General features: G+C 30.6%; 46 protein-coding genes and 2 other annotated features (1 of these 48 running past the window's edge). Of the genes, 35 read left to right on the forward strand and 11 right to left on the reverse strand.

Going from position 1 to position 57,671, the window contains the following annotated elements:
* The 5 genes from OCU55_RS19330 to OCU55_RS19350 form a co-directional block, all read left to right on the forward strand.
* Nucleotides 1–1,168 (forward strand): N-acetylglucosaminidase (locus OCU55_RS19330; RefSeq protein ID WP_261853932.1); only part of this gene is annotated, 1,168 nt, incomplete at its 5' end.
* A 77-nt stretch (nt 1,169–1,245) separates the two neighbouring features.
* Nucleotides 1,246–2,127, forward strand: a complete 882-nt coding sequence (gene rfbD / locus OCU55_RS19335) for a dTDP-4-dehydrorhamnose reductase (RefSeq protein ID WP_261853933.1) — start codon at nt 1,246–1,248, stop codon at nt 2,125–2,127.
* Nucleotides 2,128–2,500: 373 nt separating this feature from the next.
* Complete coding sequence (locus OCU55_RS19340; protein WP_261853934.1) at nt 2,501–3,388, forward strand: glycosyltransferase family 2 protein; 888 nt, start codon at nt 2,501–2,503, stop codon at nt 3,386–3,388.
* Nucleotides 3,389–3,733: 345 nt separating this feature from the next.
* On the forward strand, nt 3,734–5,239 hold the full coding sequence (locus OCU55_RS19345) for an N-acetylmuramoyl-L-alanine amidase (RefSeq protein WP_261853935.1): 1,506 nt from the start codon (nt 3,734–3,736) through the stop codon (nt 5,237–5,239).
* Nucleotides 5,240–5,520: 281 nt separating this feature from the next.
* The gene (locus OCU55_RS19350) at nt 5,521–5,808 is read left to right on the forward strand and encodes a hypothetical protein (protein WP_261853936.1); all 288 of its coding nucleotides are present in this window, start codon (nt 5,521–5,523) and stop codon (nt 5,806–5,808) included.
* Nucleotides 5,809–5,879: 71 nt separating this feature from the next.
* On the opposite strand, the gene OCU55_RS19355 is transcribed toward OCU55_RS19350, so the two are convergent.
* Nucleotides 5,880–7,043 (reverse strand): iron-containing alcohol dehydrogenase, encoded by a 1,164-nt coding sequence (locus OCU55_RS19355; protein WP_261853937.1) that lies wholly within the window; start codon nt 7,041–7,043, stop codon nt 5,880–5,882.
* A 534-nt stretch (nt 7,044–7,577) separates the two neighbouring features.
* Here OCU55_RS19355 and galU point away from each other — a divergent pair.
* From galU to OCU55_RS19370, 3 genes are all read left to right on the forward strand, one after another.
* Nucleotides 7,578–8,453: a UTP--glucose-1-phosphate uridylyltransferase GalU gene (gene galU, locus OCU55_RS19360; protein ID WP_261853938.1), complete on the forward strand. Its 876-nt coding sequence runs from the start codon at nt 7,578–7,580 to the stop codon at nt 8,451–8,453.
* Between the two features lie 361 nt (nt 8,454–8,814).
* Nucleotides 8,815–9,204 carry a GtrA family protein gene (locus OCU55_RS19365; RefSeq protein WP_261853939.1) on the forward strand — a complete coding sequence of 130 codons (390 nt, stop codon included), beginning with the start codon at nt 8,815–8,817 and terminating at the stop codon, nt 9,202–9,204.
* Nucleotides 9,197–10,138 carry a glycosyltransferase family 2 protein gene (locus tag OCU55_RS19370; protein ID WP_261853940.1) on the forward strand — a complete coding sequence of 314 codons (942 nt, stop codon included), beginning with the start codon at nt 9,197–9,199 and terminating at the stop codon, nt 10,136–10,138. The genes OCU55_RS19365 and OCU55_RS19370 overlap by 8 nt, the downstream gene beginning before the upstream one ends.
* 131 nt (nt 10,139–10,269) lie before the next feature.
* Here the strand turns inward: OCU55_RS19370 and trpS are convergent, their stop codons facing one another.
* A complete protein-coding gene (gene trpS, locus OCU55_RS19375; protein ID WP_261853941.1) occupies nt 10,270–11,268 on the reverse strand; it encodes a tryptophan--tRNA ligase in 999 nt (332 codons plus the stop codon).
* A 216-nt stretch (nt 11,269–11,484) separates the two neighbouring features.
* Nucleotides 11,485–11,733 (reverse strand) — a binding site (T-box leader).
* Nucleotides 11,734–11,791: 58 nt separating this feature from the next.
* Complete coding sequence (locus OCU55_RS19380) at nt 11,792–11,947, reverse strand: lmo0937 family membrane protein (protein ID WP_183275844.1); 156 nt, start codon at nt 11,945–11,947, stop codon at nt 11,792–11,794.
* Between the two features lie 372 nt (nt 11,948–12,319).
* Between OCU55_RS19380 and OCU55_RS19385 the strand changes: the two genes are divergently transcribed.
* Nucleotides 12,320–12,868, forward strand: a complete 549-nt coding sequence (locus OCU55_RS19385) for an ECF transporter S component (protein ID WP_261853942.1) — start codon at nt 12,320–12,322, stop codon at nt 12,866–12,868.
* A 299-nt stretch (nt 12,869–13,167) separates the two neighbouring features.
* On the opposite strand, the gene OCU55_RS19390 is transcribed toward OCU55_RS19385, so the two are convergent.
* Nucleotides 13,168–13,329, reverse strand: a complete 162-nt coding sequence (locus tag OCU55_RS19390) for a zinc-ribbon domain-containing protein (protein WP_261853943.1) — start codon at nt 13,327–13,329, stop codon at nt 13,168–13,170.
* A 161-nt stretch (nt 13,330–13,490) separates the two neighbouring features.
* The gene (locus OCU55_RS19395) at nt 13,491–14,594 is read right to left on the reverse strand and encodes an endospore germination permease (RefSeq protein ID WP_261853944.1); all 1,104 of its coding nucleotides are present in this window, start codon (nt 14,592–14,594) and stop codon (nt 13,491–13,493) included.
* Between the two features lie 104 nt (nt 14,595–14,698).
* Between OCU55_RS19395 and OCU55_RS19400 the strand changes: the two genes are divergently transcribed.
* From OCU55_RS19400 to OCU55_RS19450, 11 genes are all read left to right on the forward strand, one after another.
* The gene (locus OCU55_RS19400; protein WP_261853945.1) at nt 14,699–16,114 is read left to right on the forward strand and encodes a spore germination protein; all 1,416 of its coding nucleotides are present in this window, start codon (nt 14,699–14,701) and stop codon (nt 16,112–16,114) included.
* A complete protein-coding gene (locus OCU55_RS19405; RefSeq protein WP_261853946.1) occupies nt 16,098–17,222 on the forward strand; it encodes a Ger(x)C family spore germination protein in 1,125 nt (374 codons plus the stop codon). The genes OCU55_RS19400 and OCU55_RS19405 overlap by 17 nt, the downstream gene beginning before the upstream one ends.
* A gap of 683 nt (nt 17,223–17,905) precedes the next feature.
* On the forward strand, nt 17,906–18,985 hold the full coding sequence (locus OCU55_RS19410) for a sensor domain-containing diguanylate cyclase (RefSeq protein WP_261853947.1): 1,080 nt from the start codon (nt 17,906–17,908) through the stop codon (nt 18,983–18,985).
* Between the two features lie 598 nt (nt 18,986–19,583).
* Nucleotides 19,584–20,738 carry an AlbA family DNA-binding domain-containing protein gene (locus tag OCU55_RS19415; protein WP_261853948.1) on the forward strand — a complete coding sequence of 385 codons (1,155 nt, stop codon included), beginning with the start codon at nt 19,584–19,586 and terminating at the stop codon, nt 20,736–20,738.
* A gap of 265 nt (nt 20,739–21,003) precedes the next feature.
* A complete protein-coding gene (locus OCU55_RS19420) occupies nt 21,004–21,429 on the forward strand; it encodes a hypothetical protein (protein ID WP_261853949.1) in 426 nt (141 codons plus the stop codon).
* Between the two features lie 245 nt (nt 21,430–21,674).
* Nucleotides 21,675–22,895 (forward strand): tyrosine--tRNA ligase, encoded by a 1,221-nt coding sequence (tyrS, locus tag OCU55_RS19425; RefSeq protein ID WP_261853950.1) that lies wholly within the window; start codon nt 21,675–21,677, stop codon nt 22,893–22,895.
* 168 nt (nt 22,896–23,063) lie between these two features.
* Nucleotides 23,064–25,424 (forward strand): hypothetical protein, encoded by a 2,361-nt coding sequence (locus OCU55_RS19430; protein WP_261853951.1) that lies wholly within the window; start codon nt 23,064–23,066, stop codon nt 25,422–25,424.
* Nucleotides 25,425–25,714: 290 nt separating this feature from the next.
* Nucleotides 25,715–25,981: an EscU/YscU/HrcU family type III secretion system export apparatus switch protein gene (locus OCU55_RS19435; protein WP_261854040.1), complete on the forward strand. Its 267-nt coding sequence runs from the start codon at nt 25,715–25,717 to the stop codon at nt 25,979–25,981.
* A gap of 7 nt (nt 25,982–25,988) precedes the next feature.
* A complete protein-coding gene (locus tag OCU55_RS19440; RefSeq protein WP_261853952.1) occupies nt 25,989–26,678 on the forward strand; it encodes a metallophosphoesterase in 690 nt (229 codons plus the stop codon).
* A 430-nt stretch (nt 26,679–27,108) separates the two neighbouring features.
* On the forward strand, nt 27,109–27,405 hold the full coding sequence (locus OCU55_RS19445) for an ArsR/SmtB family transcription factor (RefSeq protein ID WP_261853953.1): 297 nt from the start codon (nt 27,109–27,111) through the stop codon (nt 27,403–27,405).
* A gap of 66 nt (nt 27,406–27,471) precedes the next feature.
* Nucleotides 27,472–29,964 carry a DsrE/DsrF/DrsH-like family protein gene (locus OCU55_RS19450; protein WP_261853954.1) on the forward strand — a complete coding sequence of 831 codons (2,493 nt, stop codon included), beginning with the start codon at nt 27,472–27,474 and terminating at the stop codon, nt 29,962–29,964.
* A 64-nt stretch (nt 29,965–30,028) separates the two neighbouring features.
* Here the strand turns inward: OCU55_RS19450 and OCU55_RS19455 are convergent, their stop codons facing one another.
* Complete coding sequence (locus OCU55_RS19455; protein WP_261853955.1) at nt 30,029–30,994, reverse strand: methyl-accepting chemotaxis protein; 966 nt, start codon at nt 30,992–30,994, stop codon at nt 30,029–30,031.
* A gap of 184 nt (nt 30,995–31,178) precedes the next feature.
* The gene (locus tag OCU55_RS19460) at nt 31,179–31,967 is read right to left on the reverse strand and encodes a DUF2225 domain-containing protein (protein WP_261853956.1); all 789 of its coding nucleotides are present in this window, start codon (nt 31,965–31,967) and stop codon (nt 31,179–31,181) included.
* A gap of 334 nt (nt 31,968–32,301) precedes the next feature.
* Here OCU55_RS19460 and yjbM point away from each other — a divergent pair, with 334 nt between their 5' ends.
* Nucleotides 32,302–33,096 (forward strand): GTP diphosphokinase, encoded by a 795-nt coding sequence (gene yjbM / locus OCU55_RS19465; protein ID WP_261853957.1) that lies wholly within the window; start codon nt 32,302–32,304, stop codon nt 33,094–33,096.
* A gap of 198 nt (nt 33,097–33,294) precedes the next feature.
* On the opposite strand, the gene OCU55_RS19470 is transcribed toward yjbM, so the two are convergent.
* Nucleotides 33,295–33,906, reverse strand: a complete 612-nt coding sequence (locus tag OCU55_RS19470; RefSeq protein ID WP_261853958.1) for an NAD(P)H-dependent oxidoreductase — start codon at nt 33,904–33,906, stop codon at nt 33,295–33,297.
* A 478-nt stretch (nt 33,907–34,384) separates the two neighbouring features.
* Between OCU55_RS19470 and OCU55_RS19475 the strand changes: the two genes are divergently transcribed.
* Nucleotides 34,385–35,242 carry a cation diffusion facilitator family transporter gene (locus OCU55_RS19475; RefSeq protein WP_261853959.1) on the forward strand — a complete coding sequence of 286 codons (858 nt, stop codon included), beginning with the start codon at nt 34,385–34,387 and terminating at the stop codon, nt 35,240–35,242.
* Nucleotides 35,243–35,261: 19 nt separating this feature from the next.
* Complete coding sequence (locus tag OCU55_RS19480; RefSeq protein WP_261853960.1) at nt 35,262–35,528, forward strand: hypothetical protein; 267 nt, start codon at nt 35,262–35,264, stop codon at nt 35,526–35,528.
* A gap of 795 nt (nt 35,529–36,323) precedes the next feature.
* Here OCU55_RS19480 and OCU55_RS19485 read toward each other — a convergent pair.
* Nucleotides 36,324–37,214, reverse strand: a complete 891-nt coding sequence (locus tag OCU55_RS19485) for an IS1/IS1595 family N-terminal zinc-binding domain-containing protein (RefSeq protein WP_261853961.1) — start codon at nt 37,212–37,214, stop codon at nt 36,324–36,326.
* A gap of 564 nt (nt 37,215–37,778) precedes the next feature.
* On the opposite strand from OCU55_RS19485, the gene OCU55_RS19490 reads away from it, so the two are divergent.
* The 4 genes from OCU55_RS19490 to OCU55_RS19505 all read left to right on the forward strand — a co-directional run bounded on the left by OCU55_RS19490 (nt 37,779) and on the right by OCU55_RS19505 (nt 42,064).
* Entirely contained in the window at nt 37,779–38,555 is a 777-nt protein-coding gene (locus tag OCU55_RS19490) for a hypothetical protein (protein ID WP_261853962.1), read from the forward strand.
* Between the two features lie 13 nt (nt 38,556–38,568).
* Entirely contained in the window at nt 38,569–39,696 is a 1,128-nt protein-coding gene (locus tag OCU55_RS19495) for an AAA family ATPase (protein WP_261853963.1), read from the forward strand.
* A 196-nt stretch (nt 39,697–39,892) separates the two neighbouring features.
* Nucleotides 39,893–41,227 carry a vWA domain-containing protein gene (locus tag OCU55_RS19500; RefSeq protein ID WP_261853964.1) on the forward strand — a complete coding sequence of 445 codons (1,335 nt, stop codon included), beginning with the start codon at nt 39,893–39,895 and terminating at the stop codon, nt 41,225–41,227.
* 192 nt (nt 41,228–41,419) lie between these two features.
* The gene (locus tag OCU55_RS19505; RefSeq protein ID WP_261853965.1) at nt 41,420–42,064 is read left to right on the forward strand and encodes a hypothetical protein; all 645 of its coding nucleotides are present in this window, start codon (nt 41,420–41,422) and stop codon (nt 42,062–42,064) included.
* Between the two features lie 227 nt (nt 42,065–42,291).
* Here OCU55_RS19505 and OCU55_RS19510 read toward each other — a convergent pair whose 3' ends face one another.
* Complete coding sequence (locus OCU55_RS19510) at nt 42,292–42,618, reverse strand: HesB-like protein (protein WP_261853966.1); 327 nt, start codon at nt 42,616–42,618, stop codon at nt 42,292–42,294.
* 156 nt (nt 42,619–42,774) lie between these two features.
* On the opposite strand from OCU55_RS19510, the gene OCU55_RS19515 reads away from it, so the two are divergent.
* Together OCU55_RS19515 and OCU55_RS19520 are read left to right on the forward strand one after the other, a co-directional pair.
* The gene (locus OCU55_RS19515; protein WP_261853967.1) at nt 42,775–43,518 is read left to right on the forward strand and encodes a hypothetical protein; all 744 of its coding nucleotides are present in this window, start codon (nt 42,775–42,777) and stop codon (nt 43,516–43,518) included.
* A 537-nt stretch (nt 43,519–44,055) separates the two neighbouring features.
* Nucleotides 44,056–45,498, forward strand: coding sequence for a sensor histidine kinase (locus tag OCU55_RS19520; protein WP_261853968.1), 1,443 nt, complete (start codon nt 44,056–44,058; stop codon nt 45,496–45,498).
* Nucleotides 45,499–45,743: 245 nt separating this feature from the next.
* On the opposite strand, the gene leuS is transcribed toward OCU55_RS19520, so the two are convergent.
* On the reverse strand, nt 45,744–48,194 hold the full coding sequence (gene leuS / locus OCU55_RS19525) for a leucine--tRNA ligase (RefSeq protein WP_261853969.1): 2,451 nt from the start codon (nt 48,192–48,194) through the stop codon (nt 45,744–45,746).
* A gap of 299 nt (nt 48,195–48,493) precedes the next feature.
* Nucleotides 48,494–48,710, reverse strand: a binding site (T-box leader).
* Nucleotides 48,711–49,393: 683 nt separating this feature from the next.
* Here leuS and OCU55_RS19530 point away from each other — a divergent pair.
* The 6 genes from OCU55_RS19530 to OCU55_RS19555 form a co-directional block, all read left to right on the forward strand.
* Entirely contained in the window at nt 49,394–51,124 is a 1,731-nt protein-coding gene (locus OCU55_RS19530) for a methyl-accepting chemotaxis protein (protein ID WP_261853970.1), read from the forward strand.
* 585 nt (nt 51,125–51,709) lie between these two features.
* Nucleotides 51,710–52,750 carry an LCP family protein gene (locus tag OCU55_RS19535; protein WP_261853971.1) on the forward strand — a complete coding sequence of 347 codons (1,041 nt, stop codon included), beginning with the start codon at nt 51,710–51,712 and terminating at the stop codon, nt 52,748–52,750.
* 405 nt (nt 52,751–53,155) lie between these two features.
* The gene (locus OCU55_RS19540; RefSeq protein ID WP_261853972.1) at nt 53,156–54,637 is read left to right on the forward strand and encodes an ArnT family glycosyltransferase; all 1,482 of its coding nucleotides are present in this window, start codon (nt 53,156–53,158) and stop codon (nt 54,635–54,637) included.
* Between the two features lie 481 nt (nt 54,638–55,118).
* Nucleotides 55,119–56,093, forward strand: coding sequence for an ABC transporter permease (locus tag OCU55_RS19545; RefSeq protein WP_261853973.1), 975 nt, complete (start codon nt 55,119–55,121; stop codon nt 56,091–56,093).
* Nucleotides 56,094–56,105: 12 nt separating this feature from the next.
* Nucleotides 56,106–57,002: a carbohydrate ABC transporter permease gene (locus OCU55_RS19550; protein ID WP_261853974.1), complete on the forward strand. Its 897-nt coding sequence runs from the start codon at nt 56,106–56,108 to the stop codon at nt 57,000–57,002.
* Between the two features lie 94 nt (nt 57,003–57,096).
* Nucleotides 57,097–57,671, forward strand: partial view of a type 2 periplasmic-binding domain-containing protein gene (locus tag OCU55_RS19555; RefSeq protein WP_261853975.1) — the 5' portion only. It continues 1,063 nt past the right edge of the window; 575 of the gene's 1,638 nt are visible here — the first part of the coding sequence; its start codon is at nt 57,097–57,099; the stop codon falls past the right edge of the window.

Genomic DNA, 57,671 nt, shown 5'->3' on the forward strand with positions numbered 1-57,671 from the left:
ATTAAGAATAGATTCTACCACAAATAGTGGACAGGTAATAAGTCAGAGTAGAAATGTAGTATTTAACAATATTCCTAAGTTGGACATAAATAGTATAAGTAACTGGGGAGAAGCTAGAGGTAATACTTACATTGGTGGCTGGGCACTTAGTGGAGTTGGGATTAAGAATATAAATGTTAGTGTAGATGATACTATAGTGGGGCAAGCTACTTACGGTTATCCAACATCAGGTTTATCATCAAGAGTTGATTATCCTCAGAGAATGAATGCCGGATACGGTTATTGGTTAGACACAGTTAACTATACTAACGGAAATCATAGAATAGCCGTAACAGCTATTGCTAACGATAACTCATCATATAAATTAGAATATACATTAAATTTTCAAAATAATACATTAGTATATACTAAATATAATAATACTTTAGATAATTATTCGAAGATTGAAATGAAACCTAATGGTATGCCTCAGATATATGATACTAATCAGAAGATATGGAGAGATGCCCTCCAACCAGAAGTAGCATTTTATATGAATCCTGATAATTTTATTAATGATGATAATGCTAAATATATGTTCCTAAGGCTTGATTATTCAGATGGAATAAAGGCATGGCAATTAGATAATGTATTAAAAGGAAAAGGGATTTTAGAAGGTAAAGGACAAGTGTTCATAGATGCTGGAAGATTATCAAATGTTAATCCAATATATTTAGTATCACATGCTTTGTTAGAGACTGGGAATGGGACATCAGATTTGGCTACAGGAAAAATCATTGTTTCAAAGATGCATAACGTTTTTGGAGACATAAACTCAGGAACATATGATGTAGATTATAAGATGGTATACAATGTTTTTGGAATAGGAGCATTAGATGCAAACGCTAACCTATGGGGAGCTGAAAAGGCATACTCAGAAAAGTGGTTTACTATTGATGATGCAATAAGAGGTGGGGCTAAGTGGATAGGAGCATCCTATATAGCTAACTCTACTTACAATCAAAATACTTTATATAAAATGAGATGGGATTTTACAACCGATACCATGTGGCACCAATATGCTACTGATGTCCAATGGGCATATAAGCAAACTTTTAATATTAAAAAGCTTATTGACGATATGGATGATCCAATACTTCATTTTGACGTTCCAAGTTTCTCAAAGTAGTGTATAATGATAATAATAGCTTGCATTGCAAGCTGTTATTATTTTTTTTAGAAAACAGGATAGTTGGAGGTAGAGTAATGAAACTCTTAATAACAGGTGCAAAAGGTCAATTAGGAACTCAGATAATAAATATAATAAAGGCTGGAAAGTCAGAACTTGGAGCAATACCACAAGGTGTTGTAAGTGCAGATATTATAGGAATAGATGTAGATGAACTTGACATAACAAGCTTATCTGCTACAAGAACTTATCTAAAGGAAGTTAAGCCTGATGTGGTTATAAACTGTGCAGCTTATACTAATGTAGATGGCTGTGAAACTAATGAAGATATAGCTTTCAAGGTAAATGCTATAGGACCAAGAAATCTTGCAATAGTTTGTGAAGAATTAGATACAAAGCTAATACATATATCAACAGACTATGTATTCAGTGGTGTTGGTACTAAAGCCTTAAAAGAATATGATCTAACTGGACCTGTGAGCGTTTATGGAAAGACAAAGCTTGCAGGAGAAGAGTTTGTAAAACAGTTCTCAAGCAAATACTTTATAGTTAGAACGGCTTGGTTATACGGTTATAATGGCAAAAATTTTGTTTATACTATGATGAGATTAGGAAAAGACAAAGAATATATTAACGTAGTGAATGACCAAAGAGGTAATCCTACAAATGCTGAAGATTTAGCTCATCATCTACTTAAACTTGTAGAAACTGAAGAATATGGAACTTATCATTGTACTGGCACTGGTGAGTGTACTTGGTACGATTTTGCTAAGAAGATAATGGAGCTTTCAGCAATAGATTGCGAAGTTAGACCTTGTACTTCAGATGAATTCCCAAGCCCAACAAAGAGACCAGAATTTTCTTCTCTTGATAATATGATGCTTAGATGCACAGTTGGAGATGAAATGAGAAATTGGGAAGAGGCTCTTAAGGTATTTATAAACAATTTAAACAAATAAATCTAACTAATATAATAGACTTATTATAAAATTAGATTGCATAGAAACTCTAATAAGGCTAAAGACTAGGAAATAACTAGTTTTTAGCCTTTAAACTTAAGGGGAAATATAAAGATAGAACTTGTTCGTCTGTAAGTTTCCATATTTAAATCCAGAAGAGTAGATGCGTTAAAAAGTTTACTGAATAAGTTTGCTTAGATGACTTTATTATGGACAAGTACTAATGTCAAATATATAATAATGATAGTGTTATAATGAATAAAAAAGATTGTTAATGATTTATAATATAAACATAACATATAGTCACAATGATGTGTAGACACGTGAGAAAATAGTATTTGTTGAAATTAAAGTGTAAGAGAGGATTGAGAGTATGTTCTCAGTTGTTATAGCTAATTGGAATGGGGAAGCACTACTTGAAAAATGTCTTCAAAGTTTTGTTAATCAAAGCTTTAAAGAGTTTAAATTATACATAGTAGATAACGGATCAAAGGATTCATCAATAGATATAATTGATGGGTATAATGATGAGTTAGATATAGAACTTATAAAACTAGATAAGAACACAGGCTTTGCTTATGCTAACAATGTTGGTATGTTAAGAGCTTTTAATGATGATAATCCATATATCATAACTCTAAACAATGATTTGGAATTAGAGGAAAACTGCTTTAGAGTACTAAAGGAATTTATTGAAAACAATAAAGAATATGATGTTTTTCAGATAACAATGATTAATTATTATAATAGAAGTGTAACTGATGCTACTGGCTTATCCTTTAATAAAAGAAATTTTGTATCACAAATGGGATATGGGATGAGCATTAATGAAATTCCTAATATGCCCGTAGATATAGATGGTGCTTGTGCTGGTGCTGCAGTTTACTCTAAAACTGCTCTTAAGAAGGTTCAAGATAGAAATGGAATTTTTGATTCAAGGTTCTTTGCATACTTTGAAGATACGGATTTAGCTTTACGCCTTAAAAATGCAGGTTTTAAAACCGCATTAGTAAAGGCCGCAATAGTTTATCATATGCATTCTGCTACTGGTAAGAAGGATTCACCATTTAAAGAATATTATCTAACTAGAAATTTCTTTCTATATCAGAAAAAAAATAATAGTAATATAAAATATTATATGAATATGCCATTCTACACAAAGGCAATGATAGATAGGATTATTCAACTATCAAAGGCTAAAGAGTCTGATTGTGCTAAAGCAAGACTCAAAGGCATATTTGATTATCTACGTGGTGTTTAAATATTTATGAATTAGATAAATTGAGGCTGAAGGTTACATAATGTAACTTTCGGCTTTTTTAGATATGTCCTAGGAAAAATGTTATTTGTGAATGTTTGAAAGCATTAATATATAAGAAATTTTTAGATATATTTATTAATAAAGATGAAACATTTCACTTTGAAAATATAAATTTAATTATGAAGTGGTTCATCTATAGCAGGGGGATTCAAAGTATTAGGAATTGGTTAATTTTTCTTGTGAAGAAATATCCAAAAGCTACGATAAAATTTATGATGCGTAATTATAAGAGGCCAGAATCCTCTTTATCAGTATCAAAATTTTAGGGTTAAGCTGGAGGTGTTTATGAAAAGGATAATTTTATTTTTGGTACCACTGGTCATGTTCTTATTAGGTCTTAAAGTTATAGCAAAGGCTGATGAATTGCCGGGAATTAGGTACCAAAGCCATGTACAAAATGTTGGATGGCAGTCTTATGTATCGAATGGAAGTGATTCTGGTACTAGTGGCAGAGGGTTGAGAATGGAAGCAATTAAGATAGAACTAACAAATCCTACTGCAGATATGAAGCTCAAGTATCAGGCACATGTTCAAAACATTGGTTGGCAAAACTGGGTAGACGGTGGTCAGCTTGCAGGTACTTCTGGGCAGTCACTTAGGGTTGAAGCAGTAAAAATTCAACTAGACAATACTTCTGGATACTCAGTGCAGTATCAAGTTCACGTGGAGAACATTGGATGGACAAACTGGGTGAAAAATGGAGAGCTTGCAGGAACTACTGGAAGAGGGTTAAGAATTGAAGCTATTAGAATTAAGTTAGTTAAGAATAGTGATACTACTATTAATCCTACTACTCCTAATAGTAATAACACCAATACTAATACAAATAATAGCACTACTAGTACAACTCTAAAATACAGTGCACATATTCAAAATGTTGGCTGGCAGCAACAAAAGAATGAAGGTGAAGTTGCTGGATTACCAGGTCAAGGACTAAGAATCGAAAGCTTAAAATTAAATCTTGAAAATGCACCAAGTGATTTAGCGGTAGCATATCAGGCTAATGTGCAAAACATGGGGTGGACTAGCTGGGTACATAATGGCGAAGTTTCAGGAACAACTGGACAAGGGTTGAGAGTTGAAGGTGTTAGGATTAAGCTCGAAGGAAATGTTCAGGACTATCATATAATATATAAGACTTATGTAGAAGGAAGAGGCTGGCAAGGTTGGATTAAAGATGGTCAGATTTCTGGATACATAGGAAGAAATTTGAGAATTGAAGCGGTACAAGTGAAACTAGTAAAAACTAGTGAATTAGTAAACTATGTGAAACCTAAAGTTGCAATAGATATTGGACACAATACTGACTATGACTCTGGTGCAAAAGGAATAAGACAAGAAGATGAGTTAACTATGGAGGTCGGTACTAGAGTTATAAGTAAGTTGAAGGCTCTTGGTTATACTGTTATAGATACATTGCCTTCAAGTGCAACTAGCACTGATGACTCACTGACTCAGAGATCAGATTTTGCAAATAAAAATGAGGTAGAAAGATTTGTATGTATTCACTTCAATGTATTTGATGGTAGTGCATATGGGTCAGAGGTGTACTATCAAACTAATTCAGATGTATCTAAAAGCTTAGCTACTGCTATACTGAATAACCTAACAAGTTTAGGATTTACAAACAGAGGAGTTAAAACTGCAAATTATGCAGTTCTAAGAAATACCACTGCTCCTGCAGTTCTAATAGAAAGTTGCTTTATTGATAATGCATCAGATATGAGTAAATACGATCCGGAAAAGATAGCTAATGCTATAGTTAATGGATTAGTGAGTAATGTTAATTAGTTAATAAAAAAGTAACAATTTGTCGAAAATAAACACTATAAGGATAGTTATCTTTATAGTGTTTATTTTTTTGTAAAATGGTGAATAATATAGTTAGAATGCCAATTTTTGATGTTAAAATGTTTATTAATATATTTTAGTTGCATTTTTGTAGATTAATATGTAGAATATAATTGTAAATATTATATTAAATATTTAATGGTATTAAAGAAGTTATTATATTGAATAGTTAGTATAGTATTTAAGATTTCATATGCTGGATTTGGAGGGAGGATAAACTTTTGGGTGAATTAAAATTATATAGATGTACTATAATTGGGGAAAATGATAAGTACTTTATAGGAAAAGATGTTTTAGACAACAAATTATTAATTGCTAAAAATAACAACACAAGAAGATACAAAATAGGAACGAATGATTCATTTTATGCTTCTATAAAAAAAGAAGGGCTATTAGTGAAGAAAGATATATTATATCCTATAAGTTCAGCGGAATATGAAGAATTAGCATCAAATAATGGAGTTCATAGTATAGATGATGAGATAATAGAAAAGCTGAAAAGGATATAATTACATAGTGGTAATTTAAAGTTAGTTTTAACATAAAAAGAGTTGCTCTTGTTGGGAGCAACTCTTTTGGGTTATTCAAAGGCTATTTCTAATATTTTATATACATCTTCTCGCTCTAGTGTCTTTAGAGAACCTAGTACTCCTTGCTTAGCAACAGTATCAGCTATAAAATCTAAGTCTTTCTTTTCAACTCCAACTTCTTTTAGAGTTATTGGAGCTCCTATTTCTTTGTAGAAAGCTCTTAGAGATTCTATAGCTTTTAATCCCTTTTCTTCTCTAGTTCCTTCTGTTATGCCAAATATCTTTTCAGCAAATCTTTCAAATTTTTCAGGCCATGTACTGTGTACGTATTTCATCCAAGCAGGCATAACTATTGCAAGGCCTGAACCATGAGCTATATCATTGAATACGCTAACTCCGTGTTCAATTCCATGAGAAGACCAGTCACCTCTTCTGCCAACTCCATTTATTCCATTTAGTGCAAGAGTAGCTGACCACGCTAATTCACTTCTTGAATCATAGTTTGAAGGATCTTCTATTAAAATTCTTGTATGCTTAATAATAGTTCTTATGATACCCTCTGAAAGTTCATCTTCCATATCTGTATTTGAAGTGCCTCCAAAGTAAGCTTCGAATACATGACTTAAACCGTCTACAGCTCCATTAACTGTTTGAATAGTTGGAAGAGTTGCTTGAACTGATGGGTCAAGGATTGAAACCTTAGGGAAAAGTAGAAGAGAACCAAAGCCCCATTTCTTGCCTTCAGCTTCATTTGTTATAACTCCACCAGCATTCATTTCTGATCCTGTTGCTGAAATAGTAAGTATAGGGAATATAGGTAGAGCTTTAGTAATCTGAGCTTTTCCTTCAAAAAAGTCCCAAACGTCTCCGTCGTAGAAAGCCCCAGCTGCAATTGCCTTTGCAGAGTCTACAACGCTTCCTCCACCAACTGCAACTATACCTTCTAGATTATTATCCTTAACTATTTTAATAGCCTCATGGACTTTTGATAGTACAGGATTAGGCTTAACCCCTGAAACTTCAACAAAATCTATATTATGTTCTTTTAATGATGCAATTGCTGTATCATAAACACCATTTTTAAATATAGAGCCTTTTCCATATAAGAATAAGACTTTTTTAACTCCAAAGCTACTTACATGATTTCCGATAGTCTTAATAGTATCTTTACCGAAAACTAATTGAGTTGGGTTATAATAAGTAAAGTTTAACATTTTAAATTCTTCCTCCTTCAAGCCAATAGTGATATATCTATATTTTAGAGTATTAGGTATATAATGTACAATAGTGCCAATATAAAATTATGTAATTTTTATAGTAACTATAAATATGTTAGTATATAGATAAAAAATACTTGTTTTAATTGCAAGTTTCTATAGGGTATTTTAATATTTATAGATAATAAGTATTGGTTATGTTTAAGAATACTATATAAATTAATTGTTTGCGTAAGCTCATTAAAGCGTTGGATGAATAACCAATTAATTTCTACGCAGTACTTTAACAGAGCCTAATCATTTAATCAGTAAGCATAGAAATATAAATTTTTAAGTTTATTTCTAGTAGTTATTCACTAAAATGTGGTTAGGTAGTTTAAATAATATTTATTTGGATATATTTATAAGTGGAAAACAAGTAAGCTGTTTACATAGTTACTTGGTGACTAATTTTATACAAAATAAATTGTTATAATTTTACCAGTATGTTAAAATGTAAATGTTAAACTTATTGATTGGAGGGCATTAGTTATGAAAGTTAAAAAGGCCATAATTCCTGCTGCAGGACTTGGAACTAGATTTTTGCCAGCAACAAAAGCACAACCTAAGGAAATGCTTCCTATAGTTGATAAACCAACAATTCAGTATATAATTGAAGAGGCTATAGATTCAGGAATAGAAGAGATACTTATAATAACAGGAAGAAATAAAAAGTGTATAGAAGATCATTTTGATAAATCAGTTGAACTTGAGATGGAACTTGAGAAATCAGGGAAAAGTGAGCTTTTAGAGTTAGTTAGAGATATAAGCGACATGGTTGATATACATTATATAAGACAAAAAGAACCAAAGGGGCTTGGGCATGCAATTCATTGCGCTAAGGCTTTCGTCGGTAATGAGCCTTTTGCTGTTATGCTTGGTGATGATGTTGTTTACAACGATAAACAGCCATGCTTAAAGCAACTTATGGACTGCTACAGTGAGTATAATACTACAATATTAGGAGTTCAAGAAGTAGCTCACGAAAACGTTAATAAATATGGAATAGTAAACGGTATCCATATAGAAGATAGAGTTTACAAGGTAAAGGATTTAGTAGAGAAGCCATCAATTGATGAGGCTCCAAGTAATGTTGCTATTTTGGGTAGATACATAATAACTCCAGCAATATTTGATATACTAGACAACACAGCTCCAGGAAAAGGTGGAGAGATACAGTTAACTGATGCACTTAAAACTTTAATAAAGCAAGAAGCTATGTATGCTTATAACTTCGAAGGAAATAGATATGATGTTGGAGATAAGCTTGGATTTTTGCAAGCAACAGTTGAATATGCTTTAAGAAGAGATGATTTAAAGGATAGTTTTACACAGTATCTCAATTCAAGACCTTGGGATAATGCTTAAGTTATAATTACAATTTTAGAGTTCTTAGGTTGAAAATAGGAGATAGAAATTATGCTCCTATTTTTCCTTTTTACATATATAAAGTTCATACATCAACAATTAATTTATGTAGGCTAGGAAGCATAAGTACATAATTTTCAAACAAGTATAAATTAAAAATATACTTTCACAAAATTTTTACATAATTATCGCATATTTAAGCAACAAATTTAAAGTTATAATGAGTTTAATGTTTATATAGATGTACCAGTTCGAGCGAAATCTATTTTTAAAACTCTCACGGGCTCTGGTGAGAAAATTTTAAAAAATAAATTTTATCACTAAGTGGTACATCCATAAATATATTTTTTGTGGTGATGAAATGAAGGAATTATTAAGATTCATAAGATTTGGAATAGTAGGAGTTATGAACACTCTGATTACTATTATAGCATTTTGGATATTGGGTAAGTTCGGGATAAATTACATTTTGGCAAATACTCTTAGTTACCTTATAGGTGTAGTAAATAGCTATTTTTTAAATAGTAAGTGGGTATTTAAGGTGGATGCCAAGAACAGTGAAAGAAGTGTAAAATTCATAATTATTAATCTTATTGTATTAGCTATTAATAACTGTCTACTAATATTATTTGTAAGTAAGTTCGGCATAGATAAGCATATAGCGCAGATATTAGTTATCGGAATATGTATGATGCTAAATTACTTTTTAAATAAAAAATGGACATTTTCAGAGGAGGTAAAGAATGGATAAAAAACTTTCGGTTGTTATTCCTATGTATTTTGAAGAGGAAGTTGCTGGAGAATGTTATAAAAGAGTGACAGAAGTTATGAAAAACAATAATTATAACTATGAGCTTGTATTTGTTAATGATGGTTCTACAGATAGAACAATGCCAATACTTAAAGACATTGCAGACAATGACAAAAACGTAAAAATTATAAATTTTTCAAGAAACTTTGGACATCAAACTGCAGTAACCGCTGGTATGTTTTATGCCACAGGTGATGCAGTTGTAATAATAGATGCTGACCTTCAAGATCCCCCTGAATTAATAGTTGATATGGTTAATAAATGGAATGAGGGTTACGAAGTCGTATATGCAAAAAGAAGAAAAAGAGATGGGGAAACTTGGTTTAAGCTAATAACTGCAAAATACTTTTATAAGTTTTTAGCAAGCATGTCAGATATAGAAATCCCCAAAGATACTGGTGATTTTAGACTTATAGACAGAACTGTAGTAGAAGCTCTAAGAGAAATGCCAGAAAGAAATAGATTTGTAAGAGGTATGGTAAGTTGGGTTGGCTTCAATCAAACTTACATAGAATACAATAGGAACGAAAGATTTGCAGGAACTACAAAATATCCTTTAAAGAAAATGCTTAAGTTTGCATCAGATGGAATCGTTGCTTTTTCTTCAAGGCCACTAAGAGTTGTATCCTTAATTGGAGCTGCAACTATCTTCATATCTTTTATAATGCTTATATATTCAGTTATAGTTAAAATATTCGGATACAGAACACAACCAGGCTGGACATCTCTCATGGTGGTTATAACACTATTCAGTGGAGTACAATTACTATCCCTTGGAATTATAGGAGAATATATAGCTAGAATTTACGATGAAAGCAAGAATAGACCACTATATATAATTAAAGAAAAGATTAATTTTGAAGAAGAGAAATAGGCTTTTCTCAAAATAAAAAGTTCATGATTTTGTTGTGAGCTTTTTATTTTTTTATATATGAAAATAAAGTGCTTCTACAGGAAACTCATCAAAGCATCGGCTGTAGGAGCACTTTAATTTTAGTAATAGTATTATCTAGGGATGAATCCAATCTTCTTTTGCATTTTTCTTAGGTTCTTAGTAGCTAAATAATTAGCCTTTTCTGCACCCTTTTTATAGACTTCCTCAAGATAAGACTTATCAGCTAAAAGCTTCTTTACCTTTTCCTGAAGTGGGGAAAGTTCAGCAACTATTGTATCGGCAACATCGCTTTTAAGCTCTGCATAGCCTTTTCCTACATAGTCTGCAACAACTTCTTCAGGTTTCACGCCTTTTATGGCACATAATATATCAATAAGATTTTTTACTCCAGGTTGTTCGTCAGTATAGTTTACGACTCCGATGCCATCAGTAACAGCTCTGCTTACTTTCTTTCTTATAACTTCTGGTGGGTCTAGAAGTAAGATAAAGCTATTTTGATTTTCATCTGATTTAGACATCTTCTTTGTTGGCTCTTGAAGGCTCATTATTTTTGCACCTTCTTTAGCTATATAGCCTTCAGGTACAACAAAGGTTGGGCTGTAGGCATTATTGAATCTTTGAGCTAGATCTCTAGCTAATTCTAAATGCTGAGTTTGGTCCTTTCCAACAGGAACTAGATCTGTATTATATAAAAGTATGTCGGCAGCCATAAGAACTGGATAATTGAAAAGTCCAGCTACTATAGAGTCGCCCATTTTTTGCGATTTATCTTTATATTGAGTCATTCTTCCTAGTTCACCCATATATGAATTGCAATTTAAAAGCCATGCTGCTTCGCTGTGGGCTGGTACATGTGATTGTATGAAAAGAGTGTTTTTTTCAGGATCTATACCAGCAGCTATATATATTGCTAAAACTTCTAGGGTTCTTCTTCTAAGGTCTGCAGGTACTTGCTTAACAGTAATTGCATGCAAATCTACTACACAGAATAGACAGTCATATTGATCTTGAAGTTTAACCCAGTTTTTTATAGCTCCTAAATAATTCCCTATGGTCAATTCACCAGAAGGTTGAATACCACTAAATATTATTTTCTTTTTGTCTTCCATTCTTTGTTCCTCCTACTCGGTCATAAAGATGCATTACTTCAATCAGAAAACTATTTTTAAGTATTCTCATGGATTATGATGAGAATATTTAAAAATATAAGTCTTATTACGAAGTATTACATCCATAGACAACTTTTTTATAATGAAATGTAATTAACTACAGATTTTGATATAGTATAAATTATTAGTAATTAAAAAAGCCCTATGGATAAAAATCCATAGGGCGTATAAAACGCGGTGCCACCTATATTCAAGAGAAGTTTATTCTCTTCTTTAATTAAGATACAATAATATCCTATCTCTATAACGTGAGAACACGACTGAAACTACTTAATTATTTGTAATAATTTTTCGTCTAAGTATCTCGGAGATCCATTCAACTTAAACAACATTACTGTAATTTCACCATCTACAGCTCTCTGGCAATGTGAATTTAAGTTTACTATTTCTCTTCTTTGATTTTAGAATATAGAAGTAATAATTTATTACTTCTATAATATGACATATAAAACAAAGTGTCAACTCAGACTTTATTTTTTCTTCCAAAGATTAAGTTAACTATAAAGATTATTGCTGCAACTACAAGAAGAATGTTGATAAAGTAACCTCCTATTCGGAAGATTATTCCAAGTAACCAAAAGAATATTACTATACCACCAAGCCATCTTAGGAAAGCCATATAATCACCTCCTTTTTAGTACAGATGATTTTAAGAAATATTAAAATTCAAATTTGCTTATGAAATAATGTATCTTTATATCTTGATAGTAGTATTAGTAAAAATAAAATAATAATACATAAACTTTGTACCGGTACATTTGCAATAAGTTTAATTGTATTATATCATCCATTTATGGATTAATTATCATGTCATGTAAATACTGAAATTAAGTGATTATTCATCCAATGCTTTAATGAGCATACGCAAAGAATTAATGTGATTTTTTCGTATATAATCACTTAATTTTAAAAGTATTCTTAAACACAATCTAATTCTAATTACGCGTTTATATAATTTTTTATTAAAAAATAAAAAAAGGGGCTGGATATTATGGAAAATTTAAAAAACTTAAAGATTGTAGACTTAGTTCTAACTGGATTAATGATTGCACTAGTTTTTATAGCTGGGAATATAATTAAGATTCCTACTGCTGGTGGTTTTGTGCATCTAGGGGACTGTATGGTTTTTCTTTCAGCAGTTGTATTAGGTAAAAAGAGGGGAGCATTAGCTGCTGCTATAGGGATGGCTATGGTAGATATAAGTGGAGGATGGCTTATATGGGCACCATTTACTTTTATAATAAAGGCGGGCATGGCTTATATAGCTGGTTTTGTAATTGAAAAATTCAAGGGGACTTATACATCATATGTAGTAGGTTTTATTTTAGGTGGAATATTTATGATTTTTGGATACTTTTTAGCTGGTACAGTTATTGCAGCAGTTACATCAGGAAATGGATTTTCAACTGCTATAGTGGGAGGACTTGTATTTGCTGCTAAAGATATTGTGGGCAATGTACTTCAAGCGACCTCTGGGGTTGTCATAGCATTACCTTTGTCGGTGGCACTTGTGAAGAAAAGGAAAAGTGCTAGTATCTAATTGAAATCATATAGATAAACTACTTCATATTAGAATTTATCCTAGGAGTCTAATGATCGAAGGAGTTTATCAGTTCAGCGAAATAGATAATCTAGTGCTATCTAATAAAACTAAGCGATACTTCTGTTAACTATTAATGGTAATAGAATTATCAAATATATATTTTATTTGAAACTGGTACATCTATATAAATCAAGTAAAATGCCATTAATAGTTGAGCTAGGAACTCTATAAAACCATAATAAAGCCCAGTAATCCGAATAGGACTACTGGGCTTACTCAAAATCTCGAAAGATTAATTAGAATCTATCTCTTTGTTTTTGAGCTTTTCTTGCTTTTCTGCATTCTGGACATCTTACAGGATCATTTTCAAATCCCTTTTCTTTGTAGAATTCTTGTTCTCCAACTGTGAAAACAAATTCCTTTCCACAATCTCTACATAATATTTTCTTATCTTCCATTAAAAAAACCTCCTTTAAAACTCATAGGCTATTTTGGATATTTACTGCCATACCAGTCTTTAAAGGGTAGGTTAGTAAACAGAAAATTTCCTATAAAATTTTAATAATATTCACACCTATATTATAGCATATTTTAGGAGATTTTCAACTGGATTTTTTATTTAACTATTCTTCTTAAGCTTTAGTTTTCTTCTGTTTCCGTGAAAATGCTTAGCTCTATAAATACTAAAAAGTATCAACGGAAAAATCAAAAATATCACTAAATAAATGTATTGATCCATTTCTAAAATATCCATAAGTTTGAAAGCATTATTACCAATTAATAGTGAATAAATGTAAAGCAATATTGAAAGTATTGTTACAAAAAGTAATTTATTTTTTATATTGTTTCTAAATAACATTACAATGCCATTTATGGCCAAAATATATTTTACCATCAGTCCTATTACACACAAAATCAGAACTAATATTTGGCCATTTTCAATAAAGTTTCCGTATGATATTCTTTGCACTTGCCTAAAGGCAGGAAATAATATGTTTTTAGCTCTCATAGATCCCATACTTGCAATATGCCCAGTTATTGCAAAACACACCAAATCCACGGATAATAATACTCCTATAAAAAAGTGAAAAGTAAAACTTTTAGTTTTCTGTACATTTTTCAGTAAAGGGAATATTATTGCAACACAGCTAAAACCTCCTAAGAACTCTAATCCGCAGCGTATTTGGTCATAAAGTGAATTGTATTTAAACAAGGGGAATAAGTAGTCAAAGTGTTTATATCTATGTACTAAAACCTCTATTAAAACTACTGTTATTAGCACTATAGATGTTGCAATAAGTACTATGTTTAGTATACTGTTGAAATTCCTAGATGCAATATACACTGCTGGAACAATAAAAAACAACATTATATACCAAATGGGGCTTTCTATAAATAGATTTACATGTATGGAGCTAGCTTCTACTGCGGCACTTTCACCAGCGGATATGAATAAACCTACAGCAAACAGCCATATATAAACCTCACCAAATCTATCACCAATGGCCCCGTGGATGATCTCTCTAAAATTGAAAGTCTTTGCTTTAGTAAATGTATTTACAATGTATAGAATTAGAATTATAAATACAATTGATGAAATTATACCAATGAGCCAGGTATCTCTTCCCCCCACAGATATGAATATCGATGAAAAAATCTTCATGGACACTATCATAGAGCCGGCTATAAAAAGTATTAAATGTTTTGATGACAATCCTTCCAAAAAATTCACCTCTTTTAAAAATCCTATAATTACCTTAATTTATTATTCTCCAAAAAGTGAATATTAAACATTTTTAGTGAAGATAATATTTTTAGGTGATGATTATGAAAAATACAAAAGATTATGTTTCAGAAAAACTAAAGGATTCTTTTGACTTAAAGATTAGGGAGGTGGATACAGCACTCGGGAAAGCTACTGTAATATTTATAGATGATATGTGCTCTACAGTATTTGTGAGTCAATATATTGTTGCTCCTTTAATAAATGTTAAAGCAGGTATAAATTCTATAGATGATATGGCAAGTAAAGCCTTGGATATAAATATAGTAGGCTATGCCAAAAATGATGATGATGCTATACTTCACGTACTATCAGGTGATGTTATAGTATTGTTTGATAATTATGATGGAAAGATACTCTACTGTGAGGCTAAGGGTTTTATAAGAAGAGGTGTAAGTATACCGGTTGCGGAAGCGGTTCTAAAAGGACCTAGAGAAGGTTTTACAGAAGCTTTTGTGGATAATGTTGCACTGATAAGAAGAAGAATAAAAGATCCAGATTTGAAGTTTGAGCCTATATATGTTGGTAGTAAATCAAATACTGTAGTATGTCTTACATATTTGAAAGGTACAGCGCCTAAAAGTTTAGTTGATTATATAAGAAATCAGATAAATGAACTGGATTATGAGTTTATCTTAGATACAAACTACATAGAGAATAAGCTTAGAGAAAAAAATACTATTTTTGATACTGTAGGATACACTGAAAAGCCTGATACTGTAGTGGCAAAATTAATGGAGGGAAGAGTTGCAGTGTTAGTAGATGGAACTCCCTTTGTAATGACTGCACCATGCTTCTTTGTGGAAAACTTTCAAGCTCAAGATGATTATTATATAAATAGGTATTATGCTAATTTTACAAGATTCATGAGATGGCTTGCGTTTTTCTTTGCAGCATTTTTACCAGGGTTGTATTTAGCTATAGTAACTTATCATTTTGATGTGATACCTCCATCATTTGTCTTTAGACTAGCAGTATCTAGAGCAGGGGTGCCAATACCTACTGTGGTGGAAGTTGTGCTCATGATGATATTCTTTCAACTTATAAAAGAGGCAGGACTTAGGCTTCCTCAGCCTATAGGCACTGCAATGAGCATAGTAGCAGCACTTATATTAGGTGATGCTGCCGTTGGAGCAGGTATCGCTTCGAGAATAACAATACTAGTTGTAGCAATAAGTTCTTTGTCATATTTTCTTATTCCTAGAATATATGGAGCCATTACAGTGTGGTCGATGCTTTTGGTAATTATGGCTGCACTTTTGGGATTACCTGGTTTCTTTGTTGGTGTAATGTTGCTATTTGCTCATATATGCAATCTTAAGTCTTGTGGATATTATTATATGTTTCCTATAGGAACTTTAAAAAAATTAAAGCTAAAAGATATAGTATTTAGAGGACCTTTAGAAGATATTTCAAATGATTTTTTAGGTGAGGATGATACTAATGAAAAGATTAAATAAGATAGTTTCAGTTCTGTTGATTATATGTGTTTCAGCAGGGCTAACGGGTTGCTATAACTATAGGGATATTAATAGAGCTACATTTGTAACCAGTATAATTTATGATATCGATGAAAGTAAAAACACAATTTTGTATTTGGACTGTGTTATGCCTTACAGAAGTGCAAATGAAAGTTCTGAAAAAGGAAAAAGAATGGTCTTTAAGGGACAAGGAAAGACTGTTTTAGAAGCAATTAGAAACGCAAGTAATTTTTCGAGTTTTAAGCTCAATATGACCCAATGTAGAGCCTATATTTTCTCTGAAAGGGCAGCAAAAGAAGGTGTGGGACAATTTGTTGATATAATGGCGAGAGATCAAGAATTTCTTATAAGACCTTACGTTTTTGTTTTTTTTGGTCAGATTGAAGATCTTTATACTAAGGTAAAATCAGACGAAGAATATTTAGGGATTTTTCTAGATGAGCTAGTGTATAAAATGAAATCAAGTCCTAGAACCATTGCTACTAACCTAAACGATTATCTTACCAATAGAATTAATGGAGGAAATGTTGCAGTTTTAGGTGGAATAGAAATTGTTAAGGACATTATGGAAAACAGGGTTCAAATAAAAGGTGGAGCTATTCTTAAAAATGATAAGCTTGCTGCAAAGTTAAGTCTAGAAGAAGCACTTAGCTATAGTTTTTTAAGTAATAATGTTAAGAGTGGAACTCTTGAAATAAATAATCCCCAGAATCCTGATCAATTTATAACTCTTGAAATACTGAACTCAAAGACTAAAACGGATTTAAAATATGATGGTGAAAGAGTAAAATTATATAAAACTATAAATATAAGATGTGATTTAGCTGAATCTCAAGGAAGGCTAATAGTAGATAAGACTGTACGAGATTATATAAAAAGTGCAGAAGAGCAGAATGTGAAGAAGTATCTTAACATGGTATTTGATACTTATAAAGTACAAGATTTAGATGTATTTAAGGTTGGAAGATTACTTGAAGAGAAATATCCTAATGCAGATCTAAAAGGTGAACTTATGGAAAAAACTGATTTGATATTAAATGTAAATGTAAACTTAGAAGGGCCTAGTGTAAGAGAACATACATTTTAATGTCGCAATAAAGTAGCTATTGATTCCACAAATTTAGATGAATTAAAGAATTTACTTAACATGTAATAATTTAGGGGGCATGTGTATAAAAATGCCCCTGAAATTCTTGATGTAAGAAGGCACATAAGCTAAAATAACCATATAAAGAATAAACCCCCTAGGGGAATAATTTAATGGCAGAAGGTTATTTGATAAAATATCAAAGTTAAATAAGATTTGAAGTTAAATTAATGTACTATTTTATAAAAATGTAATAAAATGGCTATTTTTTTCGATTTACAAATTAAACCTAATAAGATAAAATAATATTGTATGTCGTAAACTATTGAAATATCCTAAATACTCTAATAATGGCATATTAGAGCTTGTTTTTTTACCCTTTATAAAATTGAAATTTTAAGTAATATATGGATTTATAAATGATATTGTAAATTTAAATAGTAAAATATTTTATATAACATTAAAAATGTATTTAAGTATTAAGTGGAATATATATAGGTGTACTACTTCGAACCAAAATCTATTTTTAAAACTCTCACGGCTTTTAGTGAGAAAATTTAAAAATAATAAGTTTTATTGTTAAGTGGTAAGTCATAGAAACTTTGTAAGTGAAAAGATTCAGATAATGATAAATTATATTCATTATAAAGAGTAAAAGAAGAAAAGTAGTAGGAGAGTTGCTTATGGACGATTACAGATTGATGTATGAGAGAATACATGAAGAGTTTGAGACCTATCAAAATTTTGCTGAAAAGCAATTACAAGTGCTAAGTGAAAGAAATACCAGATTAGAAAGAGATCTAGACGCACTAGCCAATATAGTTGAAGTAAGCCAATATATTAATTCATACATTTCTCATGAAAACTTAATATCAATGATAAATGATATGATTGTTGGTATACTTGGAGGGACTTACTCTACAATTTATCTTATAGAAGACGGAAAACTAGAAGTTAAAGCAACTAATACAAACTCTCAAGAAATAATATTTCCTACTATTATAAACAGTTATATTGAAAATGCTGAAGAATTCGTAGTAAATTCCAAAGATGTAATATTTGAAGCCCAAGAATTTCGAAGAGATATCCGTTCTGTAATAGGTTTTCCTATAAGAATAAGAAATAGAAATATTGGTTATATAATGGTTGAACATACATTATATAGATTCTTTACAAGGGCACATATAAAGTTTGTGTCGTCTATTGCCAATCAGATTGCTATCGCTATTGAAAATAGCATACTTTATAAAAGAATCCAGGAATCATCTAAGAGGGATCCTCTTCTGAATATATATAATAGGAAATATTTCTTTGAAAGCTTAGATAAGAAGATTAAAGATTTTCCAGAGAAGAGCTTTGGGATAGTTATGATAGATGTAGATAATTTTAAAAAGGTTAATGATAACTTTGGACATCAATTTGGAGATGAAGCTCTTCAACATGTAGTGGAAGTTATAAAAAGCTGCCTAAAGGATGAAGATATAATTGCAAGATATGGTGGAGAAGAAATAATAGTTTGCTTGCGGGGTGATGAAACAGAAAAAGAAATGGAAGAACGAGTAGAGCAAACAAGAAAAAAATTGGAGAATAGTCCTGTTATAAGAGATAATATTATAAAGACAGTAACTATAAGTATTGGGTTAAGCTTTTATCCTGTAGATGGACATAGTGTTGATGCTGTGGTAGAAGTAGCAGATTCACTAATGTATAAAGCTAAGAGTTCAGGCAAGAATAGAGTAATAAGTTCACTGGTTTTTCGATAAAAACAGCTTGTTGTACAGGCTGTTTTTTTGTTTAACATATTAGTTAATAGAATTTTAGAGTGTCCTTATCTATTTAATTCCATTAACATTATTAGTTGATTAAAATTTAGATGTTTCTACAGGAGATACTATATGAGCGAGCAGTTAGAATTAAATGATTTATGAAGATGAGATAGCATTTAAAAATCACTAATACGTTCTTTATTAGTGATTTTTTGCGCATCTGCCTTTTCTGAACGTATGTGAAGAAATTCTGGCAGGCGATATAATTTTTTACTTTTTACTCTTTGAGGTCATACAAGTTTAATTAATTTTTATTTAAACTAAAATGTGAAAAATTTATTATAAGTATAATTGCTAAAGAGTAAAACTGTATTGTCCGAACGTAGTGAGTTATACAGTTTTAGCTATTTCATCGGAATAAATCATATTAATTCTTTGCGAAGCTCATTAAAGTATCGGAGGTAGAGACATCTAAATTTTAACTTAAAAGTTTTTATAATTAATTTAATTTTTAATTGGTATCTTATACAAGACTATTGGAATATAATATAATATATTAGAATAATTTAATTTAACTTCTGAGAGGAAATTTCTAATGGATAAGAAAAAACTTTTAAGCCTACTAGCTAGGGAAGAAGGAAGAAAGTTAGATTTTAAACAACGATTAGAACTCAACTTTGAAACTGGAAAAAAGGAATTAACAAAGGATATATGTGCTATAGCTAATTCTAATGGTGGAAGAGGTTATATAGTAGTTGGAATAGAGGATAAGACAAAGAAGATCATAGGGATAAGTGAAGAAGATAAATTTAACGAAGAGAAGATTCAGCAAATAGTAGCATCTAGATGTGATCCTCCAATACCGGTATCAGTGGATTATCTTAGAATTGAAGATAAAGATGTAGCAGTGATAACCATATATAACTGGGAACAGAGACCATATCAAGTAAGAGAAAGCGGAGCGTTTTTTATAAGAAGGGGTTCCACTACTGATATTATGAGAAAGCAAGAGCTTGTTGCTGCTTTTGAGGAAAGTCTAAACCTTAATATAGAAGCATGTGCTATTGTAAGAAGCGATATTGGTGCTTTAAATATGGAGATAGTTAATAAGTACTTTAAGTCTAAGTCTATTGAAATAAATGATGAAAATAGAGAATTTCTTCTTCAAAGGAGCTCAATAACTTCTAGAGATAGAGAAACAGGAGAAACTATTTGTACTCTTGGAGGGCTCTTAGTATTTTCAGATATAAATAGTATATATATACCTCATAATATGATAAAAATAATAAATAAAATAAATAAGAATAAACCAGAGGTCATAATAGTTCAGGGTAATATAATAAATATGATTGATCTTTGCGAAATTCACTTAAAGGAATTACTGCCAGATAACTATCCTTATATTGCAGTGCTAGAAGCTATTAAGAATGCAGTTTTATATAGGGAGTATTCGGAATTTTCAAGGATAATTGAAGTTTATATGGGATACAACTCCATTGTAGTGATGAGTCCAGGCGAGCTTATGAAAACTAATAAAAAGAATGGTGATACAAGGGATTATAATAGAAGAAATATGTGGTTATATGAAAAAGTGATAACCCTAGATGATAAAGGGAGATTTCTAAAGAATAACACAGGTTTATCTAACATGAAAAAAGCTTTTAAAGGAAAAGGAAAGATAATATTTATTAATTCTAAACAAGAGAATGTTTTTAAAGTTATATTTCCAGGTGTAAATGAAGCTTTATAAAAATTAAAAAATTATAAAGAATGTTAAGAAAATCTGAATATTATATAAATAATGTAAGATTATATAATTAGTTGATTTTTTTCACTATTTCTAGTTAATAATCTATATAAAGATGAAATAACTTCTATAAGATCTTAATGAATGTTCGTTTGTACTTATTCCTTAGTTGAAGATTTTTCACAATTAGTTTTTTCTGTTAAGGAAAGTATAAAATATCTGTGTAAAATCTTGAACTAAATTAAAATAAATTTAAGGAGTGATTCTAATGATTCAGGTATTCTGTAATAAGAGAGGTTCTGGGAAAACAAAAGAGCTAATAAATCTTGCAAACAGAAATGTTTTAACTGAAAAAGGTAACTCTGTTTTTATCGATGATGATAGCAGATGCATGCTACAAGTAGACAAAAAAATAAGGTTTATATCTACTAGCGATTTAGGTCTAATGAGCTATGAAGGTATGTATGGTTTTCTGTGCGGCATAATTTCTGAAGATTACGATATTGAGAACATCTATATAGATGGACTATGTAATATTGTTGATTGTGAAATAGAAAATGCGGCACATTTGTTTTATAAATTAGATGAATTGGCTAATAGATTTGGAATAAACGTATACATCAGTATTAACCATGAATATGAAGCTCCGAAATTTATTCAAAAATACACTAACTGTCAATTGGTTGCTAACTAAAAATATTAAGCTGAACAATATGATATATTAAATAAAGGGGCTACTATATAGTAGCTCCTATTAAATTTAATTGATATGTAGGTATCCTATAATTAGAGTTTTATGTTGATAAATAAAGGGAATATTTATATACTATAATTATTGGCTTTTATGAGCAGATGTGGAGTTTTTAGCTTTTAAAGAGAAGAACAAAATAACAGTTGGATGATAAAGTGATGCATCTAAGAATATTTGGAGGGATTTTAATGGCACAAGTACTTGATGAGTTAATGGAACGTGGATACATAAAACAATTTACTCATGAAAATGAAACTAGAGAATTATTAGAAAAGGAAAAGATAACTTTTTATATAGGGTTTGATCCAACTGCTGATAGTCTTCATGTTGGGCATTTTATTGCTATGATGTTTATGGCACATATGCAAAGAGCTGGACACAGACCAATTGCGCTAATTGGTGGTGGAACAGCTATGGTTGGAGATCCAAGTGGAAAAACTGATATGAGAAAGATGCTTACAAAAGAGCAAATACAGCACAATGTAGATTGCATAAAGAAGCAAATGGAAAAGTTTATTGATTTCTCAGAGGGAAAAGCAATTCTTGCAAACAATGCTGATTGGCTTTTAAATCTAAACTATGTAGATTTCTTAAGAGAAGTAGGAACTCATTTCTCTGTAAATAGAATGCTTACTGCTGAATGCTTTAAACAAAGATTAGAAAAAGGTCTTTCATTCTTGGAATTTAACTATATGTTAATGCAAGGTTATGATTTCTATGAATTAAACCAAAAGTATGATTGTAAGATGCAGCTTGGAGGAGATGATCAGTGGTCAAACATGATTGCTGGTGTTGAGCTTATAAGAAGAAAATCTCAAAAAGATGCTTTTGCAATGACATGTACGCTGCTTACTAACAGTGAAGGTAAGAAGATGGGGAAAACAGAAAATGGAGCTTTATGGTTAGATCCAGAAAAAACATCTCCATATGATTTTTATCAGTATTGGAGAAATGTAGGAGATGCTGATGTTGAAAAATGTCTTGCATTACTTACTTTCTTACCTATGGATGAAGTAAGAAGACTAGGTGCATTAAAGGATGCTGCTATAAATGATGCAAAGAAGGTTCTTGCTTTTGAAGTTACAAAGCTTATACATGGAGAAGAAGAGGCAGCTAAAGCTCAAAGTGCAGCTGAAGCTCTGTTTGGTGCTGGAAATGATATGAGTAATGTACCTACAGTAACAGTAACAAGAGAAAAGCTAGGAGTATCACTTTTAGATGTTCTTGCAGAAACTGTTATAATCCCATCAAAGGCTGAAGGTAAGAGATTAGTTCAACAGGGTGGACTATCAATAAATGGAGAAAAAGTAACTGACTTTAAAAGAGAGCTTACTGAAGAAGACTTCAAAGATGGAGCAGCTCTTATAAAAAGAGGTAAGAAGAATTATAATAAAATTGAATTAGTTTAAGCAACTGTTAATGCACTACTGCATGCTTTTTATTGAAAAATATCCATTCATCTTTTACGAAGGCTATTTGTAATAATTTAAGCATGAAGTAGTGCTTTTTTACTGTAAAGGAAAGCAATTTGTTTTCCGATAATATAGTATATATAGTTTTTTAGAGAGGAGTAGCTTATGCCAGCGATTTGGAATGTAAATAATGCATATAATACTGGAAATAAAAAAGTATCTTCAAAGCTAACCTTTGAAGTAGGTGAAAAGTTTTCTGGAAGAGTAGTGAAATCTTTAGATGATAAAAATGAAGTCATGATTAAGCTTGTAGATGGTTGGCAATTTGCTGCAGAAGTAGATGCTCCTCTTGAACAAATCAAAGATGGATTAGTTAAGTTTCAAGTAGACGGTTTTGTAGACGGAAAGTTAAAACTTAAGATTGCAAATGATATCACTAAAGAAGGAAGCAGCAGTAAAGATCCAATAGATGATTTTATTAAAGCTGAAGGACTTTCTACTGAAGATAAGGATACCATAAAGTTAATGATAAAATTTAACATGAGTTTGACAAAGGATAATGTTGTAAGACTTAAAGGAATTATGAATTTTAAGGACAAGCTTCAAGGTGATCCTAAAGAAGCAGAGGTGTTTATTGATAAATATCTTTCTACGAGAGGCATAGAAAAGGATAGTGAACAAGGACAAAAGATACAAAAGCTTTTAAAAGACTTTTTTAGTAATTTTAAGTCTTTAGATAAAAATTCACTTATGATGATGATGGAGAATGGGATAGATTTAACGTCAGAAAATATAGAGAGTTTTAATAAAATATCGAAAAATTTCTCGGAGATTTTCGAAAACTTGAATGTAATTAAAGGTGAGATGGCAGAAACGGAAATAAAGTCATTTGATAATGGAGTAGATTTAAATAAGTTACTTTCGTCTGAAGAAAATCAGAAGGGGAGTAAAGTTAGTGCAAATGAATCGAATAATGAAAAAACTTCTGTTATTATGGGCAATTCAAGTGAAGCTAATACTGAGGTGACTTTCAATAACTTAAGAGCTAAGCTTATTAATGACTTATATTCCACAGGAAATAGTAAGATTAATATGCTTCAACTGCTTAAATCTATGACCTTAGATGATAACAATATATTGAAAGATAGCTTAAGAGACTTGCTAGCTGATAATAAAAGTCAATTTATAATGTCTGGTGAATATGATGTGTTGGATAACAAATTAGCATCATTTTCAGATAAAGAATTGATTGCCACCATTAGACAGGAAGTATTAAATAGTGGTAATGAAATGTCCCAAGTGAGTAAGGAAAATATAGAGGATAGTGTATTTAAGATATTGGATAGAAGAATCGCTATATCAAATAAGGAATTTAATAAATTTCAAGATATCATAAAGATTGTAAATGCTTCTTATGAAGATAGTGATGTAAATGATACTTCTATAAAGGATATAATAAAAGAAGAAAAGCAAACAAATGGTACTGATAACAGGCAAGTAAGTCTTAATGAGTCAAAAGGTATGAGTAAGTTATCTTTCGATAAAGGTGTAAATTCTGAATCAAACTTACCTAATAATGAAATTATAAAGAATCAATTTGCTAACAGAAGTGAGCAAGTAAAGGATCTTATAAAAAATGTAATCACTCATTTAGATTCAGTGAATAGTACTATAAATAATGATTTAAATAATTCAATCGACGATATTATAAATAAAGTTATTGAAGAGCAAGTCAATAATGATGGAGTAGCTCCTGACAGCAAGACAGGTATTATTAATAAGAATGAAACTGCTCCTAATGGAGAAACTATTGAATATAAAGAAAACTTGCCTAAGGGTAAGTCTGCGGTTCAGCAAACTAATTCTTCAGTTGATAAATTAGCTGAGCAGTTAGGTCCAAAGGAAATTGAAAATCCCAAAATTGATGTAGTAAAGGCTTTATTGGATAAGCATGGAATTGATAAGATCTTAGAAGTTAAGATGGCTAATTTAGATGAGCCAACCAGAATGAAGGTTATTGAAAAATTAAATGATACTATCAAGAATCAATTAAATGGAGTATTTTCTGAAAAACTCGGTGAAAAGGTAATGGAACTTTTAAAAAGTAATATGAATGATTTTAAAGTATTTAATAATTTAAATAATCAATATTATTGCTTAGACCTTCCTATTAACCTAAAAGAAAAGGACTATCCTTGTAAGCTTATAATAAAAGATGATAGAAAAGAAGGCAAAAAAGTTGATTCTACTAATGTTAAGATGGTAGTTACCGTAAAAACTTTTAATTTAGGCACAGTTGATGGATATCTAAATTTAAAGAATAAGGTTCTTAGCATTGATTTAAAATGTGATGGAAGATTTGTTAAGGCTTTAGATCTCGGAAAAAGTAAACTTCAAAATTCCTTAGAGAATATGGGCTTCATTTCAAATATTGTTATATCCAAAAAGCTAGAAGATGTAAATCTAGTAAATTGTAGAGATTTTTTTGATGATAAGAATATATCTGCCATAAATGTAACTGTTTAATATATACGATTTACCTATTAATCTGATATAATTAAGAGTAGAAACTTTATTTATTTCTTTAGGAAGTAACTCGATTAGATTTGTGATAAGAATACGTAATAGACTTAAAGCATAATATAAGTTAAAGAATAAATAAAAAGAATATGTCGCCTGCCAATTTTTCCTTATATATATTGGAGAAGGCAGATGCGCAAAAAAATCACTAAAGAAAGTCGCTTCAGCGTTTTTTTCGGTGATTTTAACTATAAGGTTACATATCAATGAATGGAATAGGCAAAGGGTGTGATGATGTGAACCAAAGGAGAAAAGCTGCTGCACTTAAATACGAACAGAATTTTGAGGCACCTATTGTAACTGCAGCAGGTATTGGAATTATAGCTGATAAGATAATTGAAAAAGCAGAAGAAAATAAAATACCTGTAGTTTATAATAAAGAATTAGCTGAGATGTTGTCAAACGTAGATGTAGGAGATAATATCCCTTATGATCTTTACGAAGCCGTAGCCCATGTGATAGCCTATGTAACTGATATAGATAAACTAATAGACGAAAGGTGAATTTAATATGGCGCTATATGCTATTTCTGATCTTCATCTTGCTTTGAATGTTGATAAGCCTATGGATATATTTGGACAGAACTGGTATAGGCATGATGAAAAGATAAAAGAAAATTGGATAACTAAAATAACAGCAGAAGATACAGTATTAATTGGCGGTGATATATCATGGTCAATGACTGCTGATGAAAGTAAAGATGACCTTGATTGGATTAACAATCTTCCAGGGAGAAAAATAATAATAAAGGGAAATCATGACTATTGGTGGAGTAGCATATCTAAGTTAAATTCTATGTATGAAGGCATGCATTTTATACAAAATAATTTTTTTACATATGAAGATTATGCCATATGTGGTACACGAGGATGGATTTGTCCAGGTAGTGATAAGTTTACTAGTCGTGATGAAAAGATTTATTCTAGAGAACAAATAAGATTAAAGCTGTCCTTAGATGCTGCCAAAAGAGCTGGATATGAGAAGTTCATTTGTATGATACATTATCCACCTACTAATGAAAAATTTGATGGATCAGCATTCACAGAAATATTTAAAGAATATAATGTGGAAAAGGTCATATATGGTCATCTACATGGACCAGCACTATCGAGAGTGATAAATGGTATGCATGAAGATGTTCAATATATAATGACTGCATGTGACTATATTAACTTTGACCCAGTAAAGATTTTAGATTAAATACTTATTTGTTAAATCAATGTATTGAAATATAGTATAAATAATAAAAACCCACTTCGGTAGTAAAACTGGAGTGGGTTTTTAACTGTATAGGAGATTATGAAATTTTCAAGGTAGCTAAACCTAGATATTTCAATGCTTTTATAAGTTTTTTGTGGCAATACAGTAAAGAATAAAACTTATTTGCCTACCAAATTTTCCTTATATGCATTTGGAAAGGCAGATGCGCAAAAAATTCACTGAAGAAAGTTGCTTCAGCGATTTTTTTATGTATTTTCCTCACATATGTGTGGAAAGGTAGTGGAGCAAGAAATGATATAGATAATTATTTACTGTTAAATAATTATTGACTAATATATCACTATATCGTAATATATGAATATACTAATATTAAGTAAGTTGAAAATAGTTAGATAACGAGGTGAACTAAATGGAAATGAATTATAAAGAATTAGAAGAAATAGCGGAACTGCTTAAAATAATAGCTCATCCTGTAAGACTTTGTATAATAAAAGGTTTGATTGAGAGTGGAGGATGCAATGTTTCTCACATGCAGGAATGTTTGGAATTGCCTCAATCAACTGTGTCTCAGCATCTTCAAAAGTTAAGGTCCTTTGGGATTATAGAAGGCGATAAGAATGGACTTGAAATAACTTATAGGGTTAGCAATGACAAAGTAAGCAAGCTAGTAAAGGCTATAACTGAGATAGATAGATTATCAAAATAGTAAAAAGTTTTTAATCTAGAGATTTAGAATTATTTTTAACACAAAAATTATTGGAGGTATAGTTATATGAGTAAAAAAATTATAATAGTTGGTGGAGTGGCAGGTGGAGCATCTGCAGCTGCAAGGATTAGGCGATTAGATGAAAATGCTGAAGTTATTATGTTCGAAAAAGGTGAACATATATCTTTTGCAAATTGTGGGCTACCATACTATATAGGAGAAAGTATTAAAGAGAGAGAAAAGTTATTAGTTCAAACTCCAGAGGCTATGAAGAGAAGATTTAATATAGATGTAAAAATAAATAGTGAAGTAGTATCTGTTGACACAGAAAGAAAAAATGTTAAGGTAGTCTCTAAGGAAAATGGAGAGTATGAGGAATCATATGACTTTCTTGTGCTTTCACCAGGTGCAAAACCTATAAGACCAAATATCAAGGGTATAGATAATGAGAATATTTATTCCCTAAGAAATATAGCAGACACAGATAGAATAAAGTCCGTAATTGATGAAAAGAAGTCACGTAAGGCTGTTGTTATAGGCGGTGGATTTATTGGTATTGAAATGGCTGAAAATCTCGTTGAAAGAAACTTACAAGTTACTTTGGTAGAAGCAGCTCCCCATATCTTAGCTCCATTTGACTCAGAGATGGTAGCTATTGCAGAAAAGGAACTTGCTTTTAGTGGTGTTTCATTGATTCTTAATAATGGTGTTAAAAGCTTTATTAAGAGTGAATCAGGGGTAGTAGTTGAATTAAATGATGGAACAAAAATAGAAACAGATATGGTAATACTAGCTATAGGTGTAACTCCAGATACAGGTTTCTTAAAGGAGTCAGGGATAAAACTAGGTGAGAGGGGCCACATTTTAGTAGATGCTCACATGAAAACTTCTGCAGATGGAGTTTTAGCTGTTGGAGATGCTATTGCTGTTAAAGATTTCGTAAATGGAAATGAAGCTTTTGTTCCACTTGCTGGGCCAGCTAACAGACAAGGAAGGATAGCAGCAGATAATATCTGTGGAATTAGCTCAGAATATAAAGGAACCATGGGAACTTCTATATTAAAGATATTTTCACTTGCAGCAGCTTCCACAGGAAATAATGAGAGAACCTTAAACAGATTAGGTATAGAGTACAAAAAAGCATATGCTCATCCTATGTCACATGCAAGCTATTATCCAGGAGCTACTGAACTTTCAATAAAGCTATTATATGATCTAGATGGTAAGGTATTGGGAGCACAAGCATTAGGTTATGATGGGGTTGATAAGTTTATTGATGTAATAGCTACAGCAATAAGATTTGGAGCTAAAGTTGATGATTTGACTGAACTAGAACTTGCATATGCACCACCATTCCTTTCAGCTAAATCACCTGCCAATATGATTGGATTTATCGCTCAAAATGATTTAAGAGGCTTGGCTGATTTGTATTCCTTAGATGAATTGAAGGATTTAGATAAAGATAATACTATATTATTGGATGTTAGAGATGAATTAGAAGTAGAGAATGGGTCTATAGAAGGAGCTTTAAACATACCAGTTAATTCGTTGAGAGAAAGAATGAACGAGCTTGATAAAGCGAAGGAAATATTAGTATATTGTGCTGTTGGATTAAGAGGGTATGTTGCTTCTAGAATGCTATCTCAAAATGGTTTTAAAGTTAAAAATCTTACTGGTGGATATAAGAGCTTTATACAAGGAAATTATAAGGTTAATGAACCTTCCATATCAAATGATTTGAATGATAACGATAATGTGAAGGATTATGATTCTGAAACTGTAGAGAAAGGTTATGACAGTATGGATAATAGTAAGCTTATTGAATTGGATGCTTGTGGTCTTAGTTGCCCTGGTCCATTGATGAAAGTGAAAACTGCTATGGATGATTTAGAAAATGGAGATGTTCTTTGTGTTAAAGCTTCTGATCCAGGTTTCTATGAAGATATAAAAGCTTGGGCTAAGAGAACTAATAATGAACTAATGGATATAAAAAAATCTGGAGGAATAATTAATGCCTATATAAAAAAAGGTAATGCATTAAGCCATGAGACTGCAGTTACCAGTGATGGAGGCCAAGTAAAAACAGTAAATGATGGAAAGACTATTGTAGTATTCTCAGGTGATTTAGATAAAGCAATAGCATCTTTTATAATTGCAAATGGAGCGGCTTCTATGGGGAGAAAGGTTACTATGTTCTTTACCTTCTGGGGACTTAATATACTTAGAAAAAATGATAAAATAAACACTAAAAAGAACATTGTTGAAAAAGCATTTGGAATGATGATGCCTAGAGGTAGCAAAAAGCTTACGCTTTCTAGGATGAATATGGGTGGTCTTGGGGCTAAAATGATTAGAGCGGTTATGAAAAATAAAAATATACAATCCTTAGAAGATTTAATACAGGCTGCTATTGATAATGGAGTTAATATAGTAGCATGCACTATGTCTATGGATGTAATGGGAATAAAGAAAGAAGAGCTTATAGATAATATTAATCTTGGCGGCGTAGGTTATTACTTAGGTGAGGCTGAGGATTCAAATGTGAATCTTTTTGTGTAAATAATATATATGATTAAAGATAAAAACCACTTCAGTTTCAATACTGAAGTGGTTTTTAATTTACTTATTTATTAAGATCTTTCTCTATTTCCTTAACTGAATCAGTAAATTCTGAAAGAGAACCAACTTGTTCATTTAGAGTTACTGCTATCTCATCTACCAAAGCTGAGTTTTCTTTTGATAGAGTAGTTACATTTCCTATAAAGTTGATTAAGTTATCCTTTTGTTCAGCAGTTGCAACAAGGTTAACTAAACAATCATTTATTTCTGAAGTGGCACCATCTATAGAATTCTTAATATTAGTGAAAGTGTCTTTTGTTTCAACTATAGTGTCATGTTGAGCTACTATTGCTGTATTTCCACCATTCATAGCAGAAGAAGCATTTAGTATTTCTACTTTAATTTCATCTAATATTTTTGTTATACTTTGAACAGCTTGTTTAGAGTTTTCTGCAAGCTTTCTAACTTCTCCAGCTACTACTGAGAACCCTTTACCAGCTTCTCCAGCTCTAGCTGCTTCGATAGCTGCATTTAAAGCAAGTAGGTTTGTTTGACTTGCTATTTGGCTTATTGAATCAGTTATCATATTAACTGATTCTAGCTTTGATACAAGCTCGTTTACAGTTGAATATGAAACTTGGAAGGCTTGTTGAAGTTCTTTAAGTGATGAATCTAATGAGTTTATTGTAACGATACCTTTATCAGCTAACTCATCAGTATCAAGAACAGAGATATGTACGTTGTTAATGTTCATTGCTAAAGATTCCATTGACTCATTAAAACCTCTAAGCATTCCATCAGCTGTATGAAGTTCTTCATTGATTGATTCAGTTGATGTTGTAAGATTTGATATAGAGTCAGTAACATCTCCAATGTTACTCTTAACATTATCAGCTTCATTAGAAAGTATAACCAACCTATCCATAAATTTATGGTAGTCAGTGTTTACTACTTCTTTTACGGCTACTTCTTCTAGTTGAGTAGCAGCTACTTCTCTTATAGACTCTTTCTTTTTTGAAAATAATCCCATCATTATCCTCCCCTGATTTGCATATATAATATTAAACATATAAGTTTTTTTTAATAAATTTGTTAATAATAATTGTTAAATAAGAAAAAATGTTTATTTATTTCAACTTATATAATCTAATTATAGCACAAAGTGCAAAAAATTCTCGGCTTTTCTATAAAAAATAACAAAAAAGCCACTAATATTACAGTTGTTGATCTTTAATTAATTCTCTCATATCTCTAGTCATATCCTTAATCTTTTGCGGTGCCTGAATGCTGCTAATTACTTTGCTAAACCATTGAAGTGCTGCTTCAGTTTTTCCTATTCTTCTGGACAATTCCCCAAGAAGATACATCAAACTGAATCTATCCATACCGTAGAGAGGGAAATCTTCATTTTGGTAAGCATTGTCAAAGCCTTCTAAAGCCTTTTCTAAGAATGAAATTTCATTAGTGCTATCTTCAAGAAGTCTATACATCCACGCAATTTTGAGACATATCATTGCTTTTGTACTGCTTTTTCCTTCCATAACAACACTGTTTATTAGAGCCAATTTATATCTTTCAATAGCGATCTTCTCATCATAAATTGCAGGATAAGCTTTACGATTCCATTTACTAGATACACCTTTTACAATAGGTTCAATTTGATAAGATTTTAATTTGTTAAAATCAGCCTTCATTGCACTATACCCACAAGTTGGGCACACATAAACATCATAAAAATATGGGCTTATAACTGAATATCTCATGAAGAAATCTGAATCCTTGCTTTGTAATCTAGGTCCGTTTGTTTTAGGTGAACGAGCTTTAAATTTACTTTCGCATACAGGGCATTGGCATTCCTTATCATATAAAAATTTTGATAAATCCACTTCTTTTTTTGCTGCCTGTACAGCTGCTGCCTTTGCTTTTTCCTCTTTGTTATATAAATCTACATTTTGTAGGTTGTCAAACCCTAAATTTTCTAATCCTGAAAAAACTTTATCCATAATCACACCTCTTAATAAATACACCTTTAAATATTAGTTGACATATTATGTAAAATAATTTAAAATTGGCATTTGTGGGTTATAAATTATTAACTAAATTCTTAGGTGATAAAATATAATTTTTAATCATAAGTTTAATTTGATTTTACTCTTAAATATAATTTTACTCTATATTTTAATACATTGCTACTTGGAATTATAATTAATTATCGTAATGGTTATAAAAATTTTTACACATAAATTATATTTTGATATAATTATATAAGTTGCAATGAAGTTTATTCATTTTTGTATTTAGGGCTTGGATTTAAAGTGATTATGAAAAGGTGAGATTATGGCAATAAAGAACTGGAAGGAATTCCTTACTCCTTATGAGCAGGCTGTTGAGGAATTGAAAGTTAAGCTAAAAAGTATAAGAAAAGAGTATAGAAGGAAGAATGAATATTCACCTATTGAATTTATTACTGGAAGAGTGAAGGAAGTTTCTAGTATTTTAGAGAAAGCAAATAAATTCAACATTCCATTGCAGAGACTTCAATATGAGATGGAAGACATAGCTGGTGTTCGTATAATGTGTCAGTTTGTTGATGATATACAAAGAGTTGTTGAAATTATAAGAGAAAGAAAAGATATGCAGATATTATATGAGAAGGACTATGTTGCCAATGTAAAGGGTAGTGGTTATAGAAGTTATCATATGATAATCAAGTATCCAGTGAATATGGCTGAAGGACAAAAGGAAATATTAGCAGAGTTTCAAATAAGAACTTTAGCTATGAACTTTTGGGCTACCATAGAACATTCTTTGAATTATAAGTACAAACAACAAATTCCTGGTGAGATAAAGCAAAAGCTTAAAAAAGCAGCTGATGCAGCCTTTAGACTAGATGAAGAGATGTTAGAGATAAAAGACGAAATAAAAGACGCACAAAAGTTATTTGAGGTTAAGTCAGATCTTATCTCTACTATAATGAATAATATATTAAGCCTCATGTCTATTGGAAAGCTTGCAGAGGCCTCAAGGTATCAAGTTTCTCTTAATAAGCTAATTGAAGAAGGAGAAGTATGGGAACTTAACAATCTGCTTCATTTGGTTCAAAGAGATATAGAAAAATACAGGGACATATAAAAAATACAATCTACTTAAATTTTTAGGATTACAGTTGTTCATCCTTAATGAGCTTATGCAAAGAATTAATATGATATACGAAAAAATCACTGAAGGTCGCTTCAGTGATTTTTTTTATTTCAGAGTTTTTTGTGTTATTTTATGAACTTTATAAAAATACAGGTGTGTTAAAGACTGACTTTAGAGCTTTGCAATATATTAGCTTTCTATTGGAACCCTAACAGTATGACTAATATTTTGTGTGATGATTCTTCGTACATCACCTAAATAATCTTTACGAATTTCATCAGTAACATAAGGAACTGCGCCAAAGAAGGTTTGATCTACCGCTTTTATACCACTGAAGTTAAATATGCCTTGACCTATAGTTTGTTCCATTGATTTGTGCATTCCACTTGCTGCATACATTTCATTTGGTGTACCCGTAGTACAGAATATAACTACCTTCTTGCCCTTTAATAATCCATTAGGAGCACCGTTTACGTATTCATAAGCAAAACCATATGAAAATACTCTGTCTATATATCCTTTTAAAATTGCTGGCATGGATGCCCACCATACAGGGAAAACGAAAGTTATTACATCAGCCCATTTGATCTGCTCTTGCTCTTCTTTTATATCGGCTGGGGTGCCGCCGCTTTGAAAAGCCACGAAATCATCAGGCTTAAGTAATGGGCAAAATTGCATTTGATATAAATCTCTAACTTTTACATTTGCGCCTGCTTCTTCAGAAGCCTTAACTACAGTATCTACTATCCCCTTACAAAAGCTTTGTTGATTTGGATGTGCAAAAACAACTAAATTATTCATTATTGTCCTCCTCATAATATGTTATTGATGAACCATTGTCGTTTAAGTTAAATATGTTATATGTTATTGATGTATCACTTCAAAATAAAATTTATATTTTCAAATTTTCCTATCAGAACACTGAGGAGTTTTGAAAATAGATTTCGGTTCAAAGTGCTTATGTAGGTTCAATATAACATGCTACTTAGTATTATTAAATTCAACATAGTTCATAATAAATTTAATATAAAAACCTAACTTTTTATCAAAGATTCATCTTAAGTATTTTTTCAATGTAAAACTATGTTTATACTAAATCAAAAAGAAAAATTTCAAATACTTTTATAAAGATATACCAAAGTTCTAAAACTTAACTTGATTTAATATAGATAATTAATTAAAATACTTATATCAATTGATTTTCAAATGAAAATAAATGAGAATCATTTTAAAATAACTATGCAAATCAATATAATTCATATTTCGGAGGATGTTTATAATGAGTGAAAAAAATAATGTTGCTAAGCTATCCATAGTATCAAATTCTGCAATTATAATATTAAAAATAGTATTTGGTGTTTTGACAGGATCTGTAAGTATAATGTCTGAGGCTATACACTCATCGGTGGATTTAGTGGCAGCTATTATAGCATTTATTTCTGTAAAGATTTCAGGAAAGCCAGCAGATGAAGAACATCCATATGGACATGGAAAGATGGAAAATGTCTCTGGAGTAATCGAGGCTTTGTTAATATTTGTTGCTGCGTTTTGGATTATATTGGAGGCGGCTAAAAATATATTATCTGGAGTAGTAGTTGAATCTGTTGGAGCTGGTTTTGTAGTTATGTTCATATCAGCAGCTATAAATTTTTATGTGTCTGGTAAGTTATATAAAGCTTCGCAGGAATATGATTCAATAGCCTTGAAGGCAGATGCATTGCATCTAAAAACAGATGTGTATACATCTCTAGGTGTAGGTGGAGGACTTTTAATAATTTGGATAACTGGACTAAATTTTCTTGATCCAATAGTAGCAATATTAGTGGCATTATTTATATGTAAGGAAGCGTTTGAGTTATTACGAGATGCTTTTAATCCGATTTTAGATTCTAGCTTATCAGAAGAGGATTTACTTGTGATAAAAAGTATCATGGAAAATTACAAAGATTCTTATACTGAATGGCATGAACTAAGAACAAGAAAAGCTGGAAGTCAAAGATATGTTGATATACACCTAGTATTAGATGAGAATCTAACATTAAAGGAAGCAAATAAAATCTCGAAAAATATTGAGAATGATATAGAAAGTAAACTGAAAAATTGTAATATTTTAATCAAGCTCGAAACTTTGATTTAAGCTTAATAAGGAGGAACAATTGTTAGCTAACGTTGTTATTATTATATCAATCATAACAAGTTTTGTTTTTATCCTTAAGACACATAAGATTAAAGATATACGAAAAAGAGATAAAGTTTACAATATCTTATCCTGCATAGCTATAATATATATTTTAGTAATTGGATCAGTTAAATACTATGATAGCATATCTACATATAATTATATAATAATGCGAATACCAGCAGGATGCTTATTGTTTATATATCTTTTAAGAAAGATAAGCTATAGAGTTTTTGATAGGTAAATAGAATCTTAATAACCATACTCGTATTTTTATAAGTATGGTTATTTTTTTCTGTATGTATATAAGGTATAATAAGTTTTATTCATAAAAATATCGTAGTAAATACACTTTAATCGATTAATTTATGAATCGAATTAAATAGAACTAAAGTATTAATATTAACGTGATTAATGAATTTTTTTGCCTCACTTTTTGTCTTACTGACTTGTTAAGTATAAATTAAACTAATCTTTCAGTTCAATAAAACTAATATCTCTTCAGATTTTTCTAAAAATGTGTAGCAAATTAGAAAAATAGTTGAATTCGTATGTTTTGGCAATATATAAACTAATATTTTCAACCACTCTATACTTATAGACTATTTTTTCTATATACAATTATTTATTAATTAAATGTTGGTAAATATTTATATATGTAGACGGACAAGCATATAATTAACTTTATATTTTAAAGCCGCTTCTCTAAAATTAGCACAATATTAGAAACAGTTTTCGGACAGATCTATACCTCTTTACAATTATTTTTGAGTAACATTTGCAGCTTTATTATTATATTAGTTTCTCAAAATTATATTGGATACTCTATGTCCTTGTAAATTTCTTTAAAATTATATTAATCGCTTTACAATCTTATTAATGGTTTAAAAGTTTAATTAAATATTTATGGTCTTATTAATACTCATTAATAGAAAGAGATTATTTCTAAATATGTCAAGTTATGACCAACAAACATGTGAATTTTCAATATACATCTAAGAGGGGAGTCATAGTTATATTCTATTAAAGTATAATTTCTTTAAAAAAGCGAACTTGTAATTCTTATTTCATCAGTTTTTATAAATCTATTTCCTTTAAATAATCTATCATATATTAGGTCCATATAATCGATCACCTTATCCAAGTTCATGATTATAAAGAAACTAAGATATCTTTGAAGGTACTTTGAGGCCACTCCATGGAAAATTGATAGCCACTTTTTCAAATTTGGCCAAAGATATTTTATTCTATACTCAGCATCTACCTTAATGGATTTATTGCTATTATGTCTTATTGCTATTGATTTAATATATCTGTCTCCGTATGGAGCAATGTATGATTTATTTTCTATTTTAGAGTAAACTTTCTCATTGAAAACTTCTCTATTCCACCAATGTTTAAATATTGGTTTTATAAACATAGAATCTTCTTGCCCTTTTGCACCAATAACCCAAATATCTTCCCTTGGAGTTGAGGCTGCAATTATTTCTGGATTTCTGCACCCTTTAAAGTTCTCTTTTAAAATAACTTTTCCTACATGTACAACTCCTGATAAACTATCTGGGGTTGAGTCTATGCTTAATGCTTGAAGTATTTTATGTCTCCAATAAAAAGCTGTCCCAATACTTATATTTAGCTTCTCTGCGCAAAATTTTAAGGTTTTATTTTCGGTCATTAATTCAGTAAATTCCATCCAGGTTCTAGTATTCTTCTTTGAATAACTCCACAATGAATTAGTTGCGCGTGAAAAAGTTTTATCACACACTTTGCATTTATATCTTTGAATTCCGTTATAAAAACCATATTTAATATGCCAAGTTGATCCACAAATTGGGCAAGCTTCTACAACTCTATCTTTATAAAAATCTCTTTTTATAACATCATTAGTATGCAAATCAAACTTTTTTAATTCAACATCATGCTGTAGCAAAAGGAACACCTCACTATGAAAATTTAATAATTAAGCTATCCTCTTAATGCTTGCCACATATTCATGTTTTTAATCATTACCAACATTTATTTAATAAATAACTGCATACTATAAAAATTCACTGAAGATCTCTTCTCATATGTTCCATTTATAGTATACAGTTAAAATAATATAACTTTTTATATAAAGGGGGATACCAACCTTCTTCGGTGAGTTTTTATCTTATATATATTTTTTAATACAATTTTTAAAATTCCTTAGGGATAACACCAACATATGTTTTAAAATTTCAATGTGTAAATTTATATAAATAATTGATAATTACTATTATCTAATATATAGTAATATTGTAAGGTAAAATATTGGTAGAATTAATCATATAAATACAAATATAAATTTAATGCATTTTATCTTTTTATGAATATAAAATTTTGACCTAGGACCAAATTTTATAATTATAAAAAGATAAATATATAAAAATTTAAGAAGTTAAAAAGTTAAAAATTTATGCGTAAAATCAGGCTTAAGGACCTTAAGAGAGTCTAAGAGAGAAAGGACTTAAATATGGCAGATAATGAACTTAGAAGTATATTAGATAATCCTATTTCTATAAGAAATATAGAAAATCCAAGTATAGAATTAAAGCTGGCTGCAGTGAAGAAGAATGGATTTGCTATTCAGTATATAAAGAATCCAGAATATGAGGTTCAATATGAAGCAGTTAAAAATAATCCGCTAGCGATTGAATATATTGAAGATGCTGAAGAAGATGTAGCGGTTGTAGCAGTTAAAAGCCTTTGGAACTCACTAAAGGTTATAAAGAATAAAAATGAAAAGGTAGTGACTGAAGCTGTAAAAGCTAAGGGGTGGGCAATTCAATTTGTTGAGAACCCAAGTATAAAGCTTCAACTAATGGCTGTGTCTAAAGATTATGATGCGATAAAATATATAAAAGCTCCTTCAGAAGAGGTACAGCTTAAGGCTATTGAAAATTATTGGGGAGCTATAAGATTTATAGATAAACCAACCTTGAGCGCAAAAAGAGCTGCAATTAAGGCTAGTGAAGAAGCAATCAATTATATCTCGAATTTTGACTATGAAGATATAAAGCTTTTTATAAGAGACAATATAAATGTAGTTAAATATATACATGACAGCATAGATGTGGACATAGTAGTAGAAGTGCTGATGGAGGAGTTTGCCAGAGAAGATATCAGTGATAACTATGTGAAAAATTATCTAGAGCTAGAGATACTGGATATGAATAAAGTGAAGTTTATCAGTGAATATGGAAGTAAAAGTGCTAAAAAGATATTAGTTGATTATAAGCTATCGATGTAGAGAAGGTGACGGTATGAATTTTGGTGAAGCATTAAAAACAGTTGAATTAGTTTTAGAAGCAGGGGATGTGCCTCTTATTATAGGTGAAAGTGGAATTGGAAAGACTTCTTTAATTAAGGAGTTATGTGAAAAAAATAGGTATTACCTTGTAAATATAGATGCCAATCTTCTTAAAGAAGGAGAGATTGGTGGATTACCAATGGTTGAGGATAGAGAGTATATCATTGGTGGCAAAAAAGTAAAGAGAAAAACTACTATTTATGCTACACATTCTAAGCTTGTAGAGGTTGATGAGGCTTTAGAAGATGGAAGCACCAGTTTGGTTTTGCTTTTTATAGATGAGCTTAATAGATGTGAGCATGCAGTACAGCAGGAGCTTATGAATCTTATACTTAATAGAGAAATTAATGGTTATAAACTATCATATAGAGTTCATGTGGTAGCTGCTATGAATCCTTCAAACAAGTATGATGGGTTTGAGGAAAGCGACTATCAAGTTGTGGACATGGATCCTGCTCAGGAGGACAGATTTGTTTGGGTCAACATGGATTCAGATGTTAAGTCGTGGATAAAGTGGGCTATGAGTAAAGGTGATATTCATGGGGATGTTATTCAATTTATATCTACCTTTCCAGAATACCTTCACACACCAGATTCTAAGGACAGCATTAAAGCGACTCCGAGAAGTTGGGAAAGAATATCTAAGGCTTATAGAGTTTACTTAAAGAATAAAGATAGTATATCCTTTGATATATTTTACAATGTGGTTAAGGGAAATGTAGGAACCAGTATTTCAGGAGACTTTATAAACTTCGTGAAAAATTTAAAGACACCACTTATAACTGCTGCAGATATATTTGAAGATGATATTTTATCCTTCGAATTGAAGGAAAGAACTAAAAATGAAAGCCATTCTAGACTTTATATAATTGCCAAGAACTGCTTAGAATTCTTGGAGAGTTTAGAAGGGGAAAGAAGTAATAAAATAGCTGTTTTCTCAGAACTATTAAAGGTTTATCCTAAGGACTTGAGGCTTGGGATAATGAAGGAAATAAAAAGTGACTATTCTTCTAGTGGGTTATATCAAGAAATTCTAGATACTGAAGATTTCTTAGATGCATTCTTTGATATATTTGAATAGTGTACGTAGTAGGTTTATAATTAAGTATTTTGTTGGAGTAAAGGTGTTACTTCATTAAAAAGGCTTTAAAATATAGATTTCAATATGAAGTAGTAATCTATAGATAAACCAGTTCTAAATAGAATCTTTATTTGGATAAATTCTAATATGAGGTAGTTTATCTATAGATAATTCCTTAATAAGGATGTGATAATATATGAATTTTGATATAAGAAGAAGAGAATTACTTAGGAAAACAACTACATGGAAAAGTGAAAATGATGTTAATGAGAGTTTTAAAAGAGGCTTTAATGAGTTAATAGAGCAAGTGATAATAAGTATGTTAGAAAAAGAGGATAACTTTTTTGGTCAATTTCTCATACAAGTAAAGAGAGGTATTAAGCTAGATATAACTTGGCCTATTGCTACTGAACCTCTTATATCAGGCTTCAATATGTACTTTAACCCTATCCTATTTCTTCAATGCGAACTTAAAGAGATGCAGGCGCTTTTTAAGCATGAAATCTATCATATAATGCTTGGGCATTATGAAAGACAACGAGCTTTAAGAGATAAGTATTCTAATATAGCTATAAGTAAGGCTATGGACATAGCGGTTAATCAGTATATAGAGCATCTTCCTGCCTGGTGTGACAGGCTATATACTGTTAACTTAGAATATGAGCTTGAACTTAAGGAAGATATGACGATGGAACAGTACGCTGAGGGATTGCAGAAAGCAATAACTAAAAAGGGGAAAAAGGCTAAGGCAAAGACTAAAGAAAGTATAGTTACAAGTATTGATGTAGAAAGTGCGCATGATACCTGGGAAAATACTAGTATATCTGAAGATATATTAAAAGAGATAAAGAAAAAGACTGCTTTAAACGCTTATAAAGGAAAGGCTCCTAAGAATATTGAAAAGTATATATTAGCTCTAGATGAAAAACCTGAAATCCAATGGAGTGATTACTTAAAAAAGTTAATACCTTCTGTAAGATGTGGATATAAAAAAACAATTACTCGTAAGGATAGAAGGCAGCCAGAAAGATTGGATTTAAGAGGAAAACTTCCAAGTGTAATGCCTAAGATCTTAGTGGCCATTGATATAAGTGCATCTATGAGTGATAACGAAGTGAATAATATAATGATTGAGATTTTGGCCATATCAAAGAGTAAAAGTGCAGAAATTACAGTTATTGAATGCGACAATGAGATAAGGAGAGTATATGGTTTATCCTCTCCAAAGGATATAAAAAAGAGAATGAGTAAAAGTGGAGCAACTAAATTCTCACCGGTATTTGAATATATGAAAAAAGAGAATATGAGAAAGCATATTTTAATATACTTTACTGATGGATTAGGTGAAGAAGAGCTTACTGTAAAACCAATAAATAAAGATATCCTATGGGTGCTTACTGGTAAGGAAGAACTTAGCTTAAAGAAGTCTACTGGAATAGTAAAAAGACTTACTAGAGAAGAAACAATAAAATATGGATATGATTATGGTCTACAGGCCATGAGAGATGTTATACATGACTGGCCCAGATAAAGATGTATATAGTGTTACATTATGTAACGTTAAAAAACTTAAATTAATAAAAAATTCATAATCTTCGTAATATCAAATATAGCTGAATGATACATCCTATGGTAAAATGTAATCTATAGGTATTTATGCGAGGATTATGAATTTACACATGTTTGAATTTGTCTTAAGCCTTGTAGCTCGGGGGGAGATTATATGGGAAAGATTAAAAGTTCTCAGTATGTTACTTTTATTGTGGTGATTTTACTTATAAGTTTAATTGTAAATGTTTTCTTAAGTGTTGATAACGGAAACTACAGGGAGAGGATTGGAAAAAAGTCTTCTGATGAACTAGAGACAATAATTCATGGAAATGAAACTATTAATCAAATATTGGCTAATTCAATACAGAGCAAGTGTATATTAAAAACTGATTTAGTTAAATTATCTTCCCAATATGATCAGGTGTATATAGGGGTTTGGAAGTTAATGGATGACTACTCATATTACAAGCAATCTAAGAGATTTGTGTTTAATAATGATTCGACTATTAATAGTGACATTACAAACGATACAATTAATAAAATAAAGCTATATGTAAATAAGTTTATAGAAAGTAATGCTAACTCAAATGGGGACAAGATAGAACTTAAAAGCAGTGATTTGCTGAATTTTAAGAAGATGAGCGATTTTTCAAAGGAATTAGATGCTTATTTTCAGACAACTATAAAGAAAAACTCTAATGACGGAACTTATGATGGGATGAAGGATAAGATAGAAGTAAAGAATTTATGGATTGATATGCTAAACAAGATATTTAATATAAGTAATAACTATTCAAGCTTTGAGTTTAAGGCTTAGAATTTCCGAAAATCATTTAATTCTAATAGCTTACTCATATAGTATCTCCGCAGTAACAACTTAATTTCAACAATAATATTTAACTGAGATAAGATTATTATAATATAAAAATTATTTGGCTAAGTATAATAATTAAAGAATAATATAAAAATAAAAGGAAGAGATATTTATGTCTCTTCCTTTTTGAGGATAATTATTCAAATGATTACCGAAGGTAAAGATAGTTACTAGTGGCAACCACCACAAGAACCACAGCCATCTTCAGATTCAATTATAGGTCTTAGTGATAAGCCTCTGCCATCATTTTCTTCTGTTGATAAAATGATAAAACCACCAAATTCATCAACTAAATTAGGCTCTACTAGGAAAGTAATATCATTTACTTTTTCAACTACATCATTTTCATGTGATTCGTCAACAGAGATATTAAAGACTGGACCACTACAACCGTGACCTGCAAGGTTTATTCTGATGTTATAGTTGTCGATCTCATTTTCATCTAAGAACCCTTTGAATTCCTCATAAGCTGATGTGCTTATTGTTATTTTTTCCATAAAAATCACCTACTTGATAATAAATAGTATTTAAAACTTGTTTTCAGTATATACCTATTAATTATTAAATGCAAGTGTTTTACTTTATTATAATGTTTGAATATGTTGGAAAAAATGATACAATATAAATATAAAATATAGAATTGAGGGGACAGCATGATTCCGTTTGAAGAGGAATTTTATATTGATAAACTAAAGATATATTACGATAAATTTAAAAATGCTAAGTTTAATAATCTGATTATAAATGAGAATTATTTAAATAGATTAGAAGGTTATCTTTTTTTAGAAAATGAACTTTCATATAATAACGATAAATTACAAATACTAGAGCTTACTAATGGTGAAAGAAAGTATATGCAGTTTTCGCCTAAAGAAGTTCAAGGTTCTTTTGAGGCTATTAAAAGAGTAAAAGGAAAAGTTGGAGTAGTTGGACTTGGAATGGGATACTTTCTTCAAGAAATATTAAAAAAGGAAGAAGTAACTGATATAGTAGTTTATGAAAAGGATAAGGATGTAATCAGTCTTTATGAAGCTAATTTTAGCATCAGTGAGAAAGTTAAATTAATAAATTGTGATGCGTTTGAAGCTCAGAGAGAAACTTTTGATTTTTTCTACGTAGATATTTATAATTATGAACTTTCAAAAGATGTTGTAAATCATTTTATTAAATTTAATGAACTTCATAATATAGAAAATTATTTGTTTTGGGGAATGGAGCACTTTTTGTTAAGTTGTAAGGTGGAGGAAATAGCTTGGGTATATGTGCCAGAGTTATGGATGGAAATGGCTAGAGATTTATTTGAGAGATTTAATGATTCGAAATACATACAATATTTTAAACAATTAGATGAAAATTTAGTAGAATGTGTATTAAATGAATTTACAAAAGTACTATAAAGGTTTTGGATATTGAAAAATCGCTTTTGCGATTTTTTTTTATTCTTTAGGAAATTATAGTAAAGATAAGTTTGTTGTTAAATATGTGTATAAGGCTCAAATGCAGATATAGTCGAAAGAATAAAAAAAGACAAATTATATCGACTGCTAGATTTTTCTCATATACATCCGGAAAGTTAGATGCGTAGAAAAAGGGAGCTTCAGAGTTTTTTTTATTTACATAGATAGAAAATTAAAGAAGTTAGTTCTAGATACGATAATAAAGAGTTGTTGTGATAAAAAAGTCGTTTATACATGCATAAAGGATACTTTATGATACATGAATAAAGGATAGTTTGCATCGGAATTGTAGGTTCATAAATGGTTAATTGAGGTAATACAAGCAAATATTTATTTAAATCAACAAATTGGTTACAAAATATTTGAATTTAAAATAAAACTTTATATATTATGTATAATTATGTAATTCTATATAATATTGTGTTATAATCTGTAAGTATGAAAATTTTAATGTTTTATCATAGTAAAGGATGAAGTATGGGGAGTTTATATTATTTTATAATAGTTATTGTTTCATATGCGATTTTTTCAACGATATTTATGATCTACAATATAATAGAACCTAAAAAATATTTTGGATATATATCATTAAGTCATATTGTAGGAATATTTACTACAGTTGCAACTTTATATAGAGAAGTTTACTATAGTTCAATAGCAAAAGGTTTATCTGTATTTTTCTTTCTAATCTGTCATTTCATAATATACATAGCACTATTAGAATTTATGGGGAAAAGGATAAAAAAATCATATCTTATTACAATGTTTATAGTGCTGATTATGGATTTAGTTGCTATTTATGATTTTAATATAGTTTCCGTTATTATACATAAGGTATTTTTAATGTCCATTTACATATATATAGGAAAGAAATTTATTAAGCACACAAATACAATAAGCAGGAGAGCTTTTGGGATAGTTGCTATATTTCTTTCATCATTCCAGATTATTTATTTCATATTGAGTTTATTTTTAGATCTTCAAAGATTTAAGGTGGATCTTGTGGCTTATTTGGTACAAAGTTTTATATTATCTTTACTTCTTATAGCAATTACTATAGAAGAGTCAAGAAAGAATATGGATTTAAAGTTAATGGATCTGAAGAATCAAGTTGAGAGTAAAAAGATTATGCTAGAAGAGGCTTACGAAGTAGATAAGCTTAAAAATGAGTTTATAGTAAATATATCACACGAGTTAAGGACACCTATAAATATACTTTATAGTAGTATACAATTGATTGAACATACTGATATTAAAAATAATGAAGATAGTGTTAGAAATTATCTGCTCAGTATGAAGGGGAATGTAAGAAGACTTATTAAGCTTGTAAATAACTTCATATATATAAGCGCTATTGATACAGGTTACATGAAGTTAAAAATGGGTAACTATGACATAGTGGAGTTTATTGAATCTTTAACTTTATCAACAGTTGATACTGCTAATGAAAAAAACATAGAATTGGTATTTGATACTGATTTTGAAGAAAATATGATAGCCTTTGATAGTGAAAAGCTAGAGAGAATTATGCTAAATCTGCTTTCAAATGCCTTTAAGTATACAAAATCAGGGGGACATATAGAAGTAGTTCTATCTAAAGAAGATCAATATGTAGTTATAAGTGTAAAAGATGATGGTGAAGGAATTCCTGAAGACATGCAACCCAAAATATTCGATAGATTTGTAAGAGGAACTAGTTCTCTCGTAAGAGAAAATGAGGGAAGTGGTATTGGGTTATCTTTAGTGAAAGAACTTGTAGACATGCATGGTGGGAAGATCTTACTAGAAAGTAAAATCAACGAGGGAAGTACTTTTAAAGTATATTTACCTGATAAAGAAAAAGATGATTTAGATGTTAATTTAGTTGAAAGTCTAGTAAATAGTGAAAATAAAGATATAGAGTTCTCTGACTTGCTTTAGTATGCATTAATTAAAATTAAAATTAAGATTTTACTACATCCAATACTTTAATTAGTTTGGCAAAGAATTAATATAGTATCTCCGTAGTAAAATCTTAATTTTTTATTTAAATGATAACTGCAATCTTAGTAGAGTTAATGATGACACCAAATTAAAACTGTGGAGATTAATGAACAACTTAATAAAGAACTCAATAGATAAAAAAGACCACGAATAAAATCGTGGTCTTTTTTGAAGTCAAAATTCTATTTTACAACTATATTAACTAAACGTCCTTTTATAACTATTACTTTAACAACTGTTTTATCAGCAGTAGCATTCTTTATTGCTTCATCTTCTAAGGAAGCTACTTTTATTTGTTCGTCATTAAAGTCACTAGGTATAACCATCTTTGACTTTATCTTACCATTTATTTGTATAGCAATCTCTATTTCATCTTTTACAAGAGCCTTAGGATCAAATGTTGGCCAAGAAGCATTAAATACAGAAAAGTCATTGCCAAGTGATGCCCAGTTTTCTTCTACAAAATGAGGTGCAAATGGTGCTAAAAGTTTCAAATAATCATCTAATACATCCTTTAGGAAAGTAGGGTTTATCTCACTTTCTTGAGTGTACTTAGACAAAGCATTGATGAACTCCATCATTCTTGCTATAGCAGTATTAAATTGCATCTTTTCTGTATCATCAGAAACAGCTCTTATTGAATTATGTCTCCAGAAGTTAAGCTCTTTTTCAGCTTTATCAATTGTAGCTTTAGTATTTTTTCCGGAATCAATAAGTTCTTTTGAAGTCTCTATTATTCTTTCAATTCTTTCAACAAATCTGTGAACTGATTTTATACCGTCATCGCTCCATGCTCCACCTTCTGTATAAGCAAAGCCAAACATTAGGTACATTCTAAATACGTCAGCACCATATTTTGAGATATAATCATCAGGAGATATTGTGTTTCCTTTTGATTTACTCATCTTAAGTCCATCTGGTCCAAGGATTAAGCCTTGATGAGTCAACGATTTAAATGGTTCATCAAAATTAACGTAGCCCATATCTCTTAATGCTTTTGTTATAAATCTTGCGTATAATAAGTGCATACAAGCATGTTCTGGTCCGCCTACATATTTATCAACAGGAAGTATCTTATTTATTGTTTCAGTATCAAAAGGCTTTTCTGTATTCTTGTTATCTGGGTATCTTAAATAATACCAAGAAGAACATATGAAGGTATCAAGAGTATCCGCTTCACGTTTTGCAGGTCCACCACAGCAAGGGCAAGTAGTGTTCATAAACTCATCACTCTTTGCAAGTGGTGATTTTCCGTCTGGAGTAAACTTAACATCATAAGGAAGTTCTACTGGAAGATCCTTTTCTGGTACTGGAACAGTTCCACATTTTTCACAATAAACTATTGGAATAGGAGTTCCCCAATATCTTTGTCTTGATACTAGCCAGTCTCTAAGTCTAAAATTTACCTTTTGTTCGCCAAGATTACTTTCAGCCAACTTTTCAACAACTTTAATCTTTGCCTCTTCAGTAGTTAAACCGTCAAATTCTCCACTGTTAACAAGCATTCCATATTCAGTATATGGAAGTTCATCATTTCCACCATTTTTAGCTTTTATAACTCTTTCTATAGGAAGCTCATACTTAGATGCAAAAGCATAATCTCTATCATCATGTGCTGGTACTGCCATTACTGCACCTGTACCGTAAGTTGCAAGTACATAGTCAGCTACCCAAATTGGAACTTCTCTGTTGTTTATAGGATTTATAGCATAAGAACCAGTGAATACACCAGTTTTTTCTCTTGTTATTGATTGTCTTTCTATATCTGATTGTTTTTTTGCTTCTTCTTTATAGTCTTCTACGGCACTTTTGAATTCAGCCTTAGTGATATCATCAACTAATGGATTTTCAGGTGCTAATACAACGTAAGTTACTCCGTTTAAAGTATCAACTCTAGTTGTGAATACATCAAATTTAATATCTGATTCTTTCACTTTGAAAGTAACCTCTGCACCAGTTGACTTTCCTATCCAATGTTTTTGCATAGATACTGTCTTTTCTGGCCAATCAAGAGTGTCAAGCTTTTCAAGCAATTCATCAGCATAATCAGTTATCTTGAAGAACCATTGAGTTAAGTCCTTTTTTGTAACTTCAGTTGAGCATCTTTCGCAAGCGCCATCAACTACTTGTTCATTTGCTAAAACAGTATTACAAGAAGGACACCAGTTTACTGGAGCTTTCTTTCTATAAGCTAAACCTTTTTCATACAACTTTAAGAATAACCATTGTGACCACTTATAATAGTCTGGAGAACAAGTTACAACTTCGTTATCCCAGTTGAACATAGCGCCCATTGCTTTAAGCTGCTGTTCCATTGTTTCAATATTTTTATAAGTAGAATCCTTAGGGTGGATTCCAGTTTTTATAGCATAGTTTTCTGCTGGAAGACCGAAGGCGTCAAAGCCCATTGGCTGAAACACATTGTAGCCCTGCATCTTTTTAAATCTTGCCCAAGAATCAACTGGTCCATAGTTAAACCAGTGACCAGCATGAAGCTGACTTCCTGATGGATATGAGAACATTTCAAGAACATAAAGCTTTTTATCTAAATTCTCTTTATCAAATTTATATAGTTTAGTTTCTTCCCATTTTTTTTGCCATTTTTTATCTACGGCAGTACTGTATTTTTCCATTACTTTTCCTCCCTTGAGTTTTACTAAAATATTAATAATTAAATATCCTAGTAAACTTTTATATAAAATACTATTATTAAAACTTTTTAGAAAATAAAAAATTCGCTAATGCGATCTTATTTAGTAATTTTTTTGCGCATCTGCCTTTTCTTAAGCGTATGTGAAGAATCTTACAGGCGACATATTCTTCTTTTTTTTATTCTTTAACTTTATACTATGTCTTAAGTCTGTTCGTATAATTATCTACAAATATAATTGAGATATAATTTCCTAAAGAATAAAAAAAGCCCTTCGTCTCGAAAAGAGACGAAAGGCATAATCCGCGGTACCACTCTTATTAGATCAGTGAATAATAAAATACTCATTGATCTCACTTAATTTTATAACGGAAAATCCGTACCTGATTTTCTTCAGGTATGCTCCATGGCGAGTTCATATTGTTAAATCACTGTGTCACACCATCCCACAGCTCTCTGAAGATTCTAAAATACTACTATTCCAATTCACAGCTTTAATTACTATATTTATTTACATGATATTATATATTATACGAAAAGTTAGAGTCAATAGCAAATGATAAAATTTATAATTAAAATTCTTTGCATCACATAAAAATCACATATTTACTTGATATTGATTCAACAATTATTTTATATAATTCTAAATGTAAGCAAAACAAAATATTAGTTACTAAAACTTAGATATAATTTATATATGCTGATATATCTCTCCTCATTTTGATACTATCAGCATATATAATGTTTCTAAGAAAGGCACTATAAGTTTATTATTAGAATATTAATTATAGTTTTAAATTATGATAATATTTGATAACATTTGACAGGATTTATAGTATAATTATTAATAAAGTTATAGTATAGTCAACACGAAAATTACTATAGATACTTTATCTCTACAATAATTTTTGTGGGATTTTACTAAATGATTCCTCTAGGAAAATCTAATTTATACTTGTTCGGAAATCATGCACCTATGACTTTTAGCATGTATAAATTAATAATTGAAGTTGGAATTCTAAAGGTATGTTTAGAAGGTTAAAGAAACTAAAGATGTGTTTTTATAATTTTAAATTGTTTTCTAAGCTGTTACATCTATATTACGGCAAAAGAGAACAAGAGTACAAACATTATGATAAAGTATGTCTCTATACAAGAAAACATTAAAGGGAGTGGGCAAGGGTGAAATTGTTAAACAGGATGAAATTATGGCAAAAGATGAGTGTACTTACAGTTAGTTTTTTAGTCTTTATTGCGCTTATGGGAGGAGCTTCTATACTTAGATTATCAGATCTGAACTCAAAGATAATTGAGCTTAATGATGAGAGACTTATACCAATAGTAGAATTAGAGAATATAAAAACAGAAATAGATACAATAAAATACGATTCTAATACACTTATGGATGAAACTGATACAAGTACAATAGCTAATACAAAAGCAGCTATAGCAACAGAAGTTGCATCAGTAACAAAAGCATTAGATAAACATAAGTCAGACTCTGAATTTAAGACACTGCTTGCTGACTTTAACTCTTTTTTACAAGCTAAAGATGCATTTATAAATAATGCTGAACAAAGAGCTAATGAGAAAGCACAGGGGATACAAGGACAACCAGGACAGCAGGGTCCACCAGCAGCAGTATCAAACTTTGATTCAATGAAGAATGCATTAACAAAGGATTTCAATAAGATAATAGATAAACATGTAGAAGAAGCAAAAACTACATATGATAGTAGTAAGGTTACATATACAACTACAAGATTGGTTCTATTTGCATTAATAGCTGTTTGTGCTTTGGTTTCAGTTGTATTATCACTTATTATAATAAGAGCTGTGACAGTACCTGTAAGAAGAGTTACTTCAAAGCTTAAGGAAATTAACGAAAGCAACGGTGATTTAACTCAAAGAATAAATTATAACAGTAATGATGAAGTCGGAGAATTAAGTAAGAACTTCGACAGATTTATGGACAAGTTACAAACAATAATTAAAGAGGTTGCTGTATCTGCAGATACTATATCTTCCTCAAGTGATCAACTAAATGCATCAACTTCTACTTCTACTGAAAGTCTTGAGGAAATATCAAGAACAGTTATGGAGATATCAGCTTCAACTTCAGATGGAGCTGCTGCTGCTGAAGAAACAACTGCTAGTCTTATAGAAGCGGCAAGTTTTTCTGAATCTACTGCAGTTGCAAGTAAGAATACAACAAACAACAGTAAAAGAGCAAAAGAAGCTGCTGAAAATGGTGAATTAAAGGTAAATGAAATAGTAGAATCAATAACCGAAATTGCTGAATCATCTAAAGAAGTTTCATCAATAATCAATGATCTTGATGTTTCCTCAAAGAAGATTGGTGACATTATAAAGATAATAACTTCAATATCAGAGCAGACAAATCTTTTAGCTTTAAATGCAGCTATTGAAGCAGCAAGAGCTGGTGAAGCTGGAAAGGGCTTTAACGTAGTATCTGATGAGATAAGGAAACTTGCTGACGAAAGTAACAATGCAGCTAAGGAAATTGCTGAATTGGTTAAAGAGAATCAGATTAAATCTGCTACTGCAGTTCAATCAGTAAGTCAAGTTGAAGATAAGGTGGCTCTTGGAGTTTCTAAGGCTTCCGAAGTAAGAGAAACTATACAAAACATAATAGATAGTGTTCAAAATATAGCAGCTCAGATTGAGCAAATTGATGATGCTAATGAACAACAAGCAAGAAGTACTAAGGAGATAGAAAAAGCTATCGGAAACATAGCTTCAACATCAAATGAAATAGCAGGAAGAACTGAAAATATGAGTGCTAGTGTACAAGAACAACTTAGTGCTATGTCTGAAATAGAAAGAACTACAGATGAGTTATTTGAAATGTCTAAAAAGCTTAAAGAAATAACCTCTGGATTTAGAGTTTAATGAAAGCTTTATAAATTTGGACTGTGTTTAGTGGTGTGTTGAAATTAAGGCGTCACTCCTCCGATACTTTAATGAGTTTCGCAAAGAATTAATATGATTTTCTACAATTCCACCGATGTACAATTTCATAATTGATTTTATATTTTCAAATTCTCTGCTAAGAAACCAGCAGAGTTTTGAAAATAGTCTAATGATTGAAGTAATGACAAAAAAGATTGATGTACTTACATCAATCTTTTTTTCTGTAAATGAAGGCATAGGGTTAAACCTTGTAAGTGCTGGTTTTTATAATACTCTAGGGATACAGTAAAAAAACTCGCTATACAATGGTACTAGCAAAATTTATTAATTTATATATATTAAAAGTTATAGGAATGTGATTTGGACATAAGTGTAAAATAAGTTTCATAGAGGAAGCTTTTAGAAATGAAGTTTGAGGGTATTAAAACTATACTTAAGGGCAACATATGCTCAATTGTAGCATAAAAAATAATGCCGAAATAATTGTAACCTTTATGAGGTGAATTTATTAATTTGGCATGATATAATAAATTGACATTTTACTGTTAAGAGGAGAATTATAATATGGGGAAACGTTATAAAAAGAATGAAAAGAAACCAATAAATAAAAAGAAGAGAGTATTAATAGTTGCGACAGTTGTTATCATTATAATTGGACTTGTTGTTGGTGTGCCATATTACATGCTAAACTCACAACTTTCAAAGATACATAAGACTAAGCTTCCTACCAATATAGGAATTGATAATAATTCCTATTTAGAGAAAAACAAAGAATTACAGGATAATTATATAAATATTTTATTAATAGGTGTGGATGCAAGGGACCCAGATGTGAGTTCGCGTTCTGATTCAATGATGATTGCTACTATAGATAAAAAACATGACAAGATAAAGCTCTCATCACTAATGAGGGATATGATTGTAGATACTACAGGACATGGACCTATGGAGGGATTAAATCAAGATAGATTAAATCACACATATGCTTATGGTGGAGCAGCACTTACTCTAAAGACTATTAATGAAAACTTTAAAATGAATATAAAAGATTATGTTGAAGTAGACTTTTTTGGGCTTGAAAAGATAATAGATCAAGTTGGTGGAGTAGAGATAAATGTTACTTCAGAAGAGGTTCCGTATTTAAATGGCTATATAAGTGAAGTTGCTAAGATAGAGAAAGTAACTCCTACTTTAGTTAAAAAACCTGGGTTGCAGCTTCTAAATGGGAAGCAGGCAGTTGGTTATGCAAGAATAAGGTATGTAGGTAGAAGTGACTTTCAAAGAACAGAAAGACAAAGAACTGTTTTAACAAAAGTTTTTGAAAAGATATCTAATATGAACTTATTGCAGCTAAATAATGCGATTGGTGAAATGATGCCAAATGTTACTACTAGTATGGATAGATCAGAAATAATAAGTTTATCTAAAGATGTGCTTTTAAAGAAGATAAATAAAGTGGATCAATTAAGAATTCCTATAGATGGACATAACAGTACAATCTATGTTAGAGATACATATTTCTTAGGATGGGACAAAAAGGAAAACCTTGAAGCGCTTCATAAGTTTATATATGAAGAAGATTACAATGAGGATTCAATAAAGTAGACTTAGGGTATAAAGTAGCTTCGATTTTATTTACATCATTTAGGATGTGATTTATAATCGAAAATATGTGTGAGGTTTTACAAGTTAAGGTTTGGACAATGGTTTTAAAAGAGCATACACAACAGTGGATGCTCTTTTTATTGCATAGGAAAAGTATCTAAACCTAGATATCTCAATGGTTTTAGAAGTGTTTTATGACTATACAGTAAAAAAATGAAACATATTCGCCTGCCTGACTTTCCTATTATGTATTCGGAAAGGCAGATATTTTAAAAAAGATCTCTTAACAAGGTTGCTTCAACGACTTTTTTACTGTATAGGAAAGTTAATCATTGTAAGAAGCACTGATTATATACTATATTATATATGTATATATTTGAACGGATAGTTTTGGAGGAAAATGATATGAACAACAGAGATAACCTTCCTATTAAGGGGAATAAGCTAAAGCAAATTTTATATAAGTATTATTATGCTCTGTTACTGATAATTTTGGCTATAACTGTTTTTAGCTTAACATATAGACTTGGAGTGGCTCCTATAAAAGATTGGGATGAGGCTAGACACGGAGTAAATGCTTATGAAATGCTTAAAAATAATAATTATATAGTAAATACTTTTAATTATGAAAATGACTACTACAACTTAAAACCACCACTAAGCTATTGGGGAATAATCTTAGGTTTTAAGATATTTGGGTACAATCTAATAGGTTTTAGAGCAATATCAGTTCTGAGTGCTTTTTTAACTATAATTATTGTAGCAGTCTTTTCGTACAAGAGATTTGGAAGAATTGCATCACTAGTATCAGTTATGGTTATGGCCACTTCAATACACTTTTTACAGTTTCATGGAGCAAGAAGTGGTGATGCAGATTCAATGTATGTTCTGCTATTTACCATTTCAATTATGGCAGCAATAAATTCATATTATAAGAAGAGTTACATATATATAACTGGACTATCCTTCTCGCTGGCATTTTTAGCTAAGAGTTGGCACACTATGGCTATCGTAGGTATTGTTGGATTATATCTAATAATTACAAAACTCATTTTAAAATTTAATTGGAGACAATGGCTTGTATTTATTGGATGTAGCTTTGCTCCTATTCTTGTATGGGCGCTTATAAGAGTAAGATATGATGGGTTTAAATTTATTGATGCTATGATAAGATATGATTTGCTTTCTAGAACTAATTCATCAATAGAGGGGCATACAGGTCCTTGGTATGATTATATTGTAGATTTAGTTGTGTATTATAGATGGTATATTGCTGTTTTTATATTACTTCTGTTTATACTAATAGTATCCCAAAATATAAGATATGCTATTAAGGACAACTTTAATGAGTTTATAGGATTAATAATATGGGTAGTGCTGCCGTTGGTTTTATTTTCAATTGCCAAGACAAAATTAGCGTGGTATATATTCCCTGTATATCCACCATTAGCACTGCTAATAGGATGGATGGCTGAGTATAGTATTAAAAGCTTTAGAAGAAGTGTATATCCTGTTATATTATGCTTAGTTATTGTAGCTGCAGGAGGATTATATGAATATAAGTTCTTAAATTATATTAGGACTGAACCGGCAGATGTGTTTGAAAACTACCTAAGAGATAGCAGGATATCTTTAGACAAGTATACTTCTTATGTTTATAGACCTACTCAAGTTGAAGGTACGGATTGGAACCAAAGAAATGTGTTTGCTTTAGAACTTTTTAAAGATGGAAAAGCAAAGGATGGCGGCATAAAGGAATTCTTGAAAACAGACAAGGACAGTATTCTGTTTTTAGATAATAATGATGCATCATTAAAGTTAATTAAAGAAAATAATCTTAAAATAGTAGACTCTAATAGTAATATAATATCTGTAGTTAAGCAGTAAATAGAGCTAAAACTTATCACAATCTCATGTAAAGATTAGATGCTATTTTTAGTTATAATTTAACTAGTTGGCCGGATAATTAATATGGTTGAACCTATGTTCAAAATAGTAACTTTTAAATTTAAGTTACTATTTTTTATTCTTTAAGAAATTATAATTCAATGAGATCTAGAGATAGATTGGTTCCAAATAAAGATATAAATCAAGTTAAATGCCATTAATATTTAAATAGATTATTTGGATGTTTTCTAATAATAGAAGTGGAGTATCAAAATAAGTATGCGTAACAGATTTAAAACGTAATATAAGTTATTTGTATACAACTAAACCTTAGTATAATAAAAAATAGTCATTACAAATTGTAGTAACTTATAAAAACAAACCAAAAAAATGACACCAAAAACAAAAAACAATTACTTATGTAAACGTTCGAACCATTGTAAAATAATACTTGTAAACGTTGCAGTGAGGGGGAGAAAGGATGCAGGAACGAGGAACAGCCGTAGTAATAAATAAATCAAAAAACAAAGTACCATTCAAAGAAAAGTTTGAGAAGTTAAAACTAAAGTTTAAGAATCAAAAGCAACTGCAAGTCATGGCATGGCTTGGAGTTATATGGATGATTATATTTTCCTACATACCAATGTACGGGGTAGTAATTGCTTTTAAGAAGTACAATATTACTAAACCTATATCAGAAGCACCATGGGTAGGACTTCAATACTTTAAAGAGTTTTTAGCTGATGACAACTTCATGAATGTAATGAAAAACACACTAGGAATCAGTATATTTAAACTTATAGTATGTTTTCCATTACCGATAATATTTGCATTGATGCTGAATGAGCTTACATCTATAAAGTTCAAAAAATTTGTACAAACTATATCATACCTTCCACACTTTTTATCATGGGTAATATTAGGTGGAATAATGATGAACTGGCTTTCAGATGTAGGAATACTCAATACAATATTAACAAGTCTACACATAATAAAAGAGCCGATTACCTACCTTGGGGAACCAAAGTACTTTTGGCAGATATCAGTAATATCAGAGTTATGGAAGGAATTGGGCTGGTCAGCTATAATATACCTTGCAGCTATAGCTGGGGTGGATCCCGAACTGTATGAAGCAGCAACCACTGATGGAGCTGGAAGAATTAGAAAAATGATAAGTATAACTTTACCTTGCATAAAACCTACTATAGCACTACTATTTATTCTTGCAGTATCTGGACTTTTAAATACTAATTTTGACCAAATAATGGTTTTGAAAAATCAGTTAAATGCTAGTGCTAGTGATGTTTTAGATGTATATGTTTATAGAATGGGTTTACAACAAGCAAGATTCTCTTATGCAACAGCAGTAGGATTATTTAAATCAATAATAGCATTTATGCTTTTATGGTCTGCTAATTTTGTAAGCAAAAAGATGAATGATACATCATTATTCTAGGAGGAGCAAGGTATGAAGATAAATTTTTTAAAACGCCGAACTAAAGGCGAAGCAGTATTTGATACTATAAACATAATAATCATGCTAATAATATGTTTTATAACTATATATCCAATTTGGTACACCGTAATTAACTCTTTTAATGAAGGACAAGATGCTATGCTTGGAGGAATTTATTGGTGGCCAAGAAAGTTTACATTAGATAATTACAAAGCAGTATTTAGTAATGCAGGGATTATAAAGGCCCTAGGAGTAACTGTTGCAAAAACTGTAATAGGAACTGTAGTACATGTTTTCTTTACGGCGATGGTAGCATATGCTCTTTCAAAGAAGAGTCTAGTTGGAAGAAATATATATACAACTTTAGGACTAATAACATTATTCTTTAGTGGTGGTCTTATACCTCTATACTTACTTATAAGAAATTTAGGAATGTTAGATAACTTTTTAGTTTATATAATACCAGCAGCATTTAGTTTTTATGATTTGTTAATATTCAAATCATTCTTTAGTCAGATACCGCCTTCGCTGGAGGAAGCAGCTAGGATAGATGGAGCTACTGACTTTAAGATATTTATTAGGGTAGTAATACCTATATCACTTCCAGTAATTGCAACAATAGCATTGTTCCATGGAGTGTATCAATGGAATGACTACTTCACAGGTATGATCTATATAAACAATAATGATTTACAGCCTATACAAACTTATTTGTATAAGATTGTAGCTCAAACTGGTGCTAATGCAGTAAATACAAATATGCCTGGTGCGGTAGGAGCATCTACAGTTACACAGCAGACTATAAAGCTTGCAACTATGGTTGTAACTACATTCCCAATAGTATGTGTTTATCCATTCCTTCAAAAGTACTTTGTAAAAGGAATGCTTTTAGGTTCAGTAAAGGGTTAACAATTTCTGATTAACATTAAGTTAACTTATTCAAATCCTAAACAATTTTAATCAGAAGTTAGTATAAATAAAATTATCTTAGGGGGGACTAAGTATGGTCAAGAAGAAAATTTGTAAGGCTTTAACTATAGGTCTAGCAACTGTAATGAGTGTAGCACTTTTTGCAGGCTGCGGTACTACTAAAGAAAAGACTCAAGAAACAACAAGTAATTTAACTGCAGACCAACCAGGTTGGAAGGAAGATACTTCACCTATAACTCTTGATTGGTATGTTAACTATTCATGGTTCACTAAGAAGTGGCAAGACGATGCTATTTCTAAGTATGTAACTAAGAAAACTGGTGTTACTCTTAATCTAATATCACCAGCTGGTAATGAAGCTGAAAAAGTAAATACTATGATTGCATCAGGTAAGCTTCCAGATATTTTAACTTTAGATTGTAACGATGCTGCAATTAAGACTATGATTCAAGGTGGATTAGTATCTCCATTAGATGAATTAGCTCAAAAGTATGATTTGTACTTTACTAAGGTTGCAGATCAACAAAAACTTGACTGGTATAAGCAAGAAGACGGTCACGTTTATGAATATCCAAATGCATCATCATCTTTAAAAGATTTCGATAAATATAAGGATCTTAAACCATCAAATCAAACTTTCTTAGTAAG

This window comes from Clostridium folliculivorans, assembly GCF_024341905.1.
GTDB lineage: Bacteria > Bacillota > Clostridia > Clostridiales > Clostridiaceae > Clostridium_AR > Clostridium_AR folliculivorans.

What these genes read in the sequence shown, in the direction of transcription:
- rfbD (WP_261853933.1), top strand. Translation starts at nt 1,246, where the DNA reads ATGAAACTCTTAATAACAGGTGCAAAAGGTCAATTAGGAACTCAGATA.
- OCU55_RS19340 (WP_261853934.1), top strand. Translation starts at nt 2,501, where the DNA reads ATGTTCTCAGTTGTTATAGCTAATTGGAATGGGGAAGCACTACTTGAA.
- OCU55_RS19345 (WP_261853935.1), top strand. Translation starts at nt 3,734, where the DNA reads ATGAAAAGGATAATTTTATTTTTGGTACCACTGGTCATGTTCTTATTA.
- OCU55_RS19355 (WP_261853937.1), bottom strand. Translation starts at nt 7,043, where the DNA reads ATGTTAAACTTTACTTATTATAACCCAACTCAATTAGTTTTCGGTAAA.
- galU (WP_261853938.1), top strand. Translation starts at nt 7,578, where the DNA reads ATGAAAGTTAAAAAGGCCATAATTCCTGCTGCAGGACTTGGAACTAGA.
- OCU55_RS19365 (WP_261853939.1), top strand. Translation starts at nt 8,815, where the DNA reads ATGAAGGAATTATTAAGATTCATAAGATTTGGAATAGTAGGAGTTATG.
- OCU55_RS19370 (WP_261853940.1), top strand. Translation starts at nt 9,197, where the DNA reads ATGGATAAAAAACTTTCGGTTGTTATTCCTATGTATTTTGAAGAGGAA.
- trpS (WP_261853941.1), bottom strand. Translation starts at nt 11,268, where the DNA reads ATGGAAGACAAAAAGAAAATAATATTTAGTGGTATTCAACCTTCTGGT.
- OCU55_RS19380 (WP_183275844.1), bottom strand. Translation starts at nt 11,947, where the DNA reads ATGGCTTTCCTAAGATGGCTTGGTGGTATAGTAATATTCTTTTGGTTA.
- OCU55_RS19385 (WP_261853942.1), top strand. Translation starts at nt 12,320, where the DNA reads ATGGAAAATTTAAAAAACTTAAAGATTGTAGACTTAGTTCTAACTGGA.
- OCU55_RS19390 (WP_261853943.1), bottom strand. Translation starts at nt 13,329, where the DNA reads ATGGAAGATAAGAAAATATTATGTAGAGATTGTGGAAAGGAATTTGTT.
- OCU55_RS19400 (WP_261853945.1), top strand. Translation starts at nt 14,699, where the DNA reads ATGAAAAATACAAAAGATTATGTTTCAGAAAAACTAAAGGATTCTTTT.
- OCU55_RS19405 (WP_261853946.1), top strand. Translation starts at nt 16,098, where the DNA reads ATGAAAAGATTAAATAAGATAGTTTCAGTTCTGTTGATTATATGTGTT.
- OCU55_RS19410 (WP_261853947.1), top strand. Translation starts at nt 17,906, where the DNA reads ATGGACGATTACAGATTGATGTATGAGAGAATACATGAAGAGTTTGAG.
- OCU55_RS19415 (WP_261853948.1), top strand. Translation starts at nt 19,584, where the DNA reads ATGGATAAGAAAAAACTTTTAAGCCTACTAGCTAGGGAAGAAGGAAGA.
- OCU55_RS19420 (WP_261853949.1), top strand. Translation starts at nt 21,004, where the DNA reads ATGATTCAGGTATTCTGTAATAAGAGAGGTTCTGGGAAAACAAAAGAG.
- tyrS (WP_261853950.1), top strand. Translation starts at nt 21,675, where the DNA reads ATGGCACAAGTACTTGATGAGTTAATGGAACGTGGATACATAAAACAA.
- OCU55_RS19430 (WP_261853951.1), top strand. Translation starts at nt 23,064, where the DNA reads ATGCCAGCGATTTGGAATGTAAATAATGCATATAATACTGGAAATAAA.
- OCU55_RS19440 (WP_261853952.1), top strand. Translation starts at nt 25,989, where the DNA reads ATGGCGCTATATGCTATTTCTGATCTTCATCTTGCTTTGAATGTTGAT.
- OCU55_RS19445 (WP_261853953.1), top strand. Translation starts at nt 27,109, where the DNA reads ATGGAAATGAATTATAAAGAATTAGAAGAAATAGCGGAACTGCTTAAA.
- OCU55_RS19450 (WP_261853954.1), top strand. Translation starts at nt 27,472, where the DNA reads ATGAGTAAAAAAATTATAATAGTTGGTGGAGTGGCAGGTGGAGCATCT.
- OCU55_RS19455 (WP_261853955.1), bottom strand. Translation starts at nt 30,994, where the DNA reads ATGGGATTATTTTCAAAAAAGAAAGAGTCTATAAGAGAAGTAGCTGCT.
- OCU55_RS19460 (WP_261853956.1), bottom strand. Translation starts at nt 31,967, where the DNA reads ATGGATAAAGTTTTTTCAGGATTAGAAAATTTAGGGTTTGACAACCTA.
- yjbM (WP_261853957.1), top strand. Translation starts at nt 32,302, where the DNA reads ATGGCAATAAAGAACTGGAAGGAATTCCTTACTCCTTATGAGCAGGCT.
- OCU55_RS19470 (WP_261853958.1), bottom strand. Translation starts at nt 33,906, where the DNA reads ATGAATAATTTAGTTGTTTTTGCACATCCAAATCAACAAAGCTTTTGT.
- OCU55_RS19475 (WP_261853959.1), top strand. Translation starts at nt 34,385, where the DNA reads ATGAGTGAAAAAAATAATGTTGCTAAGCTATCCATAGTATCAAATTCT.
- OCU55_RS19490 (WP_261853962.1), top strand. Translation starts at nt 37,779, where the DNA reads ATGGCAGATAATGAACTTAGAAGTATATTAGATAATCCTATTTCTATA.
- OCU55_RS19495 (WP_261853963.1), top strand. Translation starts at nt 38,569, where the DNA reads ATGAATTTTGGTGAAGCATTAAAAACAGTTGAATTAGTTTTAGAAGCA.
- OCU55_RS19500 (WP_261853964.1), top strand. Translation starts at nt 39,893, where the DNA reads ATGAATTTTGATATAAGAAGAAGAGAATTACTTAGGAAAACAACTACA.
- OCU55_RS19505 (WP_261853965.1), top strand. Translation starts at nt 41,420, where the DNA reads ATGGGAAAGATTAAAAGTTCTCAGTATGTTACTTTTATTGTGGTGATT.
- OCU55_RS19510 (WP_261853966.1), bottom strand. Translation starts at nt 42,618, where the DNA reads ATGGAAAAAATAACAATAAGCACATCAGCTTATGAGGAATTCAAAGGG.
- OCU55_RS19515 (WP_261853967.1), top strand. Translation starts at nt 42,775, where the DNA reads ATGATTCCGTTTGAAGAGGAATTTTATATTGATAAACTAAAGATATAT.
- OCU55_RS19520 (WP_261853968.1), top strand. Translation starts at nt 44,056, where the DNA reads ATGGGGAGTTTATATTATTTTATAATAGTTATTGTTTCATATGCGATT.
- leuS (WP_261853969.1), bottom strand. Translation starts at nt 48,194, where the DNA reads ATGGAAAAATACAGTACTGCCGTAGATAAAAAATGGCAAAAAAAATGG.
- OCU55_RS19535 (WP_261853971.1), top strand. Translation starts at nt 51,710, where the DNA reads ATGGGGAAACGTTATAAAAAGAATGAAAAGAAACCAATAAATAAAAAG.
- OCU55_RS19540 (WP_261853972.1), top strand. Translation starts at nt 53,156, where the DNA reads ATGAACAACAGAGATAACCTTCCTATTAAGGGGAATAAGCTAAAGCAA.
- OCU55_RS19545 (WP_261853973.1), top strand. Translation starts at nt 55,119, where the DNA reads ATGCAGGAACGAGGAACAGCCGTAGTAATAAATAAATCAAAAAACAAA.
- OCU55_RS19550 (WP_261853974.1), top strand. Translation starts at nt 56,106, where the DNA reads ATGAAGATAAATTTTTTAAAACGCCGAACTAAAGGCGAAGCAGTATTT.